The organism is Labrys sp. WJW, from assembly GCF_001676615.1.
Classification (GTDB): Bacteria; Pseudomonadota; Alphaproteobacteria; order Rhizobiales; family Labraceae; genus Labrys; species Labrys sedimenti.
This window is the reverse complement of the sequence record NZ_LYXZ01000037.1, coordinates 1-54130: the sequence shown is the minus strand read 5'-3', so window position 1 is coordinate 54130 and position 54130 is coordinate 1. Positions and strand designations below refer to the sequence as shown.

General features: G+C 63.4%; 66 protein-coding genes, 1 tRNA gene and 2 pseudogenes (1 of these 69 cut by a window edge). 18 read left to right on the top strand and 51 right to left on the bottom strand.

Translation table 11 applies throughout. From position 1 onward, the window contains the following. Nucleotides 1–21, bottom strand: partial view of a cell cycle histidine kinase CckA gene (gene cckA / locus BA190_RS21975; protein ID WP_068292248.1) — the 5' end (the start) only. The gene continues 2538 nt to the left of window position 1, outside the view; 21 of the gene's 2559 nt are visible here — the first part of the coding sequence; its start codon is at nt 19–21; its stop codon lies off the left edge, out of view. A 387-nt stretch (nt 22–408) separates the two neighbouring features. Between cckA and BA190_RS21970 the strand changes: the two genes are divergently transcribed. From BA190_RS21970 to folP, 6 genes are all read left to right on the top strand, one after another. Further along, a complete protein-coding gene (locus BA190_RS21970) occupies nt 409–1767 on the top strand; it encodes a hypothetical protein (protein ID WP_068292245.1) in 1359 nt (452 codons plus the stop codon). Between the two features lie 262 nt (nt 1768–2029). Then, nucleotides 2030–3229, top strand: coding sequence for a benzoate/H(+) symporter BenE family transporter (locus BA190_RS21965; protein WP_068292242.1), 1200 nt, complete (start codon nt 2030–2032; stop codon nt 3227–3229). A 307-nt stretch (nt 3230–3536) separates the two neighbouring features. Next, nucleotides 3537–4895 carry an aminodeoxychorismate synthase component I gene (gene pabB / locus BA190_RS21960; RefSeq protein ID WP_068292239.1) on the top strand — a complete coding sequence of 453 codons (1359 nt, stop codon included), beginning with the start codon at nt 3537–3539 and terminating at the stop codon, nt 4893–4895. Further along, the gene (locus BA190_RS21955) at nt 4892–5458 is read left to right on the top strand and encodes an aminodeoxychorismate/anthranilate synthase component II (protein ID WP_068292236.1); all 567 of its coding nucleotides are present in this window, start codon (nt 4892–4894) and stop codon (nt 5456–5458) included. Before pabB ends, BA190_RS21955 begins: the two co-directional genes overlap by 4 nt. Continuing rightward, a complete protein-coding gene (locus BA190_RS21950; RefSeq protein ID WP_156771647.1) occupies nt 5455–6351 on the top strand; it encodes an aminotransferase class IV in 897 nt (298 codons plus the stop codon). The genes BA190_RS21955 and BA190_RS21950 overlap by 4 nt, the downstream gene beginning before the upstream one ends. A gap of 11 nt (nt 6352–6362) precedes the next feature. Next, complete coding sequence (gene folP, locus BA190_RS21945; protein WP_082979952.1) at nt 6363–7658, top strand: dihydropteroate synthase; 1296 nt, start codon at nt 6363–6365, stop codon at nt 7656–7658. Between the two features lie 8 nt (nt 7659–7666). On the opposite strand, the gene BA190_RS21940 is transcribed toward folP, so the two are convergent. Then, nucleotides 7667–8416, bottom strand: a complete 750-nt coding sequence (locus tag BA190_RS21940) for a rhomboid family intramembrane serine protease (protein WP_162275173.1) — start codon at nt 8414–8416, stop codon at nt 7667–7669. Between the two features lie 395 nt (nt 8417–8811). Here BA190_RS21940 and BA190_RS21935 point away from each other — a divergent pair, with 395 nt between their 5' ends. Next, nucleotides 8812–9387, top strand: coding sequence for a PAS domain-containing protein (locus tag BA190_RS21935; RefSeq protein WP_068292230.1), 576 nt, complete (start codon nt 8812–8814; stop codon nt 9385–9387). A gap of 46 nt (nt 9388–9433) precedes the next feature. On the opposite strand, the gene BA190_RS21930 is transcribed toward BA190_RS21935, so the two are convergent. From BA190_RS21930 to BA190_RS21920, 3 genes are all read right to left on the bottom strand, one after another. Next, nucleotides 9434–9793: a hypothetical protein gene (locus BA190_RS21930; RefSeq protein ID WP_068292227.1), complete on the bottom strand. Its 360-nt coding sequence runs from the start codon at nt 9791–9793 to the stop codon at nt 9434–9436. A 205-nt stretch (nt 9794–9998) separates the two neighbouring features. Further along, nucleotides 9999–10418, bottom strand: coding sequence for a DUF1489 family protein (locus BA190_RS21925; RefSeq protein ID WP_068292224.1), 420 nt, complete (start codon nt 10416–10418; stop codon nt 9999–10001). After that, entirely contained in the window at nt 10418–11071 is a 654-nt protein-coding gene (locus BA190_RS21920; RefSeq protein ID WP_156771646.1) for a glutathione S-transferase family protein, read from the bottom strand. The genes BA190_RS21925 and BA190_RS21920 overlap by 1 nt, the downstream gene beginning before the upstream one ends. Before the next feature lie 799 nt (nt 11072–11870). On the opposite strand from BA190_RS21920, the gene BA190_RS21910 reads away from it, so the two are divergent. Further along, nucleotides 11871–12134: a DUF3253 domain-containing protein gene (locus tag BA190_RS21910; RefSeq protein WP_068292283.1), complete on the top strand. Its 264-nt coding sequence runs from the start codon at nt 11871–11873 to the stop codon at nt 12132–12134. 28 nt (nt 12135–12162) lie between these two features. Here BA190_RS21910 and BA190_RS21905 read toward each other — a convergent pair whose 3' ends face one another. Further along, a complete protein-coding gene (locus BA190_RS21905) occupies nt 12163–12918 on the bottom strand; it encodes a glycoside hydrolase family 25 protein (RefSeq protein ID WP_245314897.1) in 756 nt (251 codons plus the stop codon). Between the two features lie 167 nt (nt 12919–13085). Here BA190_RS21905 and BA190_RS21900 point away from each other — a divergent pair, with 167 nt between their 5' ends. Then, complete coding sequence (locus BA190_RS21900; RefSeq protein WP_068292213.1) at nt 13086–13940, top strand: polysaccharide deacetylase family protein; 855 nt, start codon at nt 13086–13088, stop codon at nt 13938–13940. A 60-nt stretch (nt 13941–14000) separates the two neighbouring features. On the opposite strand, the gene BA190_RS21895 is transcribed toward BA190_RS21900, so the two are convergent. Continuing rightward, nucleotides 14001–14085, bottom strand: a tRNA-Leu gene (locus BA190_RS21895). Nucleotides 14086–14267: 182 nt separating this feature from the next. Between BA190_RS21895 and lipB the strand changes: the two genes are divergently transcribed. Continuing rightward, on the top strand, nt 14268–15026 hold the full coding sequence (gene lipB, locus BA190_RS21890; protein ID WP_068292209.1) for a lipoyl(octanoyl) transferase LipB: 759 nt from the start codon (nt 14268–14270) through the stop codon (nt 15024–15026). Nucleotides 15027–15041: 15 nt separating this feature from the next. Here the strand turns inward: lipB and BA190_RS21885 are convergent, their stop codons facing one another. The 8 genes and pseudogenes from BA190_RS21885 to BA190_RS36915 form a co-directional block, all read right to left on the bottom strand. Beyond that, on the bottom strand, nt 15042–15473 hold the full coding sequence (locus BA190_RS21885; protein WP_068292206.1) for a hypothetical protein: 432 nt from the start codon (nt 15471–15473) through the stop codon (nt 15042–15044). Nucleotides 15474–15572: 99 nt separating this feature from the next. Next, the gene (locus tag BA190_RS21880; protein ID WP_068292203.1) at nt 15573–16253 is read right to left on the bottom strand and encodes a Crp/Fnr family transcriptional regulator; all 681 of its coding nucleotides are present in this window, start codon (nt 16251–16253) and stop codon (nt 15573–15575) included. Between the two features lie 33 nt (nt 16254–16286). After that, entirely contained in the window at nt 16287–18302 is a 2016-nt protein-coding gene (locus BA190_RS21875) for an acetyl/propionyl/methylcrotonyl-CoA carboxylase subunit alpha (RefSeq protein ID WP_068292190.1), read from the bottom strand. A 338-nt stretch (nt 18303–18640) separates the two neighbouring features. Continuing rightward, nucleotides 18641–19477: a hypothetical protein gene (locus tag BA190_RS21870; protein WP_156771645.1), complete on the bottom strand. Its 837-nt coding sequence runs from the start codon at nt 19475–19477 to the stop codon at nt 18641–18643. A gap of 418 nt (nt 19478–19895) precedes the next feature. Then, nucleotides 19896–21428 carry an acyl-CoA carboxylase subunit beta gene (locus tag BA190_RS21865; protein ID WP_068292178.1) on the bottom strand — a complete coding sequence of 511 codons (1533 nt, stop codon included), beginning with the start codon at nt 21426–21428 and terminating at the stop codon, nt 19896–19898. A gap of 70 nt (nt 21429–21498) precedes the next feature. Beyond that, nucleotides 21499–22719, bottom strand: coding sequence for an MFS transporter (locus tag BA190_RS21860; protein WP_068292175.1), 1221 nt, complete (start codon nt 22717–22719; stop codon nt 21499–21501). After that, complete coding sequence (locus tag BA190_RS21855) at nt 22716–23294, bottom strand: GNAT family N-acetyltransferase (protein ID WP_068292277.1); 579 nt, start codon at nt 23292–23294, stop codon at nt 22716–22718. The genes BA190_RS21860 and BA190_RS21855 overlap by 4 nt, the downstream gene beginning before the upstream one ends. 75 nt (nt 23295–23369) lie before the next feature. Continuing rightward, nucleotides 23370–23522 (bottom strand): annotated as a pseudogene (locus tag BA190_RS36915) (DUF1127 domain-containing protein); the annotation flags it as partial. 118 nt (nt 23523–23640) lie between these two features. Here BA190_RS36915 and BA190_RS21850 point away from each other — a divergent pair. The 5 genes from BA190_RS21850 to BA190_RS21830 all read left to right on the top strand — a co-directional run bounded on the left by BA190_RS21850 (nt 23641) and on the right by BA190_RS21830 (nt 30154). After that, nucleotides 23641–24567 carry a LysR family transcriptional regulator gene (locus tag BA190_RS21850; protein ID WP_068292173.1) on the top strand — a complete coding sequence of 309 codons (927 nt, stop codon included), beginning with the start codon at nt 23641–23643 and terminating at the stop codon, nt 24565–24567. A 293-nt stretch (nt 24568–24860) separates the two neighbouring features. Beyond that, nucleotides 24861–26006 carry a TRAP transporter substrate-binding protein gene (locus tag BA190_RS21845; RefSeq protein ID WP_068292170.1) on the top strand — a complete coding sequence of 382 codons (1146 nt, stop codon included), beginning with the start codon at nt 24861–24863 and terminating at the stop codon, nt 26004–26006. Between the two features lie 286 nt (nt 26007–26292). After that, nucleotides 26293–26958 carry a TRAP transporter small permease subunit gene (locus BA190_RS21840; protein ID WP_068292167.1) on the top strand — a complete coding sequence of 222 codons (666 nt, stop codon included), beginning with the start codon at nt 26293–26295 and terminating at the stop codon, nt 26956–26958. Continuing rightward, nucleotides 26958–28787, top strand: coding sequence for a TRAP transporter large permease subunit (locus BA190_RS21835; RefSeq protein ID WP_068292164.1), 1830 nt, complete (start codon nt 26958–26960; stop codon nt 28785–28787). The genes BA190_RS21840 and BA190_RS21835 overlap by 1 nt, the downstream gene beginning before the upstream one ends. A gap of 89 nt (nt 28788–28876) precedes the next feature. Then, nucleotides 28877–30154 (top strand): aminotransferase, encoded by a 1278-nt coding sequence (locus tag BA190_RS21830; RefSeq protein WP_068292161.1) that lies wholly within the window; start codon nt 28877–28879, stop codon nt 30152–30154. A gap of 83 nt (nt 30155–30237) precedes the next feature. On the opposite strand, the gene BA190_RS21825 is transcribed toward BA190_RS21830, so the two are convergent. The 5 genes from BA190_RS21825 to BA190_RS21805 all read right to left on the bottom strand — a co-directional run bounded on the left by BA190_RS21825 (nt 30238) and on the right by BA190_RS21805 (nt 33368). Continuing rightward, nucleotides 30238–31023 (bottom strand): ATP12 family chaperone protein, encoded by a 786-nt coding sequence (locus BA190_RS21825; RefSeq protein ID WP_068292158.1) that lies wholly within the window; start codon nt 31021–31023, stop codon nt 30238–30240. After that, the gene (locus BA190_RS21820) at nt 31020–31697 is read right to left on the bottom strand and encodes an HAD-IA family hydrolase (RefSeq protein ID WP_068292156.1); all 678 of its coding nucleotides are present in this window, start codon (nt 31695–31697) and stop codon (nt 31020–31022) included. Before BA190_RS21820 ends, BA190_RS21825 begins: the two co-directional genes overlap by 4 nt. A 3-nt stretch (nt 31698–31700) precedes the next feature. Further along, entirely contained in the window at nt 31701–32696 is a 996-nt protein-coding gene (locus tag BA190_RS21815; protein WP_068292144.1) for an RluA family pseudouridine synthase, read from the bottom strand. 107 nt (nt 32697–32803) lie between these two features. Further along, entirely contained in the window at nt 32804–33136 is a 333-nt protein-coding gene (locus BA190_RS21810) for a helix-turn-helix transcriptional regulator (protein WP_082979948.1), read from the bottom strand. Continuing rightward, nucleotides 33111–33368 (bottom strand): DUF1127 domain-containing protein, encoded by a 258-nt coding sequence (locus tag BA190_RS21805; protein WP_068292142.1) that lies wholly within the window; start codon nt 33366–33368, stop codon nt 33111–33113. The genes BA190_RS21810 and BA190_RS21805 overlap by 26 nt, the downstream gene beginning before the upstream one ends. Nucleotides 33369–33435: 67 nt before the next feature. Here BA190_RS21805 and BA190_RS21800 point away from each other — a divergent pair, with 67 nt between their 5' ends. Both BA190_RS21800 and BA190_RS21795 read left to right on the top strand, forming a co-directional pair. Continuing rightward, a complete protein-coding gene (locus BA190_RS21800) occupies nt 33436–33864 on the top strand; it encodes a GFA family protein (RefSeq protein ID WP_202908502.1) in 429 nt (142 codons plus the stop codon). Nucleotides 33865–33924: 60 nt separating this feature from the next. Further along, nucleotides 33925–34347, top strand: coding sequence for a GFA family protein (locus BA190_RS21795; RefSeq protein ID WP_068292138.1), 423 nt, complete (start codon nt 33925–33927; stop codon nt 34345–34347). Here the strand turns inward: BA190_RS21795 and BA190_RS21790 are convergent. Beyond that, entirely contained in the window at nt 34342–35742 is a 1401-nt protein-coding gene (locus BA190_RS21790; RefSeq protein WP_156771644.1) for a PLP-dependent aminotransferase family protein, read from the bottom strand. The genes BA190_RS21795 and BA190_RS21790 overlap by 6 nt on opposite strands. A gap of 112 nt (nt 35743–35854) precedes the next feature. On the opposite strand from BA190_RS21790, the gene BA190_RS21785 reads away from it, so the two are divergent. After that, on the top strand, nt 35855–36604 hold the full coding sequence (locus tag BA190_RS21785; RefSeq protein WP_068292132.1) for a pyridoxamine 5'-phosphate oxidase family protein: 750 nt from the start codon (nt 35855–35857) through the stop codon (nt 36602–36604). 98 nt (nt 36605–36702) lie between these two features. Here the strand turns inward: BA190_RS21785 and BA190_RS21780 are convergent, their stop codons facing one another. The 30 genes and pseudogenes from BA190_RS21780 to BA190_RS35435 form a co-directional block, all read right to left on the bottom strand. Further along, nucleotides 36703–38013: a replication-associated recombination protein A gene (locus BA190_RS21780; RefSeq protein WP_068292273.1), complete on the bottom strand. Its 1311-nt coding sequence runs from the start codon at nt 38011–38013 to the stop codon at nt 36703–36705. Then, entirely contained in the window at nt 38013–39407 is a 1395-nt protein-coding gene (locus BA190_RS21775; protein ID WP_068292130.1) for a Do family serine endopeptidase, read from the bottom strand. Before BA190_RS21775 ends, BA190_RS21780 begins: the two co-directional genes overlap by 1 nt. Before the next feature lie 250 nt (nt 39408–39657). Next, nucleotides 39658–40074: a 50S ribosomal protein L17 gene (gene rplQ / locus BA190_RS21770; RefSeq protein ID WP_068292128.1), complete on the bottom strand. Its 417-nt coding sequence runs from the start codon at nt 40072–40074 to the stop codon at nt 39658–39660. A gap of 39 nt (nt 40075–40113) precedes the next feature. Beyond that, nucleotides 40114–41145, bottom strand: a complete 1032-nt coding sequence (locus BA190_RS21765; RefSeq protein WP_202908501.1) for a DNA-directed RNA polymerase subunit alpha — start codon at nt 41143–41145, stop codon at nt 40114–40116. 67 nt (nt 41146–41212) lie between these two features. Further along, nucleotides 41213–41605: a 30S ribosomal protein S11 gene (gene rpsK, locus BA190_RS21760; RefSeq protein ID WP_068292125.1), complete on the bottom strand. Its 393-nt coding sequence runs from the start codon at nt 41603–41605 to the stop codon at nt 41213–41215. A 59-nt stretch (nt 41606–41664) separates the two neighbouring features. Continuing rightward, nucleotides 41665–42033 carry a 30S ribosomal protein S13 gene (gene rpsM / locus BA190_RS21755; protein ID WP_068292123.1) on the bottom strand — a complete coding sequence of 123 codons (369 nt, stop codon included), beginning with the start codon at nt 42031–42033 and terminating at the stop codon, nt 41665–41667. A 217-nt stretch (nt 42034–42250) separates the two neighbouring features. Next, a complete protein-coding gene (locus tag BA190_RS21750; RefSeq protein ID WP_068292120.1) occupies nt 42251–42841 on the bottom strand; it encodes an adenylate kinase in 591 nt (196 codons plus the stop codon). Next, nucleotides 42841–44181 (bottom strand): preprotein translocase subunit SecY, encoded by a 1341-nt coding sequence (secY, locus tag BA190_RS21745; protein ID WP_068292114.1) that lies wholly within the window; start codon nt 44179–44181, stop codon nt 42841–42843. Before secY ends, BA190_RS21750 begins: the two co-directional genes overlap by 1 nt. A gap of 77 nt (nt 44182–44258) precedes the next feature. Next, nucleotides 44259–44738: a 50S ribosomal protein L15 gene (rplO, locus tag BA190_RS21740; protein WP_068292112.1), complete on the bottom strand. Its 480-nt coding sequence runs from the start codon at nt 44736–44738 to the stop codon at nt 44259–44261. Between the two features lie 12 nt (nt 44739–44750). Beyond that, nucleotides 44751–44942, bottom strand: a complete 192-nt coding sequence (rpmD, locus tag BA190_RS21735) for a 50S ribosomal protein L30 (RefSeq protein ID WP_068292106.1) — start codon at nt 44940–44942, stop codon at nt 44751–44753. Between the two features lie 16 nt (nt 44943–44958). Continuing rightward, entirely contained in the window at nt 44959–45516 is a 558-nt protein-coding gene (gene rpsE / locus BA190_RS21730) for a 30S ribosomal protein S5 (RefSeq protein WP_068292104.1), read from the bottom strand. Between the two features lie 12 nt (nt 45517–45528). Continuing rightward, complete coding sequence (gene rplR, locus BA190_RS21725; protein ID WP_068292101.1) at nt 45529–45891, bottom strand: 50S ribosomal protein L18; 363 nt, start codon at nt 45889–45891, stop codon at nt 45529–45531. Between the two features lie 12 nt (nt 45892–45903). Next, nucleotides 45904–46437, bottom strand: a complete 534-nt coding sequence (gene rplF, locus BA190_RS21720) for a 50S ribosomal protein L6 (RefSeq protein ID WP_068292099.1) — start codon at nt 46435–46437, stop codon at nt 45904–45906. A 17-nt stretch (nt 46438–46454) separates the two neighbouring features. Further along, entirely contained in the window at nt 46455–46853 is a 399-nt protein-coding gene (gene rpsH / locus BA190_RS21715) for a 30S ribosomal protein S8 (RefSeq protein ID WP_068292097.1), read from the bottom strand. Between the two features lie 12 nt (nt 46854–46865). Further along, entirely contained in the window at nt 46866–47171 is a 306-nt protein-coding gene (gene rpsN / locus BA190_RS21710) for a 30S ribosomal protein S14 (RefSeq protein WP_068292095.1), read from the bottom strand. 42 nt (nt 47172–47213) lie between these two features. Continuing rightward, nucleotides 47214–47801 (bottom strand): 50S ribosomal protein L5, encoded by a 588-nt coding sequence (gene rplE, locus BA190_RS21705; RefSeq protein ID WP_068292092.1) that lies wholly within the window; start codon nt 47799–47801, stop codon nt 47214–47216. Next, nucleotides 47794–48111: a 50S ribosomal protein L24 gene (gene rplX / locus BA190_RS21700; RefSeq protein WP_068292089.1), complete on the bottom strand. Its 318-nt coding sequence runs from the start codon at nt 48109–48111 to the stop codon at nt 47794–47796. Before rplX ends, rplE begins: the two co-directional genes overlap by 8 nt. Before the next feature lies 1 nt (nt 48112). Beyond that, entirely contained in the window at nt 48113–48481 is a 369-nt protein-coding gene (gene rplN / locus BA190_RS21695) for a 50S ribosomal protein L14 (protein ID WP_068292087.1), read from the bottom strand. Between the two features lie 336 nt (nt 48482–48817). Further along, nucleotides 48818–49069, bottom strand: coding sequence for a 30S ribosomal protein S17 (rpsQ, locus tag BA190_RS21690; RefSeq protein ID WP_068292084.1), 252 nt, complete (start codon nt 49067–49069; stop codon nt 48818–48820). Nucleotides 49070–49080: 11 nt separating this feature from the next. Then, a complete protein-coding gene (gene rpmC, locus BA190_RS21685) occupies nt 49081–49284 on the bottom strand; it encodes a 50S ribosomal protein L29 (RefSeq protein ID WP_068292078.1) in 204 nt (67 codons plus the stop codon). A gap of 10 nt (nt 49285–49294) precedes the next feature. Continuing rightward, nucleotides 49295–49708 (bottom strand): 50S ribosomal protein L16, encoded by a 414-nt coding sequence (rplP, locus tag BA190_RS21680; RefSeq protein ID WP_068292075.1) that lies wholly within the window; start codon nt 49706–49708, stop codon nt 49295–49297. Between the two features lie 30 nt (nt 49709–49738). Continuing rightward, nucleotides 49739–50449 (bottom strand): 30S ribosomal protein S3, encoded by a 711-nt coding sequence (rpsC, locus tag BA190_RS21675; protein ID WP_068292068.1) that lies wholly within the window; start codon nt 50447–50449, stop codon nt 49739–49741. Nucleotides 50450–50459: 10 nt separating this feature from the next. Next, nucleotides 50460–50840 (bottom strand): 50S ribosomal protein L22, encoded by a 381-nt coding sequence (rplV, locus tag BA190_RS21670; protein ID WP_068292065.1) that lies wholly within the window; start codon nt 50838–50840, stop codon nt 50460–50462. 3 nt (nt 50841–50843) lie between these two features. Further along, nucleotides 50844–51122, bottom strand: coding sequence for a 30S ribosomal protein S19 (gene rpsS, locus BA190_RS21665; RefSeq protein ID WP_068292063.1), 279 nt, complete (start codon nt 51120–51122; stop codon nt 50844–50846). Nucleotides 51123–51133: 11 nt separating this feature from the next. Continuing rightward, a complete protein-coding gene (gene rplB / locus BA190_RS21660) occupies nt 51134–51967 on the bottom strand; it encodes a 50S ribosomal protein L2 (RefSeq protein WP_068292059.1) in 834 nt (277 codons plus the stop codon). Between the two features lie 28 nt (nt 51968–51995). Next, entirely contained in the window at nt 51996–52292 is a 297-nt protein-coding gene (locus BA190_RS21655; RefSeq protein WP_068292055.1) for a 50S ribosomal protein L23, read from the bottom strand. After that, nucleotides 52289–52909, bottom strand: coding sequence for a 50S ribosomal protein L4 (rplD, locus tag BA190_RS21650; RefSeq protein ID WP_068292053.1), 621 nt, complete (start codon nt 52907–52909; stop codon nt 52289–52291). The genes BA190_RS21655 and rplD overlap by 4 nt, the downstream gene beginning before the upstream one ends. Before the next feature lie 10 nt (nt 52910–52919). Then, nucleotides 52920–53624 carry a 50S ribosomal protein L3 gene (rplC, locus tag BA190_RS21645; RefSeq protein WP_068292051.1) on the bottom strand — a complete coding sequence of 235 codons (705 nt, stop codon included), beginning with the start codon at nt 53622–53624 and terminating at the stop codon, nt 52920–52922. 31 nt (nt 53625–53655) lie between these two features. Continuing rightward, complete coding sequence (gene rpsJ, locus BA190_RS21640) at nt 53656–53964, bottom strand: 30S ribosomal protein S10 (RefSeq protein WP_068292049.1); 309 nt, start codon at nt 53962–53964, stop codon at nt 53656–53658. 69 nt (nt 53965–54033) lie between these two features. Then, nucleotides 54034–54130, bottom strand: a pseudogene (locus BA190_RS35435) (elongation factor Tu); the annotation flags it as partial.

The following is a 54130-nucleotide window of genomic DNA, read 5'->3' as shown; positions in this document are numbered from 1 at the left end:
CGCCTCCTCGCCTTCAGCCATGTTCAACCCCACCGCGCATCTTTCAAAGCCGATTCGCTCCGGCGAACCGCATAATGGTCAGTTTGGCTTAGCAGTTCACATTTCAAAATGTGTTAACCTCGTTGACCAAAAATATCCTGGCCCTTTGCGGCGATTTAGCACCATCCAAAGATGTGCCGGGCCATGGTGTATCCCTGACGAAACAGCCGAGAGGAAAGAAAAATCCGCCTCTTTTGCGGCATTTCTCCGGTTTTTTGGCCAAATTCAAGGGACAAGCCTCAGTTTAGCGACTTTGCTGTTGATTCTTGCACGTTAACCGTCTTCTAAGAAACTAGCCCGGAAAGAGTACTGGTCGCATCAGGCTGCCATCCCCTATCGGCACCGGACCAGATCTAAGGAATTATATCGATGGATTCGTTGAACTCTTGGCTGCCCGCGCAGTTGTTCACCTTGGCTGGCCTGCTGTTGGTGGTGGGAGTCGTCTTGATGTTCATCTGGCGCGCCATCAATCGCCCCCAGGTCGGCGGCGCCAAAGGCGGACGGCAGTCGCGGCTCGGCGTGGTTGATTCCTACGGCGTCGGCACCCGCCAGCTCGTGCTAGTGCGGCGCGACAATGTCGAACATCTGATCATGATCGGCGGCCCGAACGATGTCGTCGTCGAATCCAGCATCCTGCGCGCCCGTCCGGCCGGCCAAGCTGCACGCCCTGCCGCGCCCGGTGCAACACCGCCTCCGGTCCAGGAACGTACGGCGGCCATCGCCGTTCCGCCCCGGCAAGTCGAGGAAGATTTTGCCCGTCCGGAGCCCGTCGAGCCTCCGCCAGTCGCCAAGATCGAGACGCCAGTTCCGGCACCGGCCACAACACCGGTCAGCAGGACCTCTCCTGCTGCCGCGACCACGCCCCAGGTGCCTTCGAGCACATCCGCTACGCGTCCGAGCGTGGTGCCCCCGCGTGAACCGGGCTTCTTCCAGCGCGCCACGTCGCGCTTGCCGAATTTCGGCCGGCCCGCTGCCACGGCGGCGGCGCCTGCTCCCGTCGCACCGGCCGTGCCTGCGGCCGAGGAGCCTCGCGCCACCATCGATACCGCGCATTTCGAAGAGCTTCTGGCCGGCGATCCGCCTGCAACTACGCCCGCGCCGAAGCCGACCGTATCCGCGGCCCCTGCTGCACAGACAACGGCGGCTCCCAAGCCCAAGGCTGAGCTCGATTTCGAAGTCGCGGAAGGACTCGATCTCGAGCCCGCGCCCGAAACGCGCGAACCGCCAGCGCCCACCACCACCACGCGCCTGACGCTGCCCGAGATTCGCCTGCCGGATCTGCGCTTGCCGGAATGGCGCCGCCCCGAGGCGACGCCCGCTCCGACGCCTGCCCCGCGCCAGGCGCCGGAACTTAGGGTCGAGCCTCGTTTTTCCGCCGATCCGCGCCCGACCGGTGAGCCCTCACCGACTCTCGGCGGCCGCATCGAGCCCTCGCTGGGCACGCCGGCGCCACGTCCGCAGGCCGAGCCGACACGTACGGAGCCTTTCCGGGTCGGTGAAAGACTGACGACGCCGACACGCCCGGCCACCACGGTGCCTGCGTCGAGCACGACAGCCGCGCCGGCCGCCACCGCAGCGCCGACACCGACAGCGGCCTCCACGCCGACACCACCTCCGGCGCCGACGACCACGCCGGCCCCGGCCGAGGCCGAAGACCCCTTCGCCAGCCTCGAGGAGGAAATGGCGAGCCTGCTGGGACGAAACAGGGACGACAGCAAGAAGCCCTGAATGGGCAAACGATCAACGGGCGGATCTTCCGCCCGTTTTCTTTTGGTGTCGTGGCTGCAACCCGACACACCGGCAGGCGCGGGAAACGCGATAGGAGCTGGGACATTTGCGTTTGCTGCCGGGACCAGCGCAATATCCAGGCCGGCCGGGCTCGACGCCTCCATTCATCCGACACGTGGCTTGCACATTTCGTGACGGGGGTCGAATAAGGCCGTCTCGCGCCATGTTGCCCTGCCCCTCAGAGAATTCCGGTTCCCCTGCCATGCGCTCCTTCCTTGCAGATCTCAGCGGCCAGTCGGCCGGCATGGGCATCCTTACCGCTGTGGTCGGCTATACCAGCTCGGTGGCGGTGGTGATCAATGGCATGGGTGCCGTCGGCGCTTCGCCGGGGCAGATCGCTTCGGGCCTCGCCGCTTTGTGCGTCACCATGGGCCTGTGCGGCGCCGGCCTCAGCCTCGCCACCCGCATGCCGGTCTCGACGGCCTGGTCGACGCCCGGCATGGCCCTCCTGGCGGGCCTTGCAGCGCCGGCCGGTGGTTATCCTGCCGCCGTGGGCGCCTTTCTGGTCACCGGCGTGCTGATCATGGTGGCCGGCTTATGGTCTCCCCTCGGCAAGCTGATCACCCGTATTCCTCGTCCCATCGCAGGCGCGATGCTGGCCGGTATCCTGTTCAAGCTTTGCCTTGCTCCGGTGATCGCCATCGGCCAGGTGCCGAAATTCGCCATACCGGTGGTGCTGACCTGGCTGGTGGTCGGGCGCTTCTTCCGCCTGTGGGCCGCGCCCGCAGCGCTCGCTGTCGCCTTGGGCGCCATGGCATTCGACGGCCAGGCAAGTTCGCTGCCGCTGGCTCTCCCGTCGCTTGAATTCGTGACTCCAAGCTTCGATTGGCAAACACTGATTTCGATCGGTCTACCGCTCTTCATCGTCACCATGGCCTCGCAGAACATTCCAGGCCTGACCGTGCTGGCCGCCTATGGCTATCAGGTATCGACACGGCCCGCCTTCCTGGTGACCGGAGGCGTGTCGGCCCTCTCCTCGCTGCTGGGCGCTCCCACCATCAACCTCGCCGCCATCACCGCCGCCCTATGCGCCGGTCCGGACGCCCATATCCAGCCCGAACGGCGCTATACTGCCGCAGTGGTCGCCGGATTGTTCTATGCGGCGATCTTCTCGTTGCTGTCGGCGATCGCAGCGGGCCTAGTCACCGCCTCTTCCCCGATCCTGATCGAAGCGGCGGCGGGACTGGCACTGGTAAGCGCTTTCGGGGCCTCCCTGCTTGGCGCCGTGCAGGAAGAAAGCCAGCGTCTGCCGGCGCTTGCGACCTTCCTGATCACCGCATCCGGCTTCAGTCTCTACGGCATCGGCGCCGCCTTCTGGGGCCTTTGTGCAGGGCTTGTCGTGCATATGCTCTATTCCGGCGCAAACAGAGGCACGACAAAGGCAAAAAAAAGCGCTACATAGATATGCGATGTTCCACGTATCTCCACAGGGCTGAGAGGTGCGGGACGCTTGGGCCCATCCTGGATGCAAGCCCCTGCGTGATGAGTTCCGGCCGGCTGACAGGGAAGCCGCCCGACGCTCCAATCGCCGAACCTAGAGCAAAGCGCGTTCATGACTGAACGCTTGTTTGCTCTAACTCCTTGGTTAGACGCGTCTTTGCGATTTTGGGTGACGCCGTAAGATCGCAAAACGCTACGGAAGCGGTCTGTCCGCATCACACGAGCTGGCCGGTATGTTTCTGCCGCACCAGGATTGTGCTTGAGCTGCCATGATCATTGTTGAGATACCCTGGATCGATCCCCTAGAAGCTGCGGCCGCCATGGCCAGCCAGCCGCGACTGGCCCTGCTCGACAGCGCCATGCCCCATGAAACGCTGGGGCGGTGGTCCTATCTGGCCGCCTCCCCCTTCGGCCGTTTCCAGGTCGTCGACGGCGTTGCGCGCTGGAACGATGCCGTCATCGACGGCAGGCCCATGGAGGCCTTGCGTCACCTGCTGCGGCAATACGCCCGGCCGACCCTGCCGGGAGCCCCCCCCTTCAGCGGCGGCGCCATCGGTAGTTTCGCCTATGAAGCGGGCCATCTGTTCGAACGTTTCGGACCGTCGGTTCCATCAGCCGCGCCAGGCGTTCCCCAGATAGACCTGCCGTTCTACGACCACCTCCTTGCCTTCGACGCCATCGAGAAGCGTGCCTTCGCCATCGCACCGAACCAGGAGGGCATCGAACGGCTCGTCGAAGGGCTTGAGGCCCAGCCTCACCGGACATCGGCTCCGCGTGCATTGACTTGGCACGACAGCCGCAGCCGGAGCGAATACGAAGCCGAGGTCGCACGCGTGGTCGGCTATATCCGCGACGGCGACATCTTCCAGGCCAATCTCTCCCATCGCTTCAGCGCCACGCCCCAGCAAGGCGCCGACCCGCTGGCGACCTATCTCGCCTTGCGGCGATCCAATCCGGCGCCGTTTGCCGCCCTGCTGGTCGATGGCAGCAACTTCATCGCCTCCACCTCGCCCGAGCGCTTTCTGCGCCTGGACGCCGGTGGGGTCGAGGCCAGGCCGATCAAGGGCACCAAGCGCCGCTGCGCCCACCCCGCCATGGATATTGCCATCGCCCAGTCGCTCGCCCGCAGCGAAAAGGACCGGGCCGAGAACATCATGATCGTCGACCTCCTGCGCAACGACCTGTCGCGGGTCTGCGATGCGGGCAGCGTCGAGGTTCCCCTCTTGTGCGGCATCGAAACCTATGCCTCGGTGCACCATCTGACTTCGGCGGTTACGGGCCGCCTCAAGGAAGGGCTCGACGTGACCGACCTGATCGCCGCCACCTTCCCGGGCGGCTCGATCACCGGGGCACCGAAGATCCGCGCCATGGAGATCATCGGCGAACTCGAGCGCGAGCCACGCGGCGCCTATTGCGGTGCGATCGGCTGGATCGGCTTCGACGGCGCTGCCGATCTCAACATCGCCATCCGCACCCTCAGCTATGACGGCAAGGACCTTTCGGTCCGGGCCGGAGGCGGCATCACGCTGCTCTCCGATCCCTTTGCCGAATATGACGAGACCCTGGCCAAGGCCGAGCGACTCATTGCGGCCTTCGAGGATCCCGCCCGCGCGGAGGAAGCGGCATGATCCTGATCGTCGACAATTACGATTCCTTCGTCTTCAACGTCTCCCGCTATTTCGAGGAGGCCGGCGCGACGACCCATGTCGTCCGCAATGACGCCGTGACAGCCGACGACGTCATCCGCCTCGGCGCTCAAGCTCTGGTGTTTTCACCTGGCCCGAAGGCACCGCGCGATGCCGGCGCTTCGCTCGACCTGATCAAGCTCTTTTCGGGCAAGCTGCCCATCCTCGGTATCTGCCTCGGCCACCAATGCATCGGCGAAGTCTTCGGCGGGCGCACAGCCCATGCCCGCACGCCCATGCATGGCCGCGCCTCACGCATCGAGCATCAGGGCGGCGGCCTGTTCGCCGGGCTGCCGCGGCCCTTCGAGGCCGCGCGCTATCATTCGCTGATCGTCGAGATCGACGAGGATGGCCCGCTGGAGGTCACGGCGCGCAGCGACGAAGGCGAGATCATGGCACTCAGCCATCGCCAGCATCCCACTTTCGGCGTGCAGTTCCATCCCGAGTCGATCCTGACGCCGCAGGGACACCAGATCATCCGCGCGTTCCTGGATCGCGTGCAGTGAGCTTCTTTCTTCATCGTCTCCTGGCGGACGGCAATGCCGACGCCCCACTGGTCAATGCCCTCGATCGCGGCTTCCAACTCGGGGATGGCGTATTCGACACCATGGCTTGCTTCGAGGGACGCCCTTTTGCAGAAGAGCGTCACCGCGCCCGGCTCATCCGACATGCCGCAACCATCGGCATCGATGTCGACCCCGCCCTGTTGAAGCAGGCGCTTGAAAGCCTGCTGGAAGAGTTGGGCGAACGCCATGCCATCCTGCGCACCACGGTAACGCGAGGGCAAGCCGCCCGGGGCCTGTGGCCGCTGCCAGGCAGTCAATCACCGAGTGGCCCGCCCACGATCCTGGTGACGGCCCAGCCCTGGAGCGCCTCGCTTGTCGGCCAGCCTGCAAGGCTGTGCGAAGCCGAGTTACCGCGCAATCAGCTCTCGCCGCTCGCCCGCCTGAAATCCCTCAACTATCTTGACAACATCCTGTCCGCGCGCCGGGCCGCCGAAGCCGGCGTCGACGATGCCCTGATCCGCAATCTCGACGGCAACGCAGTCTCATCCACCATCGCCAATCTCTTCGCCATCGTCGATGACCGGTTCGTCACTCCTCCTTGCGCCGATGGTTGCCTCGACGGTGTCATGCGCGAACTGGTGCTGGAGGAAGCGAAGGCCCTTGGCTTCGAAGTCAGCGAGGCCAGTCTCACACCGGCCCTGATCGAGCGCACCGAAGCGCTGTTCCTCACCAATTCCGTGCGCCTGATCCGTCCGGTCATGGCGCTGGGCAACCGGAGCCTGGTCCCGTCTCCCCGGGCAGCCTTGTCCCTCAACCGCCTCTTCAATGCCCTCCTGGCCCGCATCACACACGACACCGGCGCGCGCCTTGAGGTAGTCCTTCCCATCCAGTGAGCAGTGCTTCCATGATCTACGTCGCCCTCGGTGCCAATCTGCCATCCTCCGAAGGAGCTCCCCGGGAAACCCTGCGCCGGGCAGTATCCGCCCTGGCGGCCCGTGGATTGACGATTTCCGCGCGTTCGCGCCTGTTCCTAACCGAGCCGGTGCCGCGCTCGGACCAGCCCTGGTATGCCAATCAGGTCATCGCCGTCGAGAGCGCCCTCACGCCCCACCAGATTCTTTCTATCCTGCTCGACGTTGAATTGCAGTTCGGGCGCGAACGCAGCGAACGCAATGCAGCCCGCACGCTGGATCTCGACCTGATCGGCTATGGCAGCGACATCATCGACACGCCGGACCTCGTAGTGCCGCATCCGCGCATGCATGAGCGGGCCTTCGTGCTCGCTCCGCTTGCCGACATCGCCCCGAGTTGGCGCCATCCCGTCAATGGCGAAACCGTCAGCCTGATGCTGGCGCGCAGCGATCGAGCCCATGTGCGAGCGCTCAGGACGGTGCCGCTGCTGATGGGCATCGTCAACGTCACCCCCGATTCCTTTTCCGACGGCGGACGCTATGACAACGCCGAGACGGCCATCGCCCATGCCCGCCAGTTGATGGAGGAAGGCGCCGACATTCTCGACATCGGTGGCGAGTCGACGCGTCCGGGGGCCACTCCCGTCGACATCGAAACCGAATGGCAACGCGTGGGTCCGGTGATCGAGGCTCTCGCCGAGGAGGCCAAACGGCGCTACCGCCTGATCTCAATCGATACCCGCCATGCCGAGATCATGGCGCGCGCACTTGCTGCCGGCGCCACCATGATCAACGACGTCACGGCCCTGGACGATCCGGCCAGCCGCAGGGCCGTCGCCGATCATGATGCCCCCGTGGTACTGATGCATATGCAAGGCGATCCGCAGAGCATGCAGGTCAATCCGGTTTATGCCGATGTGGTGAAGGATGTCTGCGCCGAGTTGAGCTTCAAATGCGAGCGCGCCATCAAGGATGGCATCGCCGCCTCACGCTTGTGGCTCGACCCCGGCATCGGCTTCGGCAAGACGATGGAGCACAATCTGGCCCTGCTCGACGCCACCCCGCAATTGCGTGCCCTGGGCTTTCCCGTGCTGATCGGGGCCTCCCGCAAGATCTTCATCCGCGGGGTCGATCGCCATGGGCCGGCCTCTGAGCGCGTAGCCGGATCGGTTTCCGCCGCTCTCTCCGCCGCGCAGCGCGGCGCCGATGCGGTACGTGTCCATGATGTCGCACAGACGCGGCAAGCCCTGGCCGTCTGGAGCGCGGTCGAAGGGCAGGCGATGAGCTGATTGGAGGCTCAGACGACCCGGCGCAGCCGTGGCTGGCGGTCGAAGAAGCGAAACAGGAGCAGGCCGGCCAGGAATCCGCCTATGTTGCCCGGCCAGCCGGGCATCACCTGCGACGTGGTAAGGATCAGCGGGCTGACGGCATTCCAGGCCGTGATGAAGGCGAAGACGGCGAGCCAGATGCGCACGTTCTGGTCCGCCAATGCATCCCGCAAGGTCCAGGCCGGCTTGCGAAAGGCCGCACCACCGGCGACCCGAAATGCCGCCATCGCCGATCCGCCCTTGAAGAGGAAATGGATCGAAGCCGCGAACAGGCCCGACAGACCGCCGCCCGCTCCCACCATGGCGGCAGCACTGCCCCAGTAGAACAACAGGCAGGCGAACGAGCCTGCAATGGTGCACAGGGCGGTGAAGGCCAGAAAGCGCCAGGTACCGAAGCGCCAGGCCACCGCAGCACCCAGGATCAGCAGGGCCGCGCCATTGATCATCAGCGTGCCCGGATCGGACTGAAGAAAGAAACAGGTCAGGAAGCCGGCAATATCGGCAAGATGTCCACCGGGCCAGGCAATGCTCTCCCCGATCGAGGGATCGTAGCGCAGCGGCGTGAAGGCGAAGACCCCGACCAACCAGGCGCTCCAACTTCCGGGTATCACCGCCCGAGCAATGTGAACGAGGATGATGAGGCCGGTGAGCAGCAGCACGACCGCCGGCACGTTGAAGGCCGCCGGCGGATCGATATTGCCGCGCGATTTCAATGACAAAGACATATCTCCTGAAGCAGGAAGCAAACTGTGGTCATTCGCTCCGTCATTCTTAACATCGATTCGGCCGCATTAACCTTTTGTTAACATTAATAATTCGTTTCCAGACGGTAACCATCCTGCCCCCTGCCGTCCGCTCCCATGCCGGTGCTATCGTCACCTCCTCGCTCGCCTATGACGGGCGAGAGCGGCGTTCGAATGAAGGTCGCTCACATCGCTGAAGCACGGGCACGGGCCGATCACAATCGGATCATGCCACCGGCGCCTTGTGATCCGGCAGATATGCCGCAAACCACAGGACGCTCTGGCCAATCCGTCGGATTGGCTTGGAAACAGAGAGTTAGAGCAAAGGGCGTTCAGCCATGTACGCGCATTGCTCTGGGGGCGGCTGACCAATGAAGAATACGGCGACACGCGACCTCTACGGCTATTGGGATCAGTTGCGCGGTCAGAGGCCCGCCCCCGAACGTGTCGACATCGATCCGGCCGCCATCCGCCGGGTGCTGGGCGATACCTTCATCGTGGAGATCGACAAGAACCGCAGCTTTCCGTTCCGCCTGGCCGGAACCCGGATGTGCGCCCTGCTCGGCCAGGAACTGCGCGGTGCTTCCCTGCTCGATCGCTGGACCGACCGAACTGGCCTGGCGGAACTGGTAATGGCGGTATCGTCGGACCTGACGGCACGGGTGATCGCGCTGAGCGGCAGCACGCTGCAAGGCCATCATCTCGATCTGGAATTGCTGCTCCTGCCGCTCCATCATCGCGGCAAGGCCAATTCGCGTATCCTCGGCAGCCTGACGCCAGGCGAGGCCCCCTATTGGATCGGCCTGCATCCCATTTCGCGTTTCGATATCGTCTCAGTGGAAGAGATCCCTGCGACAGCGCGCGTTCAGCGACATACGGCCCTGCCTACCGGTACTCGGCGTTATGGCCATCTCACGCTGGTCGAAGGTGGCAAGGCCAGCGCCTGACTGATCCTGCGTTTCTATCCGAGAGCATTTTCTCGACCGAAAAGCCTTAGTGCAACCGATAAGCCTGATCGCGCAGCGAACCCGCCCGACTGCAACGAAGCAGTTCGCCCCCCACGCCATCATCGGACAAGCGATCGCGAATGGTGGTGAAACGATCCAGTTCATGGTGATAATCATCGGCAAGGACCTGCCAGTCCTCGACCTCTTCGAGCCTCGAGGCGGCGAAACGGTCGGCAGCAGCCGCCATATCGGCATAAGCCAGGGCCACCGGCGAGGTCCGGAATAGCGTGGTTTCGTTCAGGGAAACTTCGCCGGTATCGAGATCGCGAGCCTGGACGAGAAAGCCGTCAGACTGCGCGATGACTTCGTAGCACCAGCCCTGCCCTTCTGTACTTGCGATCAACATGGCGTCCTCCATCCACTCAACTTACGGCCATGATGCCAGAGCGGTGAAACTTCGAAGTGCCATCCTGCACACGTCATGGTTAACGCTTGATAACCAACAATGTTCAGGTACCCGGCGATTGCGTGCCATAATGACGCATGGAGTGTGACTATAGCGTGAACGCGCATCGGAGCGTTCACACAGCCGTTGAGGACGTCCCGAAAGCCTAAACGAGGCCGATAGTGCGCAACTCGCGCTGGAGCTCGATGGGCAGGTCGGCGTCGGCCGAGCCGACCTTGGCGAGATCGGGCGGCGCGTCGGCTGCGCTGAGATAGCGCCACCCCTGGAAGGGGCCGCGCGGGCGGGGATCGACGGCGACGACCGCCGGATCGAGCACGATGTCGCAACGCGAGATGCCGTCCTCGTCACGGCGCGCACGCAAATCCGTGATGCGCTGGCGACACGAGACGATGCCCTTGATCACCCAATAGAGCGAGCCGCCGCCGAGGATCGCCTCGCGGTTCTTCGGCATCATGCGCGTGGTGTGGATCTGCTCACCCGCCAGGCGCAGGCGCAGGGCGATCCATTCCTCGAGGTCGGCGATCGATTCGGCGCCGACACATAGCTTGATCAGGTTGAGGCTCATCACACTGAATCAATATCAACGATCGTTTCGGTTTCCTCGAGGGCCGCCGCTTCCCACTCCCGCCACATCGGCGTCGCCATCACCGCGTCCATATAGCGGCGCACCGCGGCCGGCACCTTGACGTCATAGGCGTGCAAGCGGTTCACCACAGGTGCCCACATCGCATCGGCATTGTTGAAATGCGCGCCGAACAGGAAATCGCCGCCGCTGCCGAAACGCGTGCGGCAGTCGATGATGAGATCGACCACTCTTTCCACGCTCGCCAGGGTTTCGTCGTCGAGGGCGATGGCCTTGGGCCGGCGCTTGATGTTCATCGGGCAGTTGCGGCGCAGAGGCAGGAAACCGGCATGGATCTCGGCGCTGATGGCACGGGCGTGCGCCCGGCTCTCGCGATCATCCGGCCAGAGTTGTGGCGCGATCTCGGCCAGGTATTCGAGGATGGCAATGGATTCGTGCACCATGATATCGCCATGGATCAGAATGGGCACCTTGCCGGCTGCCGAGGTCGCCTTGATCATCGCCGAAGTTTCGGGATGGCGCAGCCAGATGATCTGCTCCTCGAAGTGCATGCCCGCCGACTTTGCTGCCAGCCAGGGCCGCATGGACCAGGAAGAATAATTCTTGTTGCCGATGATCAGTTTCAAGGGGCGCACTCCAACACGGGCCGCACCATGCCGCCTCCGGCGCGGGCGCGCAAACGGAGATTTGCCTCCGTCAACATGCCGTAGCGGCCTGCCGTTTGACGACCCTGGTGCCAAACATCCGGTTGCAAGCTGGCGGCAGCGCCTTCATTGTCCAGCCACGAACCGTAATGGATCAGGGAGTCGTGCCCATGAAGAAGATACTCGTGCTTGCCAGCCTGTTTGCTTTGCCCTTGGCAGGCTGCGTCACGCCGGAAGGTGGTTACGCCGATCGCCCCTCTTACAGCGATCCCGGCTATTATGGCGGCAATTATTATGGCGATCACCGTCGCGACCGCCGCGATCGCTATCCAGGCAGACCGCGCCCGGGCCGGCCAATTCCCGGAGAGCCAGGTCCGGGTACAGGCCCTGGGTCCGGCCCGTCTCCGGGTGGCGATTTCAGCTGGCGGAATGCTCCTCCTGGCTCAAGGCCGCCGGTCACCTCCAATGTCGGTGGCTCTCCCGGTTTGTCTCGTCCCGGCTGGTCAGCCCCGGCCCCACGAATCGAGAGCCCGTCGCCAACGCCTAGCGCGCCTCGGGTCGAAAGCCCATCGCCGGCCCCCAGCGCGCCAGCCGGCGCCGGCCCGGTGCCTAATTGCCCGCCGGGTACAACCGGCTGCTGAGCAAAGGCCGACCTAAGCAAGAAACGCTCCCCAAGCGAGATGGGGCCTAGGTTGCAAATACAGAGAGCGGTTTTCGTTTCAAGCGATGGAAACCGCCCCGCATTTTCATGGCGAGCGCGCGACGCTTTCGCATCCAGATCGTGAGTTCAATGATAGACAAGGACGTCCTGGAACAAACTGCACTGCGCCTGATCTCAGCCCTGCCGGCCGGCAAGACGATGGCGCCCGCCGACATCGCGCAAGAAATCGCGGGCAAGGCCGCCGATCAGTGGGGACCGCTGATGCAGCCCTTGCGCCGTATCGTGGTGCGCCTGGCCAAGGAAGGCCGGCTGGTGATCTATCGCAAGGGCGCGCCGGCCGATCCCGACGATTTCAAGGGCGTCTACCGCCTCGGACCGGTGCGGATCGACTGACGCAAGGCGCTGCCAGCGGCATGCAATCTCAGTTGGCGGCGATACTGCCGGTGGCGACGTTCTGGGCCAGGAAGTCCTGCCATTGCTGCTCGGAGCCGGCGAAGGCGTTTCGGTCGACCTGACCCTGGACTCCGGGCACCGAGCCGGTGGCGGTATACTGCCAAAATGCCCAGGAACGCTTGCCGTAGCGCCCAGAAGGATGCCCCTTCACCGAGCGCACCCAGAAGGGATAGCTCTCCAATTCGCCGGTCAGGATCTCGCGGTGGAAGTCCACCGTGGTGTAGATGATCGGCTTCTTGCCATAGAAGCGCTCCATCTCACGCAGGAACACCGCCATGTCGGCATGGATCTTCTGGGCGGGCGGACGCAGCTTGCAGGTCGGCGAGAGGTGGTTCCACTCCATGTCGAGAACCGGCGGCAGGGCGTCGCTCGCAGGCGGCACATGGGTCTTGAACCAGGCGACCTGATCCTCCACCGGCCGGCAGAAATAATAGAAATGATAGGCACCGGTCGGTATGCCTGCGGCGCGGGCTCCCTCCCAATTGGCCTTGAACTTGTCGTCGATGCGGTCACCGCCCTCCGTCGCCTTCAGATAGGCGAAGCGCACGCCTCCCCGCGCGGCAGCATTCCAGTCGATGACACCCTGATATTTCGAGACATCAATGCCGTGCACCGGAAACCTGTTCGCCTCGGGATAGGCTTGCTGAACGGTCGAGCAGGCACTGAGAACCAGCACACCTGCTGCGATGAGCCCATGGCGCATGAAGCACGACAGCGATCGCATTGTGAAACCCATTATGAACGGCCGTTACATCCGGCACTTCAACGACTGGAACACAGGGTAGAGAGAGAAGCTTAACCGCTCCTCACTGTCGACAAAAATCTTTGAAGACACGGCCCGAAAACACGCTTATCAGGCGAATCATCCCCCATTACCGGTCAAGTTCTATCATGAAAGTCCTGGCCCTAGCTGCCGCCCTCGCCTGCGCCCTGCCCGCCTCCAGCCTCGCGGGCTGCCCGCCGGAGGCGCTGGGCGTGTCCCGCACGCTGCCGGTCGGCACCGTCGGCGGCGGAGCCGTGGGCATCAAGACCTATCCCCAGACCCTGCGGCTGGCCCCTGGAGAGGTGGTACTGACCTTCGACGACGGACCGATGCCGGGACGCACGGAGAAGATCCTGGATGCCCTTTCAAGCCAATGCATGAAGGCTACCTTCTTCATGATTGGCCGCAACGCCGCCGCCGCTCCCGCCTTGGCTGCCCGGGTCGCGAAAGAAGGACATACCGTCGCCTATCATTCGATGACTCACCCCGTCCTGCGCCGCTTGCCCTTCGAGCGAGCGCGCGCCGATATCGAGAACGGCTTTCGTGCCGTCGACAAGGCGGTATGGGGCATAGCGAGAGAACGCCCGCACCAGCCCTTCTTCCGCTTTCCGGGCTTTGCCGACTCACCTGCCCTCAACCAATGGCTCGCCTCGCTGGACATGGTGGCGTTCGGGGCCGATCTGTGGGCCAGCGACTGGGAACCCGAGACGCCACAGGAGGAGCTCAAGCTGGTGCTCGGACGGATCGAGAAGAACAAGGGCGGCATCGTGCTTCTGCACGACATCCAACCCCGCACCGTGGCCATGCTGCCGCAATTTCTGCAGGAACTGAAGAAACGCGGCTTCCGAATCGTGCATGTCGTGCCCGGCCCCGGTGCGCTCGAAACAGCACCGGCTCCCGTTGGCTGGTTCTCCCAGACCGAGCGTATCCTCGCACGCCAGGGCAGACCGGTCGGCAAGGTCCGGCGCGCGTTGTCGCCATAGCCATCGACAAACCAAAAAGGCGATCCGTTTCCGGATCGCCTTTGGAGCCAAGCTCGAATTTGGTGCGGTCAAGAGGACTCGAACCTCCACTGGTCTCCCAACTACCACCTCAAGGTAGCGCGTCTACCAATTCCGCCATGACCGCGGTTGCTGCACGGGGCCGGCGCCAAGAGCGCGCTGCCATGTGAAGCGGCGCATCGTCTAACAGATCGATCACAGGGCAGCAAGGGCAATTCACGCTTTTCCTGCACTTAGCGTGCAAGCCCTTGTCGAAGCCTCGAAATCCGCCGATATGAAGGGCTTGTTTCCCCGATTGGAACCGATCCAGTGACCAGCCGCAATGCCCTCGACCATAGTTTCCTGCCCGGCCGCGATTCTCCGCCGGTGGAATGGCAGGTGATGGCGGACCTCAGTCCCTATGAGGAAACCATTGCTGCCATGGAGGCCAGGGCAACGGCGATCGCGGACGGGACGGCCGATGAATGCGTCTGGCTGCTCGAACACCCGCCCCTCTATACCGCCGGCACCTCGGCCCGGCTCGAGGACCTGGTCGCCCCCGATCGCTTCCCAGTGCACCAGACCGGGCGCGGCGGGCAATACACCTATCACGGTCCCGGCCAGCGCGTGGCCTATGTCATGCTCGATCTCAAGCGCCGCCGGCAGGACGTCAGGCGACTGGTGACGGCATTGGAGGCCTGGTTGATCGACACGCTCTGGGCCTTTCATGTGCGAGGCGAGCGGCGTGAGGATCGGGTCGGTGTCTGGGTCAGGCGACCGGAGCGCGGCGCCGGCGCCGAAGACAAGATCGCCGCCATCGGCATTCGCCTCAAGCGATGGGTTTCCTTCCACGGCATCGCCATCAATGTGGAACCCGATCTCGAGCATTTCTCCGGCATCGTGCCGTGCGGCGTCCGAGACCACGGCGTGACCAGCCTGGTCGATCTCGGGCTGCCGGTGACGCTGGAGGATGTCGATCTCGCCCTGCGCCAGACCTTCGAGCCGATCTTCGGACAGACGTGCCTCCCGAGGGCAGAAAGCGATTCGGGAAATGCCGCCAAGGCCCTGGGATCGCGCGCCTTGGCCTGAGTGGGCTTATGCGCCTTACCAGCTCGTTCTGGCGCTGGAGGCGAGCCCATTGCCGGGAATGATCGCCAATGCGATCAGCCAGCCAACCATCGGACCGCTGAACAGGCCGAATGTTGCCAGGGCCTGCTGCCAGGAGGCGAGCGCGCCCCGGTCAAGAAAGAAGATCGCAATCGCGACAGCCAGCAGATAGAGGCTCAGAAATGCCGGGATTACCAGGCCGGACCAGCCGAAATCGTGCAGGCGCTTGCGTGAGAGACAGATGGCCGACCAGGCGATGGCTGCGACGAAGGCAAAGGAGCCCAGGCCGTAAGGACCGCTCCAGCCCTGCAGGGCATGATGACCGCCGACCGTGAGCGCGGCCAGCAGCACGACCCCCGCGGTGAAGGCAACGCGATCGATCGCACCGGAAGGTGAAAGCAGCAAACGCAGGATGACGACTGACAGCATTGTCCTGACAACGCACTGAACCCAAGCTGGATATGCTTGTAACATCCGGGGGTTAACGCCGCGTTTCGAAGTTTCGATTCGCCTGTTTCGCAAAATGCTTCAAAGCCGGCCGGTGGCCACCCGCATCTTGTCGGCCAGGCCGCCGCCGAGTCGCCGATAGAGGGCATGGGCGATCTGCTCGTCCCGTTTGCACAGCGCCTTGAGCTTGTCCTGATCGAAAGCCAGCACGCGTACGGCATTTTCCGTCACCACCGTGGCGGTGGCCGGCACGCCCGTGGCAAAGGACACGTCGCCGACGAAGGCCCCGGCGCCGACATGGGCAACGAGTTGGTCGCGCACGCGTACCTCCGTCTGGCCTTCGCAGATGAAAGTGAGCTCACGCACCGGATCGGCCTCGGTGGTCACCACCGCGCCAGGCTCCAAAGTGCGCCATTCCGCCGTTCGCAGCAGCTGGGCGATCTGCGCCTTGTCGAGGTCTCCGACGATCGGTTTGATGAAGGCCTGTTCGTCGGCCGAAAGCTTCAGGCTGAGCCGATCGCGCAGGAGAATGCCGAGCTGCACCAGATTGATCAGGATGAAGGCGCTGTCCCAGGCGATCGAAGGCCAGACGGCCGAGCCGCTGAACAGGAAATAGAGCACCTCCAGGGCGATGCCGACCACCGCGGCCAGCCGCAGCCAGAAGATGTTGGTCAGGAGGTAGGAGATTGCGATGATGGCATAGGCGATATGGCCGGGGAGCGCACCCCAGCTGAAGAATTGGTCCCAGACGCTCAAAACCATTCCCCTTGCTCTTCGACGATCCAGAGCGTGTCGTCAGGCAAAATCCATGATCACCGCATCGACTGCCAGCGTATCGCCCGGCTTGACGCGGATCTTCTTGACGGTCGCGTCACGCTCGGCACGCAGGACGTTCTCCATCTTCATCGCCTCGACGACGCAGAGCGCCTCCCCGGCCTTGACCTCCTGCCCCTCCGTGACCTCGATGGCCCGAACCAGCCCGGGCATCGGACACAGCAAGGCGGTCGTGAGGGCCGCGCTGCTCTTGACCGGCATCAGGCGAGCAAGCTCGGCTTCGCGCTGGGTGTAGATGCGGATGTCGGCAGCAGCGCCGCGATGGGCCAGCACCACGCCATTGGGTATGGCGCGCACCAGCATGGATACCGGTTCGCCATGGATGCGTCCCGACCATACCGGCTGGCCGGGCTTCCAATCGGAGGTCAGCGTGACCAGGCGTTCCGGCGCCCCCTCCGGCGTGAGGAAGGTCACCTGCATCTCGCCACGCGCCTCGTCGACCTCGACGGTGAAGGAGGTATCGCCGAGCATCGCTACGCGGCGACGATCGAACACCACGGGCCTGCCGACCATCTGCCCGCTGATGCCGCGCTTGCGCTGGTTCTGGATATGGTCGATCGCGGTTGCGACCGCCGCCAGCCTGTCGGCAATCGCGCCCCGGGGCGGGCTGACGGCAAAGCCGCCAGGGAATTCCTCGGCGATGAAGGCGGTCGACAGCCGTCCCTCCTTCCAGCGTTCGTGCTGCATGAGGGCCGCAAGGAACGGAATATTGTGGCGAATGCCTTCGATGGCAAAGCTGTCGAGCGCATCCGACATGGCGGCGATCGCGCCGGCTCGAGTCGGGGCATGGGTGCAGAGCTTGGCGATCATCGGGTCGTAGTGGAGCGAGATCTCGCCTCCCTCGAACACACCGGTGTCGTTGCGGACCGTGATACCCTTCTCGCGGCGCTCGGCCGGCGGGCGATATTGCGTCAGGCGGCCGATCGAGGGCAGGAAATTGCGCAGGGGATCCTCGGCATAGACCCGCGATTCCACGGCCCAGCCCGAAAGCTTGATGTCGGTCTGCTTCAGCGCCAGCTTCTCGCCTGCGGCGACGCGGAACATCTGCTCGACCAGATCGATACCCGTCACCAGTTCGGTCACGGGATGCTCGACCTGCAGGCGGGTGTTCATCTCCAGGAAGTAGAAGCTCTTGTCCTGCCCGGCCACGAATTCCACGGTGCCAGCCGAATCATAATTGACCGCCTTGGCGAGGGCCACGGCCTGGGCGCCCATCAGGGCCCGCGTCTCGGCATCCAGCAATGGCGAGGGCGCTTCCTCGATCACCTTCTGGTTGCGGCGCTGGATCGAGCATTCGCGCTCGCCCAGATGGATGACGTTGCCATGCTTGTCGCCAAGCACCTGGATCTCGATATGGCGCGGCTCGACGATGAATTTTTCGATGAAGACGCGGTCGTCGCCAAAGCTCGCCTTGGCCTCCGAACGCGCCAGGCGGAATCCTTCTTCGACATCGGCCGACGAGTAGGCGATGCGCATGCCCTTGCCGCCGCCACCGGCAGAGGCCTTGATCATCACCGGATAGCCGATCTCCTCGGCGATACGGATGGCAGCCTGGCCATCATCGATGATGCCCAGATGCCCAGGCACCGTGGAAACACCAGCCGCCGCGGCCGCCTTCTTGGATTCGATCTTGTCGCCCATCGCTGCGATGGCATGGGGATTGGGGCCGACGAAGATGATGCCTGCTTCCTTGAGTGCCGTGGCGAAGGCCTCTCGCTCCGAGAGGAAGCCGTAACCTGGATGTACTGCGTCGGCACCGGTCTTGCGGCAGGCCTCGATGATCTTCTCGATCTGGAGATAGGATTGGGCGGCGGGCGGCGGGCCGATATGGACGGCCTCATCCGCCATCTCGACATGCAGGGCATCGCGATCGGCGTCGGAGTAGACCGCGACCGTGGCGATGCCCATGCGGCGCGCCGTCTTGATGATGCGGCAGGCGATCTCTCCGCGATTGGCGATCAGAACTTTGGAAAACATGCCCGCAATCACCCAGAATAGTTCGAATGGACTTTCCGCCCTTTCCTAGGGCGTCTCATAGATTCCGGCTGCGCGCAATAAGCCGGCTTTCAGATTCAGGCGGCGTGCACCGCTCTTGGGCCACGCCAGCCCGCCGCCGGACAGTCGTCTTGTTCCAGAGGGTCATCAGGTGAAAGCCGCGCGCCCTCAGGTGGCTTCCTACGAAGGCTCGCCGGGCGATACTACGTTGGAGAGTAGGTTCATGTCCTGATTCGCCAATGCCCACTAAGGGGTTGATTGAAAACAAAAATGCCGGCCCTGGGCCGGCATTCCTGTATTCCTGTGGAGAGGTGACTTGATCAGATCATCTGGCTGATCGACTGGTCCCAGTTGTTGGTCGCCGCCATCTGGCGCGGATCGACCAGGGCCAGCAGGGCCCGCTCGGCGCGGCTCACCCGGCCATCATGCTGGATGCGCCGGTTCAGCCAGGCACTGTCGCGATCGGCCAGGACCACGGGCGTGGCCAGCGAGCGGCCGCCCGTATTGCTCGGCTGGTTGGTCGCCAGCAGGTGGGCCTGAATGGTCTCGGCGAAAAGCCCGTCCCAGGCCGGATCCTCGCTGTTGCAGCCTTCGGCCATGTCGAACAGCATCTCGGCTTCCTGGCGCGAGATGATGCGGCGCTTGGCGCCCTTCTCGACCTGGAAGAGGCGGGCCATGTTGGCGATGTCCTGCGTATCGATCACGCGGGAGAAATGGATGCGGCCCTTGGCCGCCGGCCCCTCGCCCGTCATCGCGGCATGCTGAATCTGGTGCAATGCGAAGCTGGCAAGGTCGTCAGGCAGGCTGTCGGCCTGTTCGACCAGCCGGATCAGCAGACCGAGCTCGGCGGCATTGGCCACCAATCCCTCGCCGCCATCGAGCATCGAAAGGAGCCAGGCTCCCTGCTCCTTGGAAATGCTGCCCTTGGGTTCGTTACGATCCAGGACGAAAGCCGTCAGCATTTCCTCGAAGAGGGTGTTAAAATTCTTGGTGCGTCCTGCCAATACGCCCTGAAGCGCAAAGAGTGCGTCGGCATCGGCGGCCTGGAGCTGCACGCCGTCCTGCCAACGCTGACGCATTTGCTGAACTTCGGAATCCTCGATCGAACCGCGCTCCAGAGCCGGCTCAACTAGAGTTGCGATAGGTGACGTCACCATGGGGTCGTGCCTTGCCTTGATTTGCGCCTAACTCGCGGCGCCTCATGAAACCCAATTTGAGCCTGGATCACTCAAACCGGCGTTAATGAGTCTCACCCTAGGAGCCGCACATGGCCAAAGAATGTGCGGTTCGCCACAATCCTGTGGCAATGTCGGGCCGAAATCCGATCATTCGCAGCTTTGGGCCTGGCGATCGCCGAGGGCTCGACGAGAGAGCTGATATAAAGAGATCGCTCCGATACACCCGATATCTATCTGATATCAAACCCTTTTCAGGGTTCAGCCATGCCGCTGCCGCAGGCCTGCCCTGCGATGTGCATCGCGTCTGCCCCCCCATGCGATGATCCCAGCCAGCGGGATTCACCATGTTTTGTTATTTTCCCTTACGGCAGGCAAAACGTTCGGCCCTGCAATCGCGCTAAAGTGGGATGTTGTCATGCTTCTTGCGCGGGGCCTCGACATGCTTGTTGCGCAGCATGGCCAGGGCGCGTGCCACGCGCTTGCGTGTTTGGGATGGCTGGACCACTTCGTCGATATAGCCGCGCTCGGCCGCGACGAAAGGCGAGAGGAAGCGGTCCTCATAGCCCTTGACGTGCTTGGCGATCTTTTCCGGGTCGTCCATGTCCTGGCGGAAGATGATCTCAACGGCACCCTTGGCCCCCATCACCGCGATCTGGGCGGTCGGCCAGGCATAGTTGACGTCGGCCCCGACATGTTTGGATGCCATGACGTCATAGGCACCGCCATAGGCCTTGCGAGTGATCACCGTCACCAGGGGTACCGTGGCCTGCGAATAGGCGAACAGCAGCTTGGCGCCGTGCTTGATCAGTCCGCCATATTCCTGCGCGGTGCCGGGCAGGAAGCCGGGAACATCGACAAGGGTGACGATCGGGATCTCGAAGGCGTTGCAGAAGCGCACGAAGCGAGCGCCTTTGCGGCTGGCGTCGGAATCAAGCACGCCTGCCAGCACCATCGGCTGATTGGCCACGATGCCGACGGTGCGCCCCGCAAGGCGCGCAAAGCCCGTGATGATATTGCGCGCGAACGTCGCCTGGATCTCGAAGAAGTCACCCTCGTCCGCCAGCTTGGTGACGAGTTCCTTCATGTCATAGGGCTTGTTCGGATTGTCCGGCACCAGCGTGTCGAGCGAGGGCTCGAGCCGCTCGATATCATCGAAGGAGGGGATCTCCGGCGGCCCCTCGCAATTGTTGGCCGGCAGGAAATCGATGAGCCGGCGCATCTGCAGCAGGGCCTCGACATCATTCTCATAGGCGCCATCCGCCACCGAGGAACGCACGGCATGCACGGAAGCGCCGCCCAGTTCCTCGGCCGTCACCGTCTCGTTGGTGACCGTCTTGGTGACGTCGGGGCCGGTGACGAACATGTAGCTGGTGTCCTTCACCATGAAGATGAAGTCGGTCATGGCCGGCGAATAGACGTCCCCGCCGGCGCAAGGACCCATGATCAGCGAGATCTGCGGGATCACGCCGGAGGCCAGCACGTTGCGCCGAAAGACCTCTCCATAACCGCCCAGCGCTGCCACGCCTTCCTGGATGCGGGCGCCGCCGGCATCGAAAAGGCCGATGATCGGTGCCCGGTTCTTCAGCGCCATGTCCTGGATCTTGTTGATCTTGTTGGCGTGGGTCTCCGACAGCGAGCCGCCGAACACCGTGAAATCCTTGGCGAAGACGAAGACCTTGCGACCATTCACCGTGCCCCAGCCGGTGACGACGCCGTCACCGGCGATATGGGTGCGATCCATGCCGAAATCGACGGCACGATGTTCCACGAAGGCATCGAATTCCTCGAAGGAACCGGCATCGAGCAGCAATTCCAGGCGCTCGCGCGCCGTGAGCTTGCCCTTGGCATGCTGGGCTGCAATGCGCTTCTCACCACCGCCCAGCAGGGCCTGGGTGCGGCGTGTATCGAGTTCGGCCAGGATATGCTTCATGAAGGGCGCTTCCCGCGGCTCTTGTTGGAACCTGCCGCGCCTTGTTCCATACAGCGATATCGCCCGGATTTCACCGGGCTCGGCCGTTCCCCGGGGAAATTCCACAGGAACCGGCGCGCGCCGGCGCAAAACGCTGCTTGAGCAGGAGAGCCGCAGCGAGTGCGACACCGGCCAGCGCGAGCGAAAGGACCAGCGCGCCCTCCGGCCCCCACCAATCGATCACGCGGGCATAGATGACCGGCGCCCCGGCCGAGACGACGAAGCTCGGCGCGAGAAGCCGGCCGGTGATGGCGCCATAGGCCCGATGGTCGAACAGGACGAGCGGGACCGTCCCGCGCGTGATCGTTGCAAGGCCGTTGCCGGCGCCATAGCCGAGGGCGAACAGCATGGCAGCCGTGAGCGAGTAGCCCCCGGCGAACCCGGCGGCAAAGCAGAGCGGCAACAGCGAGCAGGCAAGCAGATTGAGTGCGAGCGGATGCAGGCGGGTACCGAACAGGATCTCGGCGAGCCTCGCAGCTGATTGCCCGATGCCTCGTAGTGTCGCGATCCAGACCGACGAGGCCTGCGCAAGGCCGAGCCCGGCCAGGATGGCGATCATGTGGGAGGACATGCCTGCGTTCAGGAAATTCAAGATCGTGGTGATCAGCGCGTAGAGCACGCCGGCGAGCAGGAGGTCGGAACCGGGCCGGTCGGACCTCTGTCGGGAACTGTCGACATCGGGCATCGGCCCGACAGGGCGCCGAACGGCAGGCAGTGCCAAGGCAAGCGGCGCCGTCGCCAGCATCAGGCCGGCATAGACGAGCACGGCTCCCCGCCAGCCGAGGCTGTCGGCCAGCGCCGTCCCCAGCGGCCAGAAGGCGGTGGAGGACAGCCCGCCCGGCAGCGTGATCTGGGCCATCGCCCGGCGCGCCTCGGCTCCGCCGGCCCGCGCCAGAGCCGCAAAGGCGGCATCATAGAGCGTCAACCGCATGGCGACGCCCAGGACGAGCCAGGCGGCGAAATAAGCCGGCATAGAATGGCTGAATGCGAGGCCGGCACATCCCGTGGCGGCGAGCACCGACCCAGCCGCCATCATGCCGCGACCACCATGACGGTCGATCAGCCGTCCGCAGAGCGGCGAGACCAGGCCCATCACCAACAAGGCCAGGGCGAAGCCGCCATAGACGATGTCGCGCGGCCATCCGAGGTCAGCCGCCATCCGCTCACCAAAGCCGCCGACCAGATAATAGGTCGCTCCCCAGGCCACGAACTGGAAAAGGCCGAGACAGAGGACGGTACGGCGCTCGATCATCGCCCGGCCTCGCCGTCAAAGGGTAGCGCGCCATTCCCAATCCCGAGAGGGCGCTGCATCAGCACGGTATCGACCCAGCGCCCAAGCTTGAAACCAACCGATGTCAAGACGCCCACCTCGGAAAAACCCAACCGCCGATGCAAGGCGATCGAGCCGGCATTGCCGCTATTGCCGATCACCGCCAGCATCTGGCGCCAAGGGCCGGCCTCGCAGCGGGCGATCAATTCCTCCAGCAGGAGGCGGCCAATTCCCCGCCCGCCCATATCCGGGGCGACATAGACGGAATCCTCGACGGTGTAGCGATAGGCCGGGCGCGGCCTGTAGGCCGTGGCGTAGCTATAGCCGACCACGCGCCCCTCCGTCTCGGCTACGAGATAAGGCAGCCCTTGAGACAGGACGCCATGGCGGCGCGAAACCAGCTCTTCCAGGCTCGGCGGCACCTCCTCGAAGCTCGCCAGCCCCTGCAAGACGTGGTGGGCATAGATGGGCTGCACCGCCGCCATATCCTTCTCGCGAGCATCCCGCACGAGAATGGCTGCCGCATTGGCGGTTGGATCCATCCGATTCGCTGTCATTGCCGTCGCCTGGTTGCGTTCCTTCATAGCAGGATCGCCCCTTCCCGCCACCGGCCGCCCAACCAGCGCTTCCAGCCTGGTCAGACCGATATCCGCAAGCAGCCGATCGTCGAGTTCGCGCAATGCCGCCCGCTGGTGCAGGTGCGAGCGGGCAGACAAGGCGAGATAGCGCCCTGTCTCCCGGGCGATTGCCACGCATGCTGCCGGAAGCGACAGGCGCCTTGCCATCCTATGTTCTCTCCGCCTGGTAAAACCACCCGGATTGTCGCCGTCCTCTATGGATAAAGGAAGCTTTGGAAAATCATGCTAAGCATAAGGAAATTTTTGATATGAGAACGACGTCGATATGGACCGGCTCAACCTCGATCACCTCAAGGCCTTCGCCGATGTCGTCGAACTCGGCAGCTTCTCGGCGGCAGCCGAACGACTGAACCTGACGCAGCCCGCCGTCAGCCTGCAGGTCCGCCAGTTGGAGCGGCGCCTCGGCACCACGCTGATCGAGCGCGTCGGGCGCAAGGCAAGGCCGACTGCAGCCGGCACGGAACTGCTGCTGCATGCCGCCCGCATCGATGCTGCCGTGCAGGCGGCGCTCGAGGCTGTCGCCCGCCAGAGCGAGGGGGTGATGGGCACGGTGCGCATCGGTACCGGTGCGACGGCCTGCATCTTCCTGCTGCCCGCCCTGCTCCAGAGCCTCAGGCGACGCCATCCCCGGCTGGAGATCGTCATCACCACCGGCAATACCGGCGAGATCTCACGTGCGGTGGAGGATAACCGCCTCGACCTCGCTCTGGTCACCATGCCTGTCTCGAGCCGCTCGCTCGAGATCGAACCGGTCCTGAAGGACCCTTTCATGGTCATCGGGCCGCCGCAGACCCGCCTGCCCGTGCCGGCTTCTCCCGCCGCCCTCGCCGAATTGCCGCTGCTGCTGTTCGAACCCGGCGGCAATACACGGCGCCTCTCCGACGAATGGTTTGCGCAAGCCGGCCTGTCTCCGCGTCCGGTGATGTCGCTCGGCAGCGTCGAAGCGATCAAGGAACTCGTAAGAGCAGGCCTTGGCTGCTCGATCCTGCCCGGCATCGCCGTTCGTGGCGATGCGGCCTCCGGCGCCTTGACGGCACAGCCGCTCTCGCCGCCCCTCTCTCGCATGCTCGCCATCATTGTCCGGCGCGACAAGCCCCTTCATCGCGGGCTCAAGGAAATCATGCGAGCCCTGCGCGAACTGTCTGGCTCACCGCCCACTTCCGCAGCGTCCGGGACCATTCGTGAAGATTAATAATTTGTAATCAGACGCGCTAAACCGCCTTCCTTGGTAGCGGCAATGTCCAGCCTCCCGAAAATGGCGGTGCCCGGGAGAAAAATTGCGCTCTTCGACATGAAATCATCGTCCTGTCGGGAGGTGAGCTCCAGTTGGCGACGACAAATCGACGTGCAATAGTCTGATCAAGCCTTTGGCGCCGACTTCCCATCCATCGGCGTGAATCCGGAATGGAGAGCCGTTCAAAACGACAATAATGAACGCATCCGACTATCCGGATCTTTCGAAGGCCTGCATCCAGGGAGGATTGTATGACCAAGATTCGGACGACCGGCGCAGGACAATCGTCCCGCCGTAAATTCCTCGGCGAGGCTGCGGCCGCCGCTGCTGTCGCCATTGCGGCCCCATCCGTCGCGCGGGCGCAGACCCCCACCAGCATGCGCTGGCAGAGCACCTGGCCGGCCAAGGACATCTTTCACGAATTCGCCCAGGACTACGCCAAGAAGGTCAATGACATGACCGGCGGCGAGCTCAAGATCGAGGTGTTGCCGGCCGGTGCCGTGGTTCCTGCCTTCGGCCTGCTGGACGCCGTGTCGAAGGGAACGCTCGACGGCGGGCACGGCGTGATGGTCTATCACTACGGCAAGCAGACCGCCTTGGCCCTGTGGGGCTCAGGTCCTGCTTTCGGCATGGACGCCAACATGCTGATGGCATGGCATAAATATGGTGGCGGCAAGGAGCTGCTCGAGAAACTCTATGCCTCGATCGGCGCCAATGTCGTCTCCCTGCCCTATGGCGCCATGCCGACCCAGCCGCTCGGCTGGTTCAAGAAACCGGTCGGCAAGCCGGAGGATCTCAGCGGTTTGAAATTCCGCACCGTCGGCATCTCCATCGATGTGTTCTCCGGCATGGGGGCGGCCGTGAATGCCCTGCCCGGCGGCGAGATCGTCTCGGCGATGGACCGCGGCCTGCTCGATGCGGCCGAGTTCAACAATGCCTCCTCCGACCGGGCGCTCGGTTTTGCCGACGTGTCGAAGGTGTGCATGCTGCAGAGCTATCACCAGAACGCCGAGCAGTTCGAGATCCTGTTCAACAAGACCAAATATGACGCCCTGCCCGACAAGCTGAAGTCCATCATCGCCAATGCCACCGAGGCGGCCTCCCAGGACATGCAGTGGAAGGCGATCGACCGCTACTCGCAGGACTATGCCGAGTTGCAGTCCAAGAATGGCGTCAAGTTCTACAAGACGCCTGAGGCGCTCCTGAAGAAGCAGCTCGAAGTCTATGACGAGGTGGTGAAGAAGAAGGCGGCCGATAATCCCCTGTTCAAGGAGATCCTGGATTCCCAGATCGCCTTCGCCAAGCGCGCCGCGCGCTGGGAGCAGGACACGGTGGTCAATCGGCGCATGGCCTTCGATCACTATTTTGGGGCCAATGGCGCCGCCAAGAAGATCTGAGATCTGACGGGTCGGCTAGCCTGGCCATCGGGGAATTGAAGTGCCGACCTTTGTCATGCCCGGACCTGATCCAGGCATCCAGAGCCTACCTCCTTTTCGATCGGGCGACATAGACTGGATTGCCGGCTCAAGCCCGGCAATGACAAAAGTCGGGCCATTCTTGTTCCGCTGACGCCAGGCCGCCTCGAGGGACGGCAGAGTCCCGCGCGGCCCTTCTTCATCGACGGGCCCGTCCTGCCGACCCCCGGCCTTCCTATTCCGTTTCCTCCTCCCGCCGGGCAGCCGCATGACCATTCAGCGTTTACTTTACGGGATCGATGCCATCAGCACCTGGGTCGGCAAGGCGGCAGCCTGGCTGGTGATCGCCCTCATGCTGCTGGTGTGCGCCGAAGTCTTCAAGCGCTACATCCTGAACCAGCCGACGGCCTGGATTTTCGATGCCAGCAACATGCTCTATGGCTCGCTGTTCATGCTGGCAGGCGCCTATGCGCTAGCCCAGAACGCCCATGTCCGCGGCGATTTCCTCTATTCTTCGATGCGTCCACGCACCCAGGCCAGCTTCGACCTCGTGCTCTATATCGTCTTCTTCCTGCCTGGCATTGCCGCCCTGGTCTATGCGGGGACCGACTACGCCGCCTCGTCCTGGCGCATCGGCGAGCATTCCAGCATCACGGCCGACGGGCCGCCCCTCTATCATTTCAAGACGGTGATCCCGATCGCCGGCGCCCTGGTCATGCTCCAAGGCCTGGCAGAGATCACGCGTTGCGTGCTCTGCCTCAAGACCGGGCGCTGGCCCGAGCGGCTCAAGGACGTCAACGAAATCGACGTGGTGGGCGAGCAGCTCGAGCACAGCCAATATGTCGACGCCAGTGTGCGCGAGGCCGCGATCGCCGGCGTGCAGCGCATCGACGAAGCGGCCCGCCAGCGCGGCATGGGTGGAGACCAGTCCTGATGAGCGATCCTGCACTCGGCCTTCTCATGCTCGGGCTCATCGTGGTGGTGATCATGATGGGCTTCCCGACGGCCTTCACCCTGATGGGCCTCGGCATCTTCTTCGGCTTCTATGCCTATTACGATCCCTCCCAGCACTGGATGGACAATCGCATCTTCGACCTGATGGTCCAGCGCAGCTACGGCGCAATGACCAACGATGTCCTGATCTCCATCCCGCTCTTCGTGCTGATGGGTTATGTGATGGAACGCGGCGCCCTGGTCGACAAGATGTTCTATTCGATCCAGCTCTCCTTCCGCCGCCTGCCGGCCGCGCTGGCGGTGACGACGCTGATCGTCTGCACCTTCTGGGGCATCGCCAGCGGCCTTGTCGGCGCCGTCGTGGTGCTGATGGGGGTGATCGCTCTCAATCCGATGCTGCGGGCCGGCTACGACGTGAAGCTCGCCTCCGGCGTGATCACCGCCGGCGGCACGCTCGGCATCCTCATCCCGCCCTCGGTGATGATCATTGTCTATGCCGCCGTCGCCGGCCAGTCGGTGGTCAAGCTCTATGCCGCCGCGATGTTTCCGGGCTTCTTCCTGGCCTTTCTCTACCTCGTCTACATCGTCGGCTGGGCTATGCTCAATCCACGCATCGCCCCCGCCTTGCCGCCGGAACAGACCAGGGTGCCGGTTCCGGCCTGGATGCCGCGCTTCCAGACGCTCTATTCGTCGAACATGCCGGCGGGGCTTTTGCGAGCCCTGTTCTCGCCCCGCCGCGCGCTCGGGCTGGAGACCGGAAACGGCCGCCTGACCTACAGGGAGATCGCCGGGAACTTTGCCGCGACGCTGATACCCTTCCTCCTGGTCGCCGGGACCCTCGGCCTGCTGTGGTGGTATGTCGTCATTCACGGCCAGGCCGGCGTCGAACCGGATGCAGCCGCCGGCTTGGAGCAACTCGGCTCGAGCCCCGAGCAACTCGGCTCGGCTCCCGAACAGCTCGGTTCGCCCCCCGAACAGCTCGGCGCTCCCGAGCAACTCGGAAGCCCGGACGCAGGAAACGCGCCGGCGACAGTCCCAACCGGCCCTGCCACGGCCTTCCTGGTGACCTTCGGCATCATCGCCGCCATGGCGACCGTGATCCTGGCCCGCTACTACCGCGCCATGGGGCCGGAGCGGCTGGAAGTCATCAAGCTCCTGAGCTCTTCGGTCCTGCCGCTCGCCATCCTCACCGTCCTGGTGCTGGCGGTCATCCTGTTCGGCATCACCTCCGCCACGGAATCGGCGGCCGTGGGGGCCGCCGGAGCCTTCGCCCTGGCCATGACTGCCCGCACGCTCGACTGGAAGCGCACCAAGGAGGCCGTCTTCCTCACCGCCAAGACCACGGCGATGGTGTGCTGGCTCTTCATCGGCTCGGCCGTATTCTCGGCCGTCTTCGCCATTCTCGGCGGACAGGCGCTGATCGAGCAATGGGTGCTGTCGCTCGACCTGACACCCCTGCAATTCATGATCCTGTCGCAGGCGATCATCTTCCTGCTCGGCTGGCCGCTGGAATGGACCGAGATCATCATCATCTTCGTGCCGATCTTCCTGCCGCTGCTGAAGCATTTCGACATCGATCCCATCCTGTGGGGCGTCATCGTCTTCGTGAACCTGCAGGCAGCCTTCCTGTCGCCGCCGGTCGCGATGTCGGCCTTCTATCTCAAGGGCGTGGCGCCGTCGCATGTGACGATCAACCAGATCTTCGCCGGCATGATGCCCTATATGGCCATCGTCGTGCTGTGCATGGTGCTGATGTATCTGTGGCCCGGCCTGACGCTCTGGCTGCCGCAATATCTCTATGGCCGGTGATTTGGTGCCGACCATCGACGCAAAGGCTCGACTCGGGTGCCATTGCGCTGTAGTGCGACGTTCATCATCGTCCTCAACAGGAAATTGCCATGTCGAGCCTGGCCGAACTGCGCCCCGATGCCCTCGCCGCCCTCCACGGCGAACTGACGCGCGAATATGAGGCCTTGAAAGACCGCAAGCTCTCCCTCGACATGACGCGCGGCAAGCCGGCGCCCGAGCAGCTCGACCTCGCCGAAGGCATGCTCGCTTTGCCCGGCAATCGCGACCACCTCAGCGAGGCCGGCGAAGATACCCGCAACTATGGCGGCCTGCAGGGCCTGGCCGAGGTGCGCAACCTGTTCGCCCCGGTGCTCGGCGCACCCGCCGCCCAGGTCATCGTCGGCAACAATTCCAGCCTGGCGCTGATGCATGACGTCCATGTCTATGCGCTGCTGCGCGGCGTCCCCGGCGGGACGAAGCCCTGGAGCAAGGAAGAGGAGATCGCCATCCTCTGCCCGGTGCCGGGCTATGACCGGCATTTCGCCTTGAGCGAATCCTTCGGCATCAAGCTCATCCCGGTGCCGCTCACCGGCGATGGCCCCGACATGGACGAAGTCGAGCGCCTGGCCGCCGATCCGAAGGTCAAGGCGATCTGGTGCGTGCCGCAATATTCCAATCCGAGCGGCGAAACCTATTCGGATGCCGTGGTCGAACGGCTGGCACGCATGAAGACGGGCGCCGCCGATTTCCGCATCCTGTGGGACAACGCCTATGCCCTGCACCATCTCGGTGAGACCAGGCCGCATCTCGCCAACGTCCTGGAGGCCTGCGCAGCGGCGGGCAATCCCGACAGGCCTGTTGTCTTCGCCTCGACCTCGAAGGTCACCATCGCCGGTGCCGGCCTCGCCTTCATCGCCGCCTCACCCGCCAATGTGCGCTGGTATCTCGACAATGCGAGCAAGCGCACCATCGGCCCCGACAAGCTCAACCAATTGCGTCATGTCCGCTTCCTGCGCGACCTCGACGGCATTCACGCCCATATGGAAAAGCACCGCGCCCTGATCGCCCCGAAATTCGCGGCGGTGGAGGAGGCCTTCGAACGCCGGCTTGCCAGCCACGGCTTCGCGCGCTGGACCAAGCCGGCCGGCGGCTATTTCATCATCCTGGACGTCATGGAGGGCACGGGCTCGCGCGTGGTGGCGCTCGCCAAGGCGGCCGGCCTGGCCCTCACCCCGGCCGGTTCCACCCATCCCTACGGCAAGGACCCCGAGGACCGGACCTTGCGCATCGCGCCGACCTATCCTGGTCTCGCCGAGGTGAAGCTGGCCGCCGATGCCGTGGCGCTCTGCACCCTGCTGGCGGCGTGCGAAAAGCGCATGGCTGGGTAACCTGGAGCGCGGACATCCCGTCCGCTCTTCATATCCCCGAGCGTAGCGATTCCAAGAGGCGGACAGGATGTCCGCGCTCCAAATTATCGTCCCAGTGCCAGCAGACGGGAGGCAGCCTCCATCTCGCGCCAGCGCCAGGCCCGGCGCTGCTGGGCTTCCTCGTCCTGCCCCCAGAGCTCGGCCTGATAGTCTTCGTCAACATGGGCCGCAGCCCAGGCCGCCTCCGGCTCCAGATAGCCTTCCGCCACTGCCAGCGCCAGGATGACCGAACCGGTCAGCGTGGTGACGGCATGGAGGCTGGCCAACCCGAATTCGTCATGACGGGCCACGGCCTCGGCGATGGCGGCCAGGGCTTCCGGGGATTGCTGCTTGTACTGGATGCCGTTGATCACGGCGAGCCTGGCGCCCAGATGGTCGGCCGCCCAGGCCAGCACCGGATCCCAGGCCTCGGCCTGGCGGCGCATCAGTTCCTCGGGCTGATCGGCACGGTAGCAGAGGAAATCGGAGCCGCCATATTTGGCGATCTCGTCGATCACGGCCTGCCGTGAGGTGCGCACGCCATCGATGGCGGAATTGGCGATGCGGGTGATCGGCATGGAGAAGGGATCGATATGGCTCCCCTGCGCGTTCCATTCCGCCACCACCGCCTGCGCCATTTCAGGCGCGGCGAAGGCAAGCAGGTTCTTGGCGGGCGTGCGGGCCACCCGGCCATCGAGGGCGACCACGTGCCGGCCGTCATCACCGATCACCGCGGCTTCCTTGTAGAAGCGCTTGGGCAGTTCGGGCTTCATACCCTTCTGGGCAGCATGCATCGGATCGGGCGTGGCGCCGTCGCGGAACCAGTCGCCGTAGAAATCACGATCGCTCATTGTGGCTCGGCCACCTTGAAAGCTTCGACCAGCGGCAGCAGCTGCGCGAAGTCGTCGATAATATGGTCGGCCCCGGCCTCGGCGAGGTCGGTAACCGGATGATTGCCCCAGGAAACGCCGATGGTGTGGGCGCCGGCGCTACGCCCCATCAGAATATCGAAGCTGGTGTCGCCGATCATGATGGCATCCTCGGGACGCAGACCCACCTCGCCGGCCCCCTGCACGATCATGCCGGGATGGGGCTTGGAAGGGGCGGTATCGGCGGTCTGGATGGTGGCAAACAGCCCTTCCCAACCGAAGCTCTCGAGGATGCGGTCGACGCCGCGCCGCGACTTGCCGGTGGCCAGGCCCAAGATCACATCATGGCGCTGGCGCAATTCGGCCACCGCCTCGGCGGCGCCCGGGAACAAGGGCGGCGCGAAAGCCGGATCATTGACGCGGGCGAGGAAGGCTTCGCGATAGAAGCCGGCAGCCTTCTCGATATCGCCGGCGCCGGTGTCGTCACCGAACAGGCGCTGGATCGCCGGCACCAGCGAAAGCCCGACAATGCTCAGCATCTCCGCGCGCGGCAGCGGCGGGCGCCCCATGCCCTTGAAGGTCTCGACCAGGCAGGCATGGATCAGATGCTGGCTGTCGAGCAGCGTGCCATCGACGTCGAACAGGACAAGTTTCACGTCTCAATCCTCCGGAGCGTCGACGATGGGATCATAGGCCGAGGTGTCGAAGCCCAGGATCTCGAAGCTCTGCTTCATATGCGGCGGCAGGGGTGCCGTGACGTCGAGCGTGCCGCCGCGCGGATGCGGCAGGGTGATACGGCGCGCATGGAGGTGCAGCTTCTTGGGCAGCTCCTCGGGAATGTTCTCCATGGCCTCGCCATATTTCGGGTCGCCGATGATGGGATGGCCAATATGGGCGGTGTGGGCGCGCAGCTGATGGGTACGTCCCGTCACCGGCTTGAGCGACAGCCAGGACACCGAATTGGCGGCACGGTCGACCAGCGAATAATAGGTGATCGAGTGCACGGCCTCCTCGTCGCCATGCTTCATCACGCGCACCTTCTCGCCATCCATGCCGAGTTGCTTGGAAAGGAACAGCGAGATGCGGCCCTGCTTGGGTGCGGGCACGCCCTTGACCAGGGCCCAGTAGATCTTGCGGGCCGAGCGGGTGCGGAAGATGGCGCCGAGATCGGAAGCGGCCTTGCGCGTCTTGGCCAGCACCAGCACGCCGGAGGTGTCGCGGTCGAGGCGATGGACCAGGCGAGGCTTCTCGCCATCCGGACCGGCCAGCGCCGCGAGCATGCCGTCGACATGGCGCTCTGTCCCGGAGCCGCCCTGCACGGAGAGGCCATGCGGCTTGTTGATCACCAGCACGTCCTTGTCCTCGTGCAGGATCAGGGAGCGGATGAAATCGGCGTCCTTCTGGCTCTGCGCCGAGCGTTTGACGCTGGTGATCGCAGGATCGGAACGCGGCAGCGGCGGCACGCGCACGTTCTGATCCTTGCTGAGACGATCATTGGTCTTGGCGCGCGCGCCATCGACACGGATCTGACCGGAGCGCAGCAATTTCTGCAGATGGCCGAAGGCGAGGTCCGGGAAATGCGTCTTGAACCAGCGGTCGAGACGCATGCCGTCCTCATCGGCGGTGACGATACGGGTTTCGACCAGAAAGGACATCAAGGTTCCGACACGCAATTGAGGGATCGCGTCCCTATAAAGCAGCATGGCGCCGCTGTCTGCCGGAAATCGCCCAAAAGCGCGTGACCTGCCGGTCGTGCATGCACCTAGGCTCTTACTTCCAGGCCATCGATACCCGGCAGCCCTTCACAGCAATCGGCAACGAAGAAATTCACGAAGGCACTGGCCTTGCCGGCCGCGATACGGCAGCGTTGCACTCGGCCCTGCCGCTCCTGAGTCATCAGGCCAACCGTCAGCAATTGCGCGATATGATGCGCCAGGGTCGATTTGGGAATGCCCAGTTCCCTCTGGATGTCGCCGACGGCAAGGCCATCATCCCCAGCCTTGATCAGCAGCTGGAAAATCTGAAGCCTGTGCGGGTGGCCGAGTTCGGCCAAACACCGCGCCGCATCGTCAAATGCCATATCCGCCAGCGCCATTGTGTTTTCGTGCGCCTCCAAAATGCTTCAGGACCGTCCAGTAATCGGCGAAAGAGCGCCGCCGCCTTTGCCAGAAAGGATCGGTCCGGTCGAATATTTTTTCAATATCGCTTCTTTCGATACCGATATCCCGCAACACCCGATCGCTCAGGCCATCGAAGTACTCGATATTGGCACGGCGCTGGCGCTCCGCAAGCAAATCTCCGAGAATGTCCTTGATCCAACCAAACATGGTCGCCTCCTGAATAGCACCATAGTTCTAGAAATGTAGTCCTATTTTCCGGATTTGCAAGGAGGCGATGATGAAGCAAGGCGACCGGTCGATACGCGCCAGCGGCGGTTGCCTGTGCGGATCGGTGCGCTATGTCGTGCGTGGCGCGCTGGCGGACGTGAAGGCTTGCCATTGCCTGATATGCCGGCGCCTGCACGGCTATTGTTGCGCCTATACGGCCTGCGATGCCGCCGATCTCGAGATCCTGCCTTCCACGCGGCTGCGCTGGCATCGCGCGTCGCCAATGGCCCGGCGCGGCTTCTGCTCCAAATGCGGAGCCCAGCTCTTCTCGATCGGCACCGGGCGCACTCACGTCTCCATCATGGCTTCGAGCGTCGACGAACCCACAGGGCTCAGGCTGGTGAAGCATGTCTGCGTGAACCAGAAGGGCGATTATTACGAACTTGCCGATGGCTTGCCCCAGGAGGGTGGGCGAGATCCGGAAAGCAGGTGTTGAGGATAGCGCGCCCCTGCTGCCTCATGTCCCACGACGAGCGACGATAAAGGAAAGTTGACGATGCAGACGAGCCAGGAACCTCCCATACGAGCGACAGGCGGCTGCCTGTGCGGATCGGTGCGCTATACCATCCGTGGCGCTGTGCGCGACGTCTGGGCTTGCCACTGCATCCTGTGCCGGCGGCTACACAGCCATTTCGGGGCCTATGCGGCCTGTGACCCTGCCGATCTCGAAATCGCGCCGACCAACAAGCTGCGCTGGTATCGGTCTTCGCCGACGGCACGTCGCGGTTTCTGCTCCAAATGCGGCGCCCAGATCTTCTGGGACGGCAAGGGCAGCGACCACATCTCCATTGCGGCGGGAACGCTCAACGAGCCGACCGGCCTCAAATTGATCAAGCATATCTGCGTGAATCAGAAGGGCGACTATTACGAGATTGCCGATGGCTTGCCGCAGGAGGGGCAAGAGACCGATCGTCTATGAACGGATCGACGCAGCGGCCTTGAGAGCGTCGCCCAGGACATCGCCAATGCGCCTCGCGGCGCTGGTCAGGACGTCCGGCTCAAATCCCGAGAAGCCGAGCACGAGGCCCTGACGGGCCGGCGCATCCACATACATTGGCGACAAGGCCCGCGCCCCGACTCCTTCGGCAAGCAGACTGCGGACCAGATCGCGATCGCCAGCCGAAGCAGCCAAAGCCGCGACCAGATGAAGCCCATGCTCCGGCACGGCAAAGTCGAGCATACCTCCGCAATGATGGCGGAGTGCAGTGACGAACCCGTCCCGCGCGACCTGCACGCGCCGGCGGGCCCGCCGCAGATGGGCCGTGAAATGGCCATCGTTGAGAAAATCGGCCACGGCCCCCTGCACCAGGGTAGGCGGCTGCCTGTCGGACAGCGTCCTCAGGCGCAGCACTCTGTCGAGCAAGGCCTCCGGCAGCACCGCATAGCCGATGCGGATGCCGGGGAACAGGACCTTTGAGAACGTGCCGAGATAAGCGACCCGACCGGCGCCGTCCATGCCTTGCAGGGCGGTGAGCGGCGGGCCCGAGAAGCGAAATTCGCTGTCATAGTCGTCCTCGATAATCCAGGCATCGTTGCGATCAGCCCAGTCGATCAGAGCCAGGCGCCGGCGCATGGTCATGGCGACGCCGAGCGGAAACTGGTGCGAGGGCGTGACGTAGACGAGCCGCCCTCCGCCTCCGAGACTCTCGCCGCCAGCAGCATCGATGCCCTCCTCGTCGACGGGGATACCGACCAGCCTTGCTCCCGCGGCTTCCAGTGTGGCCCTGGCCAGCGGATAGCATGGATCCTCGATCCAGGCGGCGTCACCCGGCTTGAGAACGGTGCGCACAACGAGATCGAGCCCATGCATGGTACCAGTAGTGACGACGATCTGCTCGGCATCGCAACGTACGCCCCGTGCCGCCCGTAGATAGGCCGCAATGGCTTCCCGCAACTTGTTCCCACCACGCGGATCGCCATAGCGGAAATGTTCCGGTCCCGGTTGGGCGAGGTTTCGCAAGAGCAGGCCGCGAAAGACACGCATGGTCTTGTCATCGATGCTGGCCACGCCCAGTTCGCAAGGCCGTGCCGGCGAGGCCGAAACCTGCCCGGTGCGGCTGGCAGTTCGCTCCGAGACTGCAGGTACCCGTGCCGCAACGAAGGTGCCCGCTCCGATGCGGGCCTCGGCAAAGCCATCGGCAACGAGCATTTCGAAGGCGGCGACGGCAGCAGCTCGCGACAGGCCGAGGCGCTTGGCGAGGTCACGCGTCGTCGGCAGCTTGGTACCCGGTCGCGCCAGCCCTGTCTCGATCAGTCTACGTATGGCGACATAGAGCTCTCGCCTGCGCGGGCCCTGCCCCGGCAAGACGGGCATCAAGGTTGACCAATCCGGCAAATTGGTTCGAATTCTTTTATCCAAATTGGATCTTTCCTGGACCAATGCGATGGCGCACCTTGTGCATGTTCATCGTTGAAAGCAAGGCATCATGAAGGAACAGGAAGCAACATCGGACCGCTTCGGCGTCAGTGCCCGCAATCGCCTGAAGCGGCGCCATGATCGTGGCCGCTATGATCACGAGGCGGTTTATGCCGTGCTCGATGCCGGCTTCATGTGCCATGTCGCCTATGTCATCGACGGACAGCCTTATTGCACACCGACCATTCACTGGCGCGAGGGCGACTGGCTCTACTGGCACGGCTCCTCGGCCAGCCGCATGCTGCGCAATCTCAAGGGCGGCACGCCGGTCTGCCTGACGGTCTCGCATCTCGACGGCTTGGTGCTGGCGCGCAGCGGCTTCAATCATTCGGCCAATTACCGCTCGGCGATCTGTTTTGGCACCGCCCGCATCATCGACGAGCCGGATGAGAAGGCAAAGGCGTTGCTCGGCGTCGTCGATCGCTTTTTTCCCGGCCGTGCCGCGGAACTGCGCCAGACGCATGCGCAGGAAAGCAAGGCGACCATGGTGATCGGCATGCGCATCGAGGAGGCCTCGGCCAAGGTCCGCGCCGCCGGCGTCGGTGACGACGAGGAGGATTACGGCCATCCGGTCTGGGCCGGCGTCATCCCGGTCCAGACGATGATCGGCACGGCCGAGCCCTGCCCGCGCCTGCTGCCGGGCATGGGAAAGACGGCAGGCCTGGCTGGCTATCGCGCCGGGCGACGTCTCGACGAAGCCTTGCTCGAGGCCCAGGAGCTCTATGAGGGTGATGAGGAAGTAGCCGAATTGGCAGACTGAGCGCCCAATCTGGGATCGCAGGCGTCTCGTCTACCCTTGGAAACGCTCCGTGTTGAGGGGAGGAAGGCGCAGCCAAGACTCCTGCGGCCCCAGGAAGACTATCCTTCGCCGCGCTCGCGGCGGATCTTGTCCCAATACTCCAGCCGCTTACGGATCTCGCGCTCGAAGCCGCGCTCGACCGGCTCGTAGAACTGGCGGCGTCCCAGGGCATCAGGAAAGTAGTTCTGGCCGGAGAACGCTTCGGGCTCGTCATGGTCGTAGCGATAGCCCTGGCCGTAGCTTTCGGCCTGCATCAGCTTGGTCGGCGCGTTGAGGATGATCTTGGGCGGCATCAGCGAGCCCCCCTCCTTGGCAAGGCGCATCGCCGCCTTGTAGGCATTATAGGCTGCGTTCGACTTCGGCGCCGTCGCCACATAGATCACCGCCTGGGCGATGGCGAGTTCGCCCTCCGGGCTGCCGAGGAAGTCATAGGCATCCTTGGCGGCATTGGCGACCACCAGGGCCTGCGGATCGGCGAGGCCGATATCCTCCACCGCCATGCGCACCACCCGTCGCGCGATGAAAAGCGGATCCTCGCCCGCATCGAACATGCGCGCGAGATAATAAAGCGCCGCGTCAGGGTCGGAACCGCGCACCGATTTGTGCAGGGCGGAGATCAGATTGTAGTGGCCATCGGCCGACTTGTCATAGATCGGCGCCCGACGCTGCAGCACCTGCTGCAGCTTGGCCGCGGTAAAGACCTCGCCGGGTTTGGCCGCGCGCCAGGCCTCCTCGGCAAGGGTGAGGCTGGCCCTGCCGTCGCCATCGGCCATGCGCACCAGCACAGCCCTCGCCTCTTCGTCGAGCGGCAGTTTCCTGCCCTCGACTTCCTCGGCATGGTCGAGGAGACTGAGGATCGCCGCCTCGTCCAAGGCGTTGAACACCATCACCCGCGCCCGCGACAGCAAGGCCGCATTGAGCTCGAAGGATGGGTTTTCGGTAGTGGCGCCCACCAGCGTCACGGTGCCGTCCTCCATCACCGGCAGGAAGCCATCCTGCTGGGCCCGGTTGAAGCGATGGATCTCGTCGACGAAGAGCAGTGTGCCGCGCCCCATCATGCGCCGCGAGCGTGCCGCCTCGAACACCTTCTTCAGATCGGCGACCCCGGTGAAGATCGCGGAGATCTGTTCGAAGGCGAGATCGGTCTCGCCAGCCAGCAGGCGTGCCACCGTGGTCTTGCCGGTGCCGGGTGGGCCCCAGAAGATCAGGCTGCCGACGGAGCCAGACGCCAGCAGACGCGTGAGCGCGCCCTCTGAACCGACGAGATGATCCTGCCCCGCCACCTCGGAGAGATGCTTGGGGCGCATCCTGTCGGCCAGCGGCCGTGGCGCCCCCTTCTCCAGTCCCGCTGCCGAAAACAGATCCGACATCATCCCCCCAGGATCGTCGAGATTTGCTGGCCATCCCTGCTGATGGTGATGCGCCACAACCGTCGCGGTTCCTGCACCAAGGCATCCAACGCCTTGGCATCATCGACCTTCTGGCCGTTGATGACCTGGATCACGTCCTTCTTCTGAAAGCCGAAATTGGCCGCGGCGCTGTCGTCCTCGACATTGGTGATCACCACGCCATTGGTATCGAGCGGCATGCCCAGGGTTTCGGCCATGGCCGGCGAGAGATTGGCGACCGTGGCGCCGCTGAGCGGCGAGCGGCCCTGCAGAACGGTCTCGTCGCGCGGCGTCGTCTCCGGCGCAGCCGCAAGCTTGACCGAAACCTTCAGCCGCTCGCCCTTGCGCAAAACATCGAGCTGCGCTTCGCCCCCCAGAGGCTTGGTCGCGAAGCGATAGCCGAACTCGTCGGGATCGGAAACCGCAGCACCGTCGACGGCCAGCACGACATCGCCCGTCTGCAGCCCCCCCTCGGCTGCCGGCCCGTTCTTGGCGACCTCGGTCACCAGGGCACCGCTCGGTCGCTCCATCGACAGCGACTCGGCAATCTCGGACGAAACACTCTGCATGCTGGCGCCGATCCAGGGGCGCAGAACCCGGTCGGAACCAGCCTGGGCGGAGGCCACCACCACCTTGACCATGGCGGCTGGGATTGCAAAGCCGATGCCGATATTGCCGCCCGAACGTGACACGATCGCCGTGTTGATGCCCACGAGCTTGCCATTGAGATCGACCAGCGCGCCACCGGAATTACCCGGATTGATGGCGGCATCGGTCTGGATGAAGGACTGGAAATCCGACTGGCCGACCTGGCTGCGCGCCAGCGCCGACACGATGCCGGAGGTCACCGTCTGGCCGACGCCGAAGGGGTCGCCGACAGCGAGCACCAGGTCTCCCACCTGCACCTTGTCGGAATCGGCGAAATCGAGGGTGGCGAGATCACCCTTCACCCCCTTGAGGCGGAGCACGGCAAGGTCGGCGCGCTGGTCCTTGAGGATGATGTCCGCGTCGAACTCCCGCTTGTCGGACAGGGCGACACGGACCTGAGTGGCATTGGCGATGACGTGATAATTGGTGACGATCATGCCGTCCTTGGTGACGATCACCCCCGAGCCGAGCGAGCGCTCCACCCGTTCGCGCGGTGCCGCTCCGCCGCCGAAGAACTGGCGGAAGAAGGGATCGCTGAACATCGGATTGGCCTGCGCCTTCTCGACATGCTGGGCATAGACGTTGACCACTGCCGCCGTGACGCTCTTCACCACCGGGGCGAAGGACAACTTCACCTGTGCCGCACTTTCGGGAACCACGCTATCCTGGGCTTGCGCCGGCACGAGGCCCGCCAGAAGCACGAAAGCGGCATAGGACAGTCGACGCATGAATGAACTCCGAATGGTACGGCTTGATCGGTTTCGCAGACCCTTCTGGACCAGATCATGCCCAAAGCCAATGGTGCAAATGTGGTCCTTGGGAGCGCGGACTTCCAGTCCGCTCTTGGAAACCATGCGCTGTCAGAAAAGAGCGGACATCGCAACATGCAGGCATGTTGCTGGGAAGTCCGCGCTCCAAGCAAAAAGGGCGGCGCTTGCGCACCGCCCTTCTCGAATTACGTTACGCTCGCGTAAGCGATCAGGCAGCTTCGGCCTGATCCTCGGCGACCGGACCGGAATCCTGGCCCTTGGCCGAGACGTCACGATCGACGAACTCGATCACGCCGATCGGCGCCGAATCGCCATGGCGGAAGCCAGCCTTCAGCACGCGGGTATAGCCACCCTGGCGGTCCTTGTAGCGGGTCGCCAGCACGTCGAAGAGCTTCCTGACGATGGTCTCGTCCTGAAGCGTCGCAATGGCCTGACGGCGCGCATGCAGGTCGCCACGCTTGCCGAGGGTGACCAGCTTCTCGACGATCGGACGCAAGTCCTTGGCCTTGGGAAGCGTGGTGACGATCTGCTCATGCTTGATGAGCGAGGCCGCCATGTTCTCGAACATCGCCTTGCGGTGTTCGGCGGTACGATTGAATTTGCGGTGAGCCTTGCCGTGACGCATTGCCCTGTTCCTTCAAGTTTGGCAGCGCGATGCGCCAGATCAATAATGTTCTTCGAAGCGCTTGGCGAGCTCTTCGATGTTTTCCGGCGGCCAGCCGGGCACTTCCATGCCCAGATGAAGACCCATCTGAGCCAGCACTTCCTTGATCTCGTTCAAGGACTTGCGGCCGAAGTTCGGCGTACGGAGCATTTCCGCTTCCGTCTTCTGGATCAGATCGCCGATATAGACGATGTTGTCGTTCTTCAGGCAATTCGCCGAACGGACCGACAGTTCCAGCTCGTCCACCTTCTTGAGCAGCGCCGGGTTGAAGGCGAGCTCCGGAATGGCCGGGGCCTCGGATTCCTTCTTCGGCTCCTCGAAGTTGACGAAGACTTCGAGCTGGTCCTGGATGATGCGGGCCGCGAAGGCCAGCGCGTCTTCCGGGGTGATCGAGCCATTGGTCTCGACCGTCAGCGTCAGCTTGTCATAGTCGAGGATCTGGCCTTCACGGGTGTTTTCCACCTTGAAAGCCACCTTCTTCACTGGCGAATAAAGGCTGTCGACCGGAATGAGACCGATCGGGGCATCCTCGGGCCGGTTGCGGTCAGCCGCGACATAGCCCTTGCCGGTGTTGACCGTGAACTCCATGCGAATCTCAGCGCCCTCGTCCAGCGTGCACAGCACGTGCTCCGGATTGAGGATCTGGATGTCGCCGGTGGTCTGGATATCGCCAGCGAAGACCTGACCCGGACCCTGCTTCTTCAGCACGATCCGCTTGGGGCCTTCAGCGCCCATCTTGACGGCGACTTCCTTGATGTTGAGGACGATATCGGTCACGTCCTCACGCACGCCGGGGATCGACGAGAACTCGTGCAACACGCCATCGATATGCACCGAGGTCACGGCCGCACCCTGCAGGGACGACAGCAAGACACGGCGCAGCGCATTGCCCAAAGTCACGCCAAAGCCACGCTCCAGCGGCTCGGCAACGGCAGTTGCCTGGCTCTTCGGATCTTCTCCCGGAGTCACTTCGAGCTTTTGGGGCTTGATAAGTTCCTGCCAGTTCTTCTGAATCACGACGACACCCTTCAATCGGTCTCGGTGCGGCCAATAAGCCCGGCTCGCTCGAATAGCGGCCGGGCCATCTCAAATCGCGAAATTAGACGCGACGACGCTTGCGCGGGCGGCAACCATTATGCGGAATTGGCGTCACGTCGCGGATCGACGTGATCGTGAAGCCCGACGCCTGCAAGGCGCGCAGAGCCGATTCACGACCCGAACCCGGACCAGAAACTTCAACTTCCAGCGTGCGCATGCCATGCTCGCTGGCCTTGCGGCCGGCGTCTTCTGCGGCCATCTGCGCGGCATAGGGGGTCGACTTACGCGAACCCTTGAAACCCATCGTGCCCGACGAGGACCAGGCAATCGTGTTGCCCTGGGCGTCGGTGATGGTGATCATGGTGTTGTTGAAGCTCGAATTGACGTGAGCAACGCCAGAAACGATATTCTTGCGCTCGCGACGGCGAACGCGACCAGCGGCTTCTTTTGCCATAGTATGGATCCTTCAAGCGCGCCCGTGGTACCAGGCGCTCGGGATTGAATGAAAACGAATTACTTCTTCTTGCCGGCGATCGGCTTTGCCTTGCCCTTGCGGGTGCGGGCATTGGTATGCGTGCGCTGGCCACGAACGGGCAAGCTGCGACGATGGCGCAGACCGCGATAGCAGCCCAGGTCCATCAGACGCTTGATGTTCATCGCAACGTCGCGACGAAGATCACCTTCCACGATGTAATCGCGGTCGATGGTTTCGCGAATCTGCAGGACCTCTTGGTCCGACAGCTGGTGGACACGGCGCTCAGGCGCAATGCCGACCTTTGCAACGATCTCCTTGGCTTTGGCGGGGCCAATGCCGTGGATGTATTGCAGCGCGATTTCGACACGCTTGGCAGTGGGAATGTTGACACCAGCGATGCGGGCCACGTTCCGGTCTCCAAATCTTTGATCCGGCGTAGGGCCGAATATCAGTTCAATCATCGCCGGCGAACCGGCAGCGCAAAAACGAGCCGTTCGCTCTGACCGAGCGATCGACCCGCGCGTCTTTGACGTGAGAGCCGTCTTCTAGAGATTCTCTGCGAAGACGTCAACTCGTAAAGACAAACTTCATGCATATCGCCTCACGGCGTATGCGGGTGGCGAATCAGACCGAGACCGCCGCCAGTGTGGTGTCGATCTCGCGAGTAACCTCGTCGATCGACTTCATCGCATCGATGGGGCGAAGATCGCCGCTCTTGCGATAATAGTCAGACAGCGGTGCCGTCTGGGCGCGATAGGCTTCAAGACGGGTCTTGAAGGCTTCCGCATTGTCGTCAGGCCGCACCTTCTCGCCGCGAGCGATCGTTTCGGCGGCGCGCTTCTCGATGCGCGACAGCAGCACCGACTCGTCGACCACGAACTCGATCACGGCGTCAAGGCGCAAGCCCTTCTCCGCCAGCATGTGGTCGAGGGCGGAGGCCTGTGCCACTGTGCGAGGGAAACCATCGAGGATGAAGCCATTGGCCGCATCCTTTTCCTCGATGCGGTCGGCGACGATGCCGACGACGATGTCGTCCGAAACCAGCCCACCGGAATCCATGACGGCCTTGGCCTTCAGCCCGACCGGCGTACCGGCCTGCACGGCCGCACGCAGCATGTCACCCGTCGAGAGCTGCGGAATGCCGTGCTTCTCCGACAGCCTGACAGCCTGGGTTCCCTTGCCCGCCCCCGGCGGTCCCAGCAGAATGAGCTTCATCAGCGACGGCTCCCCCTCAGCTTGGTCTTGCGTACCAGCCCTTCATATTGATGGGCAAGCAGATGGCCATGAACCTGGGCCAGCGTGTCCATCGAGACGCTCACCGTAATGAGCAGCGATGTACCGCCCAGCACGAAGGGAATCGAGGGAACCATATAATTCTGAATTTCCGGGACCATGCAAACCAGGGCGATATAGATCGCACCGACCACGGTGATGCGCGTGAGCACATAGTCGATGAACTTGGCAGTGTTCTCGCCCGGGCGGATACCAGGAATGAAGCCGCCATGCTTCTTGAGATTGTCAGCCGTCTCGGTCGGATTGAACACGATAGCCGTGTAGAAGAAGCAGAAGAACACGATCAACAGCGCGTAAAGCACCATGAACAGCGGCTTGCCGTGATTGAGATAGATCGAAACGTTCGCCAGCCAGGAATTCGGGTTGCCCTGCGCCACGAAGGCAGCGGCCGTGGTCGGCAACAGCAGCAGCGACGAAGCAAAGATCGGCGGAATCACGCCCGAAGTGTTCAGCTTAAGCGGCAGATGCGAAGACTGCCCCTCATAGAGGCGGTTGCCAACCTGGCGCTTGGGATACTGGATCAGCAGACGACGCTGCGCACGCTCGAAGAAGACAATGGCCAGCACGACGGCAACGGCGACGGCGACCGAGACCAGCAGAGTCACCGGCGACATGCCGCCAGTCCGCGCCAGATCGAGCATCTGGCCCAGATGCGCCGGGAACTCAGCGACAATGCCTGCCTGGATGATCAGAGAGGTACCGTTGCCAATGCCGCGCGAGGTGATCTGCTCACCCAGCCACAGCAGGAACATGGTGCCGCCGACCAGAGTGATCGTGGTCGAAATCTTGAAGAACAGTCCGGGCGCGAGCACAATGCCGCCCTGCCCGCCCTCGAGCCCGATGGCGATGCCCCAGGCCTGCGCAGTCGCCAGCACCACCGTGAGGTAGCGCGTATACTGGTTCATGATCTTGCGGCCCTGCTCGCCCTCTTTCTTGAGGGCTTCGAGCTGGGGCACCACCGTCGTCAACAGCTGGATGATGATCGAGGCGGAGATATAGGGCATGATGGCGAGCGCAAAGATCGCCATACGCGAAACGGCGCCGCCCGAGAACATGTTGAAGAGGCCGAGAATACCGCCGGCCTGGCCGTCGAAGGCAGACTTATAGGCTTCTGGATTGATTCCGGGCAGCGGGATATAGGTTCCCAGCCGATAGATGACCAACGCACCAAGCGTAAACCAGATACGCTTCTTGAGTTCGTCAGCCTTGGAGAACGAACTCCAATTGATGCTCGCAGCAAGCTGCTCCGCCGCCGATGCCATGTGGTGCTCCGCCGTGTCGAAAGCGCGCCAAAAAAAGGTGCGGCCCGCCAGACGAGGCGAGCCGCTCTCATATAGGATCAGGCTTCCGCCTTTGCCACAGCCTTCAGCACCTTGACGGAACCGCCGGCCTTTTCGACCGCGGCCACGGCGCTCTTGGTCGCACCGGCGACCTCGAAAGCGAGCTTGGCCTTGATCTCGCCGCGGCCGAGCAGGCGCACGCCATCCAGGACGCGACGGATCACGCCAGCCTGCACCAGGGCTTCGGCTGTGACCGGAGCCTTGGCGTCGAGCTTGCCGGCGTCGACGGCAACCTGGATACGGTCGAGGTTCACCTCGGCGAAGTCCAGGGCGAAGATGTTGTTGAAGCCACGCTTCGGCAGGCGGCGATGCAACGGCATCTGACCACCTTCGAAGCCCTTGATGGCGACGCCGGTACGCGAGGTCTGACCCTTGACGCCACGGCCGCCGGTCTTGCCCTTGCCAGAACCGATACCGCGTCCGACGCGGATACGGGCCTTGGTAGCGCCTTCATTGTCGCGAAGATCGTTGAGTTTCATCGTCGCGTCTCCTTACTCGGCCTCGACCACGCGGACGAGGTGGCCGAGCTTGGCGATCATGCCACGCACGGCCGGCGTATCTTCCAGCGTGCTCTTACGGCGGATCTTGTTAAGGCCCAGGCCGACGAGGGTCGCGCGCTGGTCCGAGGTACGGCGGATCGGGCTACCGATCTGCTCGACCGTAACGGTCTTGGTCTTAGCCATTGCTCATCCCCTCCGATCAGTCCGTCGACTCGGCGTCGATGCCCTGACGGCGGCTCTGGATCTGCGACACCTTGAGGCTGCGGCGAGCCGCGACCGAACGCGGGCTGTCCTCATGCTTCAGGGCGTCGAAAGTGGCGCGCACCAGATTGTAGGGGTTGGAAGACCCCAGCGACTTGGCGACGACGTCATGCATGCCGAGCGATTCGAACACGGCGCGCATCGGGCCGCCGGCGATGATGCCGGTACCGGCCGGAGCGGCGCGCAGGATGACCTTGCCGGCGCCATGACGACCATTGACGTCATGATGCAGGGTACGGCCTTCGCGCAGCGACACACGCACCAGGCCGCGCTTGGCTTGGTCGGTCGCCTTGCGGATGGCTTCCGGCACTTCGCGAGCCTTGCCATGGCCGTAGCCGACACGGCCCTTCTGGTCACCGACGACGACGAGCGCCGCAAAACCGAAGCGCTTGCCGCCCTTCACCACCTTGGCAACGCGGTTGATGTGGACTAGGCGGTCCACGAACTCGCTGTCGCGCTCTTCGCGCTGACGATCACGTTCACGTTCACGAGCCATAGAATCCGTTCCTTAGAAGTTGAGGCCGCTTTCGCGGGCCGCATCAGCGAGCGCCTTGACGCGCCCGTGGAAGATGTAGCCGCCGCGATCGAAAAAGACGTCCTTGACGCCCTTGGCAACCGCACGCTCGCCAAGGAGCTTGCCGATTACCTTCGCGGCCTCGATGTCGGCGCCCGTCTTCAAGCTGCCGCGCAGGTCCTTTTCGAGGGTCGATGCGGAAACCAGCGTGTTGCCGTTCGCATCGTCGATGACCTGAGCGTAGATGTGCTTGGAAGAGCGGAAAACCGAGAGGCGCGGCCGTCCGTTCGCCACCGAGCGCAGCTGCCGGCGGACACGCGCCTTACGGCGCTCAAGAGCTTGCCTTGTAGTTGCCATGGATTGGCTCCGTTACTTCTTCTTGCCTTCCTTGCGGAAGATGAATTCGCCAGCATACTTGACGCCCTTGCCCTTGTAGGGTTCGGGGCCGCGATATTCGCGGATCTCAGCCGCGACCTGGCCAACCTTCTGCTTGTCGATACCCGACACGACGATTTCCGTCGGCTTGGGCGTCACCACGGTGATGCCTTCCGGGATCGGATAATCGACGTCGTGCGAATAGCCGAGCGACAGCTTGACGACCTTGCCGGCAACGGCGGCCTTGTAGCCGACGCCGTTGATTTCGAGACGCTTCTCGAAGCCCTGCGTCACGCCGACCAGGATGTTGGACACCATGGTGCGCGACATGCCCCACTGGGAGCGGGCGAGCTTGGAATCGTCCTTCGGGTCGACCTTGAACGCACCATCCTTGAACTCGACCGCGATGAGGTCGGGAATGGTGAAGAACAGTTCGCCCTTGGGGCCCTTGGCCTTGACGGTCTGGCCATCCAGGCTGGCGGTGACGCCAACAGGAACGGCAACCGGCTTCTTACCGATACGAGACATTCTAACTCTCCCCCGGCTCAGAACACGGTGCAGATCACTTCGCCACCGACATTGGATTCACGAGCCTGATGATCGGCCATGACACCACGCGGGGTCGAAACGATGGACACGCCCAGTCCGTTGGCGACGCGCGGAATGTCCTTGACGGACACGTAGACGCGGCGGCCGGGCTTCGAGACGCGGGCGATCTCGCGGATCACCGGGGCGCCATCATAATATTTCAACTCGATCTCGAACTCGCTGCGGCCGTTGCCGAAATCGGTAACGGTGTAGTTGCGGATATAGCCTTCCGCCTGCAGCACATCGAGAACGCGAGCACGCTGGCCGGAACCGGGCGTCGAAACGCTGGTCTTGCGGCGCATCTGCGCGTTACGGATACGGGTCAGCATATCGCCGACAGGATCATTGATCGCCATGACGATATCTCCTCACCAGCTCGACTTCACGAGGCCGGGAACCAGCCCCTTGGAACCGAGTTCGCGCAAAGCAATACGCGACATCTTCAGCTTGCGGTAAACGGCGCGCGGGCGACCGGTCACTTCGCAACGGTTGCGCACGCGCTCCTTGGCGGAGTTGCGCGGCAGTTCCGAGAGCTTCAGACGAGCGGTGAAGCGCTCTTCCATCGACAACGACTCGTCATTGGCGATGGCCTTCAAGCGGGAGCGGCGGCCAGCATACTGCTTGGCGAGCTTTTCGCGGCGCTTGTTCTTCTCAATCGAACTTTTCTTAGCCATGTAGGTCTCCAACGTTCCGCGTTTGAGGGCGGATCAACCGCCTCACTGCCGGAAGGGGAAGTTCATCAACTTCAGAAGCGCACGCGCTTCTTCATCGGTCTTGGCCGTGGTGCAGACGACGATGTCCATACCCCAGACTTGATCGACCTTGTCGTAGTTGATCTCGGGGAACACGATGTGCTCCTTGAAGCCCATGGCATAGTTGCCACGGCCATCGAAGCTCTTCGGGTTGAGGCCGCGGAAGTCACGAACACGCGGCAGCGCGATCGTCACCAGGCGGTCGAAGAACTCATACATGCGAGTCTTGCGAAGGGTGACCTTCGCGCCGATCGGCATGTTCTCACGCACCTTGAACTGCGAGATCGCCTTGCGAGCCCGCGTGATCACCGGCTTCTGACCCGCAATGAGAGCAAGGTCGGCAGCCGCAACGGTGACCTTCTTGGTGTCGGCGGTGGCTTCGCCCACGCCCATGTTCAGCACGATCTTGGAGATCGTGGGGACTTCCATCGGGTTCTTGTAGCCGAACTGCTTGATCAGCTCGGGACGAACCACGTCATTGTAATAGGCCTTCAGACGCGGCGAATAGGCATCGCCATTCGCGGTCTCGGCCGTGGCTGGGGACTTAGCCATCGATCTGCTCTCCCGAACGCTTGGCGACGCGAACCTTCTTGCCGCCATCGAGAACCTTGAAGCCGACGCGGGTCGGCTTGCCATCCTTGGGATCGGCAATGGCGACGTTCGACAGGTGGATCGGCGCTTCCTTCGAAACCACGCCGCCTTCCTGGCTCGCAGTCTGGCGCTGATGGCGACGCACGACGTTCACGCCGCGGATGATCGCGCGGTTCTCTTCCGGGAACACCTGGATCACTTCACCGACACGGCCCTTGGAACGGCCGGTCATGACGACGACCTTGTCGCCCTTCTTGATCTTGGCGGCCATGTTACAACACCTCCGGAGCCAAAGAGATGATCTTCATATGGTTCTTGGCGCGCAGTTCGCGCGGAACCGGCCCGAAGATGCGGGTGCCGATCGGCTCTTTCTGATTGTTGATCAGCACGGCCGCATTGCGGTCGAAGCGGATCACCGAACCGTCGGGACGACGGATGTCCTTGGCCGTACGCACGACCACGGCCTTCATCACATCACCCTTTTTGACGCGCCCGCGCGGAATGGCTTCCTTGATCGAAACGACAATAACGTCGCCGACGGAAGCATATTTCCGCTTCGAGCCGCCCAAAACCTTGATGCACATCACGCGTCGGGCACCAGAATTGTCCGCGACGTCGAGATTCGATTGCATCTGAATCATGACGTACCCTCTTATTCTTCGCAGGCTGGTATCCGCACGCAGCGGACCCGGCCCAACCTCGGGTTTGGCAGCAGGATCGAAACCCAACCGCCGTGAAGCTCGCCGCCTGCTCGGCTTTGAGCCCACTTCGCCAGCCTTGCGGCCGGCAAATCACTAACAAGCACGAAAGCGCGGCCAAGGCGGTGGAGACCTCCACCCCTTTCGCCAACGCTCCAGGAAAGCCGGTCTTCTAGCGATTCCTTCGGCCAATCACAAGCACAAAGCCGGCTTCCGCCGGCTTTTATTTTACCGTGTCGGCGCGAAGGCGCTGGAACGCCTCCCTGCCCTGCCAGACGATCAGGCCTTGGCTGCTTCCGCCGCCTGGTCGACGACGACCCAGCGCTTCAGCTTCGACATCGGGCGACCCTCTTCGATCCACACGATATCACCGACCTTATGGCCGTTGCTCTCGTCATGAGCATGGTAGTTCTTGGTGCGACGCACCGTCTTCTTCAGCAGCGGATGGGTGAAGCGGCGCTCCACCTTCACCACAATCGTCTTGTCGTTCTTGTCAGAGACGACGACGCCTTGCAGGACGCGCTTGGGCATGAATTATCTCCTCAAGCCTTGGCTTTGGTCGCGGCCTTCTGGCTCTGAACCGTCTTGATCTTGGCGATAGTGCGGCGAACCTTGCGCACCTCGGCCGTGTTTTCGAGCTGACCCGTGGCCTTCTGGAAGCGCATGTTGAACTGCGACTTCTTCTGCTTGGCGAGTTCGTCGGCAAGCTGGTCGTCGGACAGCACCTTGATGTCTTGAATCTTCATGGTGTTTTCCTCACTCAGCAATGCGCTGGATGATGCGGGTCTTGATCGGCAGCTTGGCGGCAGCGAGGGTCAGTGCGGAGCGAGCGATTTCCTCGCTCACACCATCCAGCTCGAACATGATGCGGCCCGGCTTGACACGGGCGACCCAATGATCGGGAGCACCCTTGCCCTTACCCATGCGCACTTCAGCCGGCTTTGCCGAGACCGGCACGTCCGGAAACATGCGGATCCACACGCGGCCCTGACGCTTCATTTCACGGGTGATCGCACGACGAGCGGCTTCGATCTGACGCGCGGTGATACGTTCGGGTTCCAGAGCCTTCAGGCCGAACTGGCCGAAGTTCAGGAGCGCGCCCGAGGAGGCCACACCGTGAATGCGGCCCTTGAACTGCTTACGGAATTTAGTGCGCTTGGGTTGCAACATGGTTCTATTCTCTCAACTCCCGCGAGCCGCTCACGCAGCTTCGTTACGGGGGCGCGAAGACGAGCGGCCGCTTTCGGCCTCCGCCATGCGCTTGTCCTGGGCCATCGGATCGTGCTCAAGGATCTCGCCCTTGAAGATCCAGACCTTGATGCCGCACGTACCGAAGGTGGTGAAAGCCGTGGACGTGCCGTAATCGACATCGGCCCGCAGCGTATGCAGCGGCACGCGACCTTCGCGATACCACTCCAGACGAGCGATTTCGGCGCCACCCAGACGGCCCGAGCAATTGATACGAATGCCTTCCGCACCCAGACGCATGGCCGACTGCACGGCACGCTTCATGGCGCGACGGAACGCCACGCGGCGCTCGAGCTGCTGGGCGATGGAATCGGCAACCAGCGTCGCATCCACTTCCGGCTTGCGCACTTCAACGATGTTGATGTGCACTTCCGAAGAAGTAAGCTTCGACACAGCCTTCTTCAGCTTGTCGATGTCGGCGCCCTTCTTACCGATCACGATGCCCGGACGAGCCGAGTAGATCGTGACGCGGCACTTCTTGTGCGGACGCTCGATGACGATGCGCGACACGGCGGCCTGCTTCAGGAGCTTCATCAGCGCCTGGCGGATCGCAATGTCCTCGTGCAGCAGCTTGCCATATTCGCCCTTGTTGGCGAACCAGCGGGAATCCCAGGTCCGGTTGATGCCCAGACGCAGGCCGATCGGATTAACTTTCTGTCCCATCGTTTGCTCCTTACGCCTTGGCTTCGACCTGGCGGACGACGACCGTCAGGTTGGAGAAGGGCTTCTCGATGCGCCCTGCCCGGCCGCGGGCGCGGGCATGGAAACGCTTGATGACGAAAGCCTTGCCGACATAGGCTTCGGAGACGATCAGATCGTCCACGTCGAGGCCATGATTGTTTTCGGCATTGGCAATGGCGCTTTGCAGCGTCTTCTTCACGTCGGTGGCGATGCGCTTGCGCGAGAAGGTCAGGTCGGCCAGAGCCGAGTCCACCTTCTTGCCGCGGATCAGGGACGCGACGAGATTGAGCTTCTGCGGCGAAACGCGCAGCATGCGCGCAACCGCCTTCGCTTCATTGTCAGGCAGGGCCCGTTCGGACTTCGGCTTGCCCATGACTTACTTCCTCTTCGACTTCTTGTCCGCCGCGTGACCGTAGAAGGTCCGGGTCGGAGCAAACTCGCCGAGCTTCATACCAACCATGTCTTCGGTCACCTGCACCGGGACATGCTTCTGGCCGTTGTAGACGCCAAAAGTCACGCCGATGAAGTGCGGCAGGATGGTGGAGCGACGGCTCCAGGTCTTGATGACCTCGCTGCGGCCGGAGCCGCGCGCGGCATCCGCCTTTTTCAGGAGGTACCCGTCGACAAACGGGCCTTTCCAGACTGAGCGGGACACGGGTGGTCTCCTTACTTCTTCTTAGCGTGACGGGACGAGACGATGAACTTGTTCGTCGCCTTGTTCGAACGCGTCTTCTTGCCCTTGGTCGGCTTGCCCCAGGGCGTGACAGGGTGACGGCCACCCGAGGTACGGCCTTCACCGCCACCATGGGGATGGTCGATCGGGTTCATGGCAACACCGCGGACGGACGGCTTGACGCCGAGCCAGCGCGAACGACCCGCCTTACCGAGCGAGATGTTCATGTGGTCCGGGTTGGACACCGCACCCACCGTGGCAAAGCAGCTCGACAGAACCAGGCGCTGCTCGCCCGAGTTCAGGCGCAGGATGACATAGGCGCCATCGCGGCCGGCGATCTGGGCATAGCTGCCGGCAGACCGGGCCACCGAACCGCCACGGCCGAGCTTGAGCTCGACATTGTGGACGATGGTGCCCACCGGCATCGCCGACATCGGCATGGCATTGCCCGGCTTCACGTCGGCCGAGGCGGCGGCAATCACCTTGTCGCCGACAGCCAGACGCTGCGGAGCCAGGATGTAGGCCTTCTCGCCATCGGTGTAGTCGATCAGCGCGATGAACGCGGTGCGGTTGGGATCGTACTCGATCCGCTCGACCGTGCCTTCGACATCGAGCTTACGGCGCTTGAAGTCAACGATGCGGTAGGCGCGCTTATGCCCGCCCGACTTGCGGAACGAGGTAATGCGGCCCGTGTTGTTGCGGCCACCCGACTTGGTCAGGCCTTCGGTCAAGGTCTTGACCGGAGCGCCCTTGTACAGGGCGGAACGGTCGACCAGCACGAGCTGGCGCAGGCCCGGCGTAACCGGCTTGTATTTCCTGAGAGCCATTGGTCTCTCTCCCTTTCCGGCCCGCGCCTCAGAGGCCCGTCGTCACGTCGATCGTGTGGCCTTCGGCCAGAGTCACGATCGCGCGCTTGACATCGCTCTGAGTGCCCAGAATGCCTTTGAAACGCTTGGTCTTGCCCTTGCGAACGAGCGTGTTGACGCCCGTCACCTTGACATTGAACAGCTTTTCGACGGCGGCTTTGATCTGCGGCTTGGTCGCATCCGGGGAAACCCGGAACACTACCTGGTTATGTTCCGACTGAGCGGTCGCCTTCTCGGTGATCACCGGCGACACGATCACGTCGTAATGCCTGACATCGGTGCTCATTTGAAGCGCGCCTCCAGCGCATCGACGGCCGCCTTGGTCAGCACGAGGCTGTCACGGCGGAGAATGTCGTAGACGTTGATGCCCTGGACCGGCAGCACATCCACGTTGGGGATGTTGCGGGCGGCCAGTGCGAAGTTCTGGTCGAGTTCGGCGCCGTCGATGATCAGCACATTGGCCAGACCGCGCTTGCCGAAGGTTTCCTTCAGTGCCTTGGTCTTGATCACTTCGGCGACGGCCTTGTCGACGATGATCAACTGCTGCGTCTTCGCCTTGGACGAAAGCGCGTGCTTGAGGCCGAGGGCACGGACCTTCTTGGGCAGATCATGCGCATGAGAGCGCACGACCGGACCGAAGGCGCGACCACCGCCACGGAACTGCGGAGCCGAGGCTGCGCCGTGACGAGCACCGCCGGTGCCCTTCTGCTTGTACAGCTTCTTCTTGGTCCGGTTGATTTCGGACCGGCCGAGGGTCTTGTGCGTACCGGCCTGGCGCTTGGCCAGCTGCCAGCGCACGACGCGCTGCAGGATGTCGGCGCGCGGCTCGAGACCAAAGATCTCGTCAGACAGCGTGACCGAACCGGCTTCGGAGCCTTCGAGAGTGGTAATTGCGAGTTTCATCGGCTCCTCCTCACTCGCCGGCCGCTGCAGCAGCAGCTTCGGGCAAGCGGAACGCGCCGGGCTTCGGCGCTGCTTCCGGCAGCTGCTTCTTCACGGCGTCGCGCACCAGGATCCAGCCGCCCTTGGCGCCGGGAACGGCACCCTCGACCAGGATCAGGCCACGCTCGACGTCGGTGCGCACGACCTTGAGATTCAAGGTGGTGATGCGCTCGTCACCCATGTGACCCGCCATCTTCTTGCCGGCGAACGTCTTGCCCGGATCCTGACGCTGACCGGTCGAACCATGGGCACGATGCGTGATCGAGTTACCATGGCTGGCGCGGTGACCAGCGAAGTTCCAGCGCTTCATCGAACCGGCAAAACCCTTGCCGATCGACGTGCCCGTGACATCGACGAACTGACCCGGGACGAAGTGGTCCGCGGTGATCGTCGCGCCAACCGGAATCAGGTCGGCTTCCGGCACGCGGAATTCGACGACCTTACGCTTGGGCTCCACGTTGGCAACAGCGAAGTGGCCGCGCTGCGCCTTGGTCGTGTTCTTGACCTTGGCGAGGCCGGCACCGAGCTGAAGCGCGGTATAGCCGTTCTTATCGTTGGTCCTATGAGCGACGACCTGGCAATCGTCGAGACGGAGAACCGTGACCGGGACATGCTCGCCAGCGTCGTTATAGACGCGGCTCATGCCGATCTTCTGTGCAATGACACCAGAACGCATGGCGTTCGTTCCTAAGCCTAGAGGAGCCTGATCAGAGCTTGATCTCGACGTCCACGCCTGCGGCGAGGTCGAGCTTCATGAGCGCGTCCACGGTCTGCGGGGTGGGGTCTACGATGTCGAGCAGGCGCTTATGGGTGCGCATCTCGAACTGCTCACGCGATTTCTTGTCCACGTGTGGCGAGCGGTTCACCGTGTACTTTTCGATCCGCGTTGGCAGCGGGATCGGTCCGCGGACGGCGGCGCCAGTGCGCTTGGCCGTCGATACGATCTCGCGGGTCGACGTATCGAGGATACGATGGTCGAACGCCTTGAGACGGATGCGGATGTTCTGGCCGTTCATTGCCCTGACTCCGAAAATTAAGTGGCGCGCCGCTTAACGGCGCGCCGTAAGACGCGCTTTGATAAGCTCTTATTCGATGATGGCGGCGACGACGCCGGCGCCGACGGTACGACCGCCTTCACGGATGGCGAAGCGCAGCTTCTCTTCCATGGCGATCGGCACGATC

Bases quoted from the DNA above. Each gene is read 5' to 3' on its own strand.
- BA190_RS21970 (WP_068292245.1), top strand. From the start codon at position 409: ATGGATTCGTTGAACTCTTGGCTGCCCGCGCAGTTGTTCACCTTGGCT.
- BA190_RS21965 (WP_068292242.1), top strand. From the start codon at position 2,030: ATGCGCTCCTTCCTTGCAGATCTCAGCGGCCAGTCGGCCGGCATGGGC.
- pabB (WP_068292239.1), top strand. From the start codon at position 3,537: ATGATCATTGTTGAGATACCCTGGATCGATCCCCTAGAAGCTGCGGCC.
- BA190_RS21955 (WP_068292236.1), top strand. From the start codon at position 4,892: ATGATCCTGATCGTCGACAATTACGATTCCTTCGTCTTCAACGTCTCC.
- folP (WP_082979952.1), top strand. From the start codon at position 6,363: ATGATCTACGTCGCCCTCGGTGCCAATCTGCCATCCTCCGAAGGAGCT.
- BA190_RS21935 (WP_068292230.1), top strand. From the start codon at position 8,812: ATGAAGAATACGGCGACACGCGACCTCTACGGCTATTGGGATCAGTTG.
- BA190_RS21930 (WP_068292227.1), bottom strand. From the start codon at position 9,793: ATGTTGATCGCAAGTACAGAAGGGCAGGGCTGGTGCTACGAAGTCATC.
- BA190_RS21925 (WP_068292224.1), bottom strand. From the start codon at position 10,418: ATGAGCCTCAACCTGATCAAGCTATGTGTCGGCGCCGAATCGATCGCC.
- BA190_RS21910 (WP_068292283.1), top strand. From the start codon at position 11,871: ATGATAGACAAGGACGTCCTGGAACAAACTGCACTGCGCCTGATCTCA.
- BA190_RS21905 (WP_245314897.1), bottom strand. From the start codon at position 12,918: ATGCGATCGCTGTCGTGCTTCATGCGCCATGGGCTCATCGCAGCAGGT.
- BA190_RS21900 (WP_068292213.1), top strand. From the start codon at position 13,086: ATGAAAGTCCTGGCCCTAGCTGCCGCCCTCGCCTGCGCCCTGCCCGCC.
- BA190_RS21885 (WP_068292206.1), bottom strand. From the start codon at position 15,473: ATGCTGTCAGTCGTCATCCTGCGTTTGCTGCTTTCACCTTCCGGTGCG.
- BA190_RS21880 (WP_068292203.1), bottom strand. From the start codon at position 16,253: ATGGTTTTGAGCGTCTGGGACCAATTCTTCAGCTGGGGTGCGCTCCCC.
- BA190_RS21875 (WP_068292190.1), bottom strand. From the start codon at position 18,302: ATGTTTTCCAAAGTTCTGATCGCCAATCGCGGAGAGATCGCCTGCCGC.
- BA190_RS21870 (WP_156771645.1), bottom strand. From the start codon at position 19,477: ATGGTGACGTCACCTATCGCAACTCTAGTTGAGCCGGCTCTGGAGCGC.
- BA190_RS21865 (WP_068292178.1), bottom strand. From the start codon at position 21,428: ATGAAGCATATCCTGGCCGAACTCGATACACGCCGCACCCAGGCCCTG.
- BA190_RS21860 (WP_068292175.1), bottom strand. From the start codon at position 22,719: ATGATCGAGCGCCGTACCGTCCTCTGTCTCGGCCTTTTCCAGTTCGTG.
- BA190_RS21855 (WP_068292277.1), bottom strand. From the start codon at position 23,294: ATGACAGCGAATCGGATGGATCCAACCGCCAATGCGGCAGCCATTCTC.
- BA190_RS21850 (WP_068292173.1), top strand. From the start codon at position 23,641: ATGGACCGGCTCAACCTCGATCACCTCAAGGCCTTCGCCGATGTCGTC.
- BA190_RS21845 (WP_068292170.1), top strand. From the start codon at position 24,861: ATGACCAAGATTCGGACGACCGGCGCAGGACAATCGTCCCGCCGTAAA.
- BA190_RS21840 (WP_068292167.1), top strand. From the start codon at position 26,293: ATGACCATTCAGCGTTTACTTTACGGGATCGATGCCATCAGCACCTGG.
- BA190_RS21835 (WP_068292164.1), top strand. From the start codon at position 26,958: ATGAGCGATCCTGCACTCGGCCTTCTCATGCTCGGGCTCATCGTGGTG.
- BA190_RS21830 (WP_068292161.1), top strand. From the start codon at position 28,877: ATGTCGAGCCTGGCCGAACTGCGCCCCGATGCCCTCGCCGCCCTCCAC.
- BA190_RS21825 (WP_068292158.1), bottom strand. From the start codon at position 31,023: ATGAGCGATCGTGATTTCTACGGCGACTGGTTCCGCGACGGCGCCACG.
- BA190_RS21815 (WP_068292144.1), bottom strand. From the start codon at position 32,696: ATGTCCTTTCTGGTCGAAACCCGTATCGTCACCGCCGATGAGGACGGC.
- BA190_RS21810 (WP_082979948.1), bottom strand. From the start codon at position 33,136: ATGGCGCTGGCGGATATGGCATTTGACGATGCGGCGCGGTGTTTGGCC.
- BA190_RS21805 (WP_068292142.1), bottom strand. From the start codon at position 33,368: ATGTTTGGTTGGATCAAGGACATTCTCGGAGATTTGCTTGCGGAGCGC.
- BA190_RS21800 (WP_202908502.1), top strand. From the start codon at position 33,436: ATGATGAAGCAAGGCGACCGGTCGATACGCGCCAGCGGCGGTTGCCTG.
- BA190_RS21795 (WP_068292138.1), top strand. From the start codon at position 33,925: ATGCAGACGAGCCAGGAACCTCCCATACGAGCGACAGGCGGCTGCCTG.
- BA190_RS21790 (WP_156771644.1), bottom strand. From the start codon at position 35,742: ATGCCCGTCTTGCCGGGGCAGGGCCCGCGCAGGCGAGAGCTCTATGTC.
- BA190_RS21785 (WP_068292132.1), top strand. From the start codon at position 35,855: ATGAAGGAACAGGAAGCAACATCGGACCGCTTCGGCGTCAGTGCCCGC.
- BA190_RS21780 (WP_068292273.1), bottom strand. From the start codon at position 38,013: ATGTCGGATCTGTTTTCGGCAGCGGGACTGGAGAAGGGGGCGCCACGG.
- BA190_RS21775 (WP_068292130.1), bottom strand. From the start codon at position 39,407: ATGCGTCGACTGTCCTATGCCGCTTTCGTGCTTCTGGCGGGCCTCGTG.
- rplQ (WP_068292128.1), bottom strand. From the start codon at position 40,074: ATGCGTCACGGCAAGGCTCACCGCAAATTCAATCGTACCGCCGAACAC.
- rpsK (WP_068292125.1), bottom strand. From the start codon at position 41,605: ATGGCAAAAGAAGCCGCTGGTCGCGTTCGCCGTCGCGAGCGCAAGAAT.
- BA190_RS21750 (WP_068292120.1), bottom strand. From the start codon at position 42,841: ATGAAGCTCATTCTGCTGGGACCGCCGGGGGCGGGCAAGGGAACCCAG.
- secY (WP_068292114.1), bottom strand. From the start codon at position 44,181: ATGGCATCGGCGGCGGAGCAGCTTGCTGCGAGCATCAATTGGAGTTCG.
- rplO (WP_068292112.1), bottom strand. From the start codon at position 44,738: ATGAAACTCAACGATCTTCGCGACAATGAAGGCGCTACCAAGGCCCGT.
- rpmD (WP_068292106.1), bottom strand. From the start codon at position 44,942: ATGGCTAAGACCAAGACCGTTACGGTCGAGCAGATCGGTAGCCCGATC.
- rpsE (WP_068292104.1), bottom strand. From the start codon at position 45,516: ATGGCTCGTGAACGTGAACGTGATCGTCAGCGCGAAGAGCGCGACAGC.
- rplR (WP_068292101.1), bottom strand. From the start codon at position 45,891: ATGGCAACTACAAGGCAAGCTCTTGAGCGCCGTAAGGCGCGTGTCCGC.
- rplF (WP_068292099.1), bottom strand. From the start codon at position 46,437: ATGTCTCGTATCGGTAAGAAGCCGGTTGCCGTTCCTGTTGGCGTCACC.
- rpsH (WP_068292097.1), bottom strand. From the start codon at position 46,853: ATGGCGATCAATGATCCTGTCGGCGATATGCTGACCCGTATCCGTAAC.
- rpsN (WP_068292095.1), bottom strand. From the start codon at position 47,171: ATGGCTAAGAAAAGTTCGATTGAGAAGAACAAGCGCCGCGAAAAGCTC.
- rplE (WP_068292092.1), bottom strand. From the start codon at position 47,801: ATGGCTAAGTCCCCAGCCACGGCCGAGACCGCGAATGGCGATGCCTAT.
- rplX (WP_068292089.1), bottom strand. From the start codon at position 48,111: ATGGCCGCCAAGATCAAGAAGGGCGACAAGGTCGTCGTCATGACCGGC.
- rplN (WP_068292087.1), bottom strand. From the start codon at position 48,481: ATGATTCAGATGCAATCGAATCTCGACGTCGCGGACAATTCTGGTGCC.
- rpsQ (WP_068292084.1), bottom strand. From the start codon at position 49,069: ATGCCCAAGCGCGTCCTGCAAGGCGTCGTCGTCTCTGACAAGAACGAC.
- rpmC (WP_068292078.1), bottom strand. From the start codon at position 49,284: ATGAAGATTCAAGACATCAAGGTGCTGTCCGACGACCAGCTTGCCGAC.
- rplP (WP_068292075.1), bottom strand. From the start codon at position 49,708: ATGTTGCAACCCAAGCGCACTAAATTCCGTAAGCAGTTCAAGGGCCGC.
- rpsC (WP_068292068.1), bottom strand. From the start codon at position 50,449: ATGGGACAGAAAGTTAATCCGATCGGCCTGCGTCTGGGCATCAACCGG.
- rplV (WP_068292065.1), bottom strand. From the start codon at position 50,840: ATGGGCAAGCCGAAGTCCGAACGGGCCCTGCCTGACAATGAAGCGAAG.
- rplB (WP_068292059.1), bottom strand. From the start codon at position 51,967: ATGGCTCTCAGGAAATACAAGCCGGTTACGCCGGGCCTGCGCCAGCTC.
- BA190_RS21655 (WP_068292055.1), bottom strand. From the start codon at position 52,292: ATGAGCACCGATGTCAGGCATTACGACGTGATCGTGTCGCCGGTGATC.
- rplD (WP_068292053.1), bottom strand. From the start codon at position 52,909: ATGAAACTCGCAATTACCACTCTCGAAGGCTCCGAAGCCGGTTCGGTC.
- rplC (WP_068292051.1), bottom strand. From the start codon at position 53,624: ATGCGTTCTGGTGTCATTGCACAGAAGATCGGCATGAGCCGCGTCTAT.
- rpsJ (WP_068292049.1), bottom strand. From the start codon at position 53,964: ATGAACGGCCAGAACATCCGCATCCGTCTCAAGGCGTTCGACCATCGT.